This window comes from Azohydromonas aeria, from assembly GCF_009760915.1.
GTDB classification, from domain to species: Bacteria; Pseudomonadota; Gammaproteobacteria; order Burkholderiales; family Burkholderiaceae_C; genus Azohydromonas; species Azohydromonas aeria.
Genome location: NZ_VIDQ01000009.1, coordinates 1 through 56196 on the forward strand (window position 1 = coordinate 1; position 56196 = coordinate 56196).

The 56196-nt window shown below is 70.9% G+C and carries 48 protein-coding genes; 24 read left to right on the top strand and 24 right to left on the bottom strand.

The annotated features are described in order from the left end of the window. Window positions 1-1248, top strand: a 1248-nt coding sequence (locus FJ694_RS07325; protein WP_198320748.1) for an ammonium transporter, incomplete at its 5' end; no start/stop codon positions are given. A 13-nt stretch (window positions 1249-1261) separates the two neighbouring features. Then, window positions 1262-1597: a P-II family nitrogen regulator gene (locus FJ694_RS07330; RefSeq protein WP_157265492.1), complete on the top strand. Its 336-nt coding sequence runs from the start codon at window positions 1262-1264 to the stop codon at window positions 1595-1597. A 71-nt stretch (window positions 1598-1668) separates the two neighbouring features. Here the strand turns inward: FJ694_RS07330 and FJ694_RS07335 are convergent, their stop codons facing one another. After that, entirely contained in the window at window positions 1669-2265 is a 597-nt protein-coding gene (locus FJ694_RS07335) for a helix-turn-helix domain-containing protein (protein ID WP_157265494.1), read from the bottom strand. A 402-nt stretch (window positions 2266-2667) separates the two neighbouring features. Between FJ694_RS07335 and glnT the strand changes: the two genes are divergently transcribed. From glnT to FJ694_RS07360, 5 genes are all read left to right on the top strand, one after another. Further along, window positions 2668-4017, top strand: a complete 1350-nt coding sequence (gene glnT, locus FJ694_RS07340) for a type III glutamate--ammonia ligase (RefSeq protein WP_232539949.1) — start codon at window positions 2668-2670, stop codon at window positions 4015-4017. 12 nt (window positions 4018-4029) lie between these two features. Then, window positions 4030-4938, top strand: a complete 909-nt coding sequence (locus tag FJ694_RS07345) for a class II glutamine amidotransferase domain-containing protein (protein WP_157265498.1) — start codon at window positions 4030-4032, stop codon at window positions 4936-4938. Next, complete coding sequence (locus tag FJ694_RS07350; RefSeq protein WP_157265500.1) at window positions 4926-5615, top strand: protein glxC; 690 nt, start codon at window positions 4926-4928, stop codon at window positions 5613-5615. Before FJ694_RS07345 ends, FJ694_RS07350 begins: the two co-directional genes overlap by 13 nt. A 1-nt stretch (window position 5616) precedes the next feature. Next, window positions 5617-6984 (top strand): FMN-binding glutamate synthase family protein, encoded by a 1368-nt coding sequence (locus tag FJ694_RS07355; protein ID WP_157265502.1) that lies wholly within the window; start codon window positions 5617-5619, stop codon window positions 6982-6984. Between the two features lie 111 nt (window positions 6985-7095). After that, complete coding sequence (locus FJ694_RS07360; protein WP_232539950.1) at window positions 7096-9006, top strand: sigma-54-dependent Fis family transcriptional regulator; 1911 nt, start codon at window positions 7096-7098, stop codon at window positions 9004-9006. A gap of 219 nt (window positions 9007-9225) precedes the next feature. Here FJ694_RS07360 and FJ694_RS07365 read toward each other — a convergent pair whose 3' ends face one another. The 7 genes from FJ694_RS07365 to katG all read right to left on the bottom strand — a co-directional run bounded on the left by FJ694_RS07365 (window position 9226) and on the right by katG (window position 18400). Then, window positions 9226-9738, bottom strand: coding sequence for a MarR family winged helix-turn-helix transcriptional regulator (locus tag FJ694_RS07365; RefSeq protein ID WP_232539939.1), 513 nt, complete (start codon window positions 9736-9738; stop codon window positions 9226-9228). 66 nt (window positions 9739-9804) lie between these two features. After that, on the bottom strand, window positions 9805-10929 hold the full coding sequence (locus FJ694_RS07370) for a YbdK family carboxylate-amine ligase (RefSeq protein WP_157265506.1): 1125 nt from the start codon (window positions 10927-10929) through the stop codon (window positions 9805-9807). 1 nt (window position 10930) lies between these two features. Continuing rightward, the gene (locus FJ694_RS07375; RefSeq protein ID WP_157265508.1) at window positions 10931-12124 is read right to left on the bottom strand and encodes a cation:proton antiporter; all 1194 of its coding nucleotides are present in this window, start codon (window positions 12122-12124) and stop codon (window positions 10931-10933) included. Window positions 12125-12130: 6 nt separating this feature from the next. Continuing rightward, window positions 12131-12997: a DUF3014 domain-containing protein gene (locus tag FJ694_RS07380; RefSeq protein WP_157265510.1), complete on the bottom strand. Its 867-nt coding sequence runs from the start codon at window positions 12995-12997 to the stop codon at window positions 12131-12133. Window positions 12998-13294: 297 nt separating this feature from the next. Next, window positions 13295-14485, bottom strand: coding sequence for an ABC transporter substrate-binding protein (locus FJ694_RS07385; protein ID WP_232539940.1), 1191 nt, complete (start codon window positions 14483-14485; stop codon window positions 13295-13297). A 596-nt stretch (window positions 14486-15081) separates the two neighbouring features. After that, window positions 15082-15669, bottom strand: coding sequence for an isochorismatase family protein (locus tag FJ694_RS07390; protein WP_198320749.1), 588 nt, complete (start codon window positions 15667-15669; stop codon window positions 15082-15084). 517 nt (window positions 15670-16186) lie between these two features. Continuing rightward, the gene (gene katG, locus FJ694_RS07395) at window positions 16187-18400 is read right to left on the bottom strand and encodes a catalase/peroxidase HPI (protein WP_157265514.1); all 2214 of its coding nucleotides are present in this window, start codon (window positions 18398-18400) and stop codon (window positions 16187-16189) included. Window positions 18401-18752: 352 nt separating this feature from the next. Between katG and FJ694_RS07400 the strand changes: the two genes are divergently transcribed. After that, window positions 18753-19106, top strand: a complete 354-nt coding sequence (locus FJ694_RS07400) for a DUF1428 domain-containing protein (RefSeq protein WP_157265516.1) — start codon at window positions 18753-18755, stop codon at window positions 19104-19106. 84 nt (window positions 19107-19190) lie between these two features. Here FJ694_RS07400 and FJ694_RS07405 read toward each other — a convergent pair whose 3' ends face one another. Both FJ694_RS07405 and FJ694_RS07410 read right to left on the bottom strand, forming a co-directional pair. After that, on the bottom strand, window positions 19191-20900 hold the full coding sequence (locus FJ694_RS07405; protein WP_157265518.1) for an MASE1 domain-containing protein: 1710 nt from the start codon (window positions 20898-20900) through the stop codon (window positions 19191-19193). A 555-nt stretch (window positions 20901-21455) separates the two neighbouring features. After that, the gene (locus FJ694_RS07410) at window positions 21456-22286 is read right to left on the bottom strand and encodes a class I SAM-dependent methyltransferase (RefSeq protein WP_157265520.1); all 831 of its coding nucleotides are present in this window, start codon (window positions 22284-22286) and stop codon (window positions 21456-21458) included. 143 nt (window positions 22287-22429) lie between these two features. Between FJ694_RS07410 and FJ694_RS07415 the strand changes: the two genes are divergently transcribed. From FJ694_RS07415 to FJ694_RS07425, 3 genes are all read left to right on the top strand, one after another. After that, on the top strand, window positions 22430-23434 hold the full coding sequence (locus tag FJ694_RS07415) for an AraC family transcriptional regulator (RefSeq protein WP_157265522.1): 1005 nt from the start codon (window positions 22430-22432) through the stop codon (window positions 23432-23434). Window positions 23435-23745: 311 nt separating this feature from the next. Continuing rightward, complete coding sequence (locus tag FJ694_RS07420) at window positions 23746-24393, top strand: 2-dehydro-3-deoxy-6-phosphogalactonate aldolase (RefSeq protein WP_198320750.1); 648 nt, start codon at window positions 23746-23748, stop codon at window positions 24391-24393. A 213-nt stretch (window positions 24394-24606) separates the two neighbouring features. Continuing rightward, on the top strand, window positions 24607-25548 hold the full coding sequence (locus FJ694_RS07425) for a YcjF family protein (protein WP_232539941.1): 942 nt from the start codon (window positions 24607-24609) through the stop codon (window positions 25546-25548). Here FJ694_RS07425 and FJ694_RS07430 read toward each other — a convergent pair whose 3' ends face one another. Both FJ694_RS07430 and FJ694_RS07435 read right to left on the bottom strand, forming a co-directional pair. After that, window positions 25549-25779 carry a hypothetical protein gene (locus FJ694_RS07430; RefSeq protein WP_157265526.1) on the bottom strand — a complete coding sequence of 77 codons (231 nt, stop codon included), beginning with the start codon at window positions 25777-25779 and terminating at the stop codon, window positions 25549-25551. A gap of 160 nt (window positions 25780-25939) precedes the next feature. Continuing rightward, entirely contained in the window at window positions 25940-26512 is a 573-nt protein-coding gene (locus tag FJ694_RS07435) for a hypothetical protein (RefSeq protein WP_157265528.1), read from the bottom strand. An 83-nt stretch (window positions 26513-26595) separates the two neighbouring features. Here FJ694_RS07435 and FJ694_RS37070 point away from each other — a divergent pair, with 83 nt between their 5' ends. After that, a complete protein-coding gene (locus FJ694_RS37070; RefSeq protein ID WP_157265532.1) occupies window positions 26596-27315 on the top strand; it encodes a histone H1 in 720 nt (239 codons plus the stop codon). Between the two features lie 42 nt (window positions 27316-27357). Here FJ694_RS37070 and FJ694_RS07445 read toward each other — a convergent pair whose 3' ends face one another. Genes FJ694_RS07445 through FJ694_RS07465 form a run of 6 tightly spaced genes read right to left on the bottom strand, consistent with a single transcriptional unit; the run spans window position 27358 to window position 32860 of the window. After that, complete coding sequence (locus FJ694_RS07445; RefSeq protein WP_157265535.1) at window positions 27358-28197, bottom strand: ABC transporter permease; 840 nt, start codon at window positions 28195-28197, stop codon at window positions 27358-27360. Further along, window positions 28198-29127, bottom strand: a complete 930-nt coding sequence (locus FJ694_RS07450) for an ABC transporter permease (protein WP_157265538.1) — start codon at window positions 29125-29127, stop codon at window positions 28198-28200. Further along, the gene (locus FJ694_RS07455; RefSeq protein ID WP_157265541.1) at window positions 29124-30260 is read right to left on the bottom strand and encodes an ABC transporter ATP-binding protein; all 1137 of its coding nucleotides are present in this window, start codon (window positions 30258-30260) and stop codon (window positions 29124-29126) included. The genes FJ694_RS07450 and FJ694_RS07455 overlap by 4 nt, the downstream gene beginning before the upstream one ends. Window positions 30261-30262: 2 nt before the next feature. Further along, window positions 30263-30391, bottom strand: a complete 129-nt coding sequence (locus FJ694_RS37570) for a hypothetical protein (RefSeq protein ID WP_259373154.1) — start codon at window positions 30389-30391, stop codon at window positions 30263-30265. Continuing rightward, window positions 30388-31695, bottom strand: a complete 1308-nt coding sequence (locus FJ694_RS07460) for a DUF3138 family protein (RefSeq protein WP_232539942.1) — start codon at window positions 31693-31695, stop codon at window positions 30388-30390. The genes FJ694_RS37570 and FJ694_RS07460 overlap by 4 nt, the downstream gene beginning before the upstream one ends. A 22-nt stretch (window positions 31696-31717) precedes the next feature. Continuing rightward, entirely contained in the window at window positions 31718-32860 is a 1143-nt protein-coding gene (locus FJ694_RS07465; protein ID WP_157265544.1) for a polyamine ABC transporter substrate-binding protein, read from the bottom strand. Window positions 32861-33236: 376 nt separating this feature from the next. On the opposite strand from FJ694_RS07465, the gene FJ694_RS07470 reads away from it, so the two are divergent. Next, entirely contained in the window at window positions 33237-34535 is a 1299-nt protein-coding gene (locus FJ694_RS07470; RefSeq protein ID WP_157265547.1) for a M14 family zinc carboxypeptidase, read from the top strand. Between the two features lie 82 nt (window positions 34536-34617). On the opposite strand, the gene FJ694_RS07475 is transcribed toward FJ694_RS07470, so the two are convergent. Beyond that, window positions 34618-35346 carry a helix-turn-helix transcriptional regulator gene (locus tag FJ694_RS07475; RefSeq protein WP_232539943.1) on the bottom strand — a complete coding sequence of 243 codons (729 nt, stop codon included), beginning with the start codon at window positions 35344-35346 and terminating at the stop codon, window positions 34618-34620. Between the two features lie 349 nt (window positions 35347-35695). Between FJ694_RS07475 and FJ694_RS07480 the strand changes: the two genes are divergently transcribed. From FJ694_RS07480 to FJ694_RS07490, 3 genes are read left to right on the top strand one after another with little or no spacing between them, the layout of a single operon-like run. After that, a complete protein-coding gene (locus FJ694_RS07480; RefSeq protein ID WP_157265549.1) occupies window positions 35696-36907 on the top strand; it encodes an efflux RND transporter periplasmic adaptor subunit in 1212 nt (403 codons plus the stop codon). A gap of 30 nt (window positions 36908-36937) precedes the next feature. Beyond that, window positions 36938-40237, top strand: a complete 3300-nt coding sequence (locus FJ694_RS07485) for an efflux RND transporter permease subunit (protein ID WP_157265552.1) — start codon at window positions 36938-36940, stop codon at window positions 40235-40237. Then, window positions 40234-41700 carry an efflux transporter outer membrane subunit gene (locus tag FJ694_RS07490; RefSeq protein ID WP_157265555.1) on the top strand — a complete coding sequence of 489 codons (1467 nt, stop codon included), beginning with the start codon at window positions 40234-40236 and terminating at the stop codon, window positions 41698-41700. Before FJ694_RS07485 ends, FJ694_RS07490 begins: the two co-directional genes overlap by 4 nt. Before the next feature lie 81 nt (window positions 41701-41781). On the opposite strand, the gene FJ694_RS07495 is transcribed toward FJ694_RS07490, so the two are convergent. Then, window positions 41782-42537, bottom strand: a complete 756-nt coding sequence (locus FJ694_RS07495) for a response regulator (protein WP_157265558.1) — start codon at window positions 42535-42537, stop codon at window positions 41782-41784. A 152-nt stretch (window positions 42538-42689) separates the two neighbouring features. On the opposite strand from FJ694_RS07495, the gene FJ694_RS07500 reads away from it, so the two are divergent. After that, entirely contained in the window at window positions 42690-43076 is a 387-nt protein-coding gene (locus FJ694_RS07500) for an ANTAR domain-containing protein (protein ID WP_157265561.1), read from the top strand. A 30-nt stretch (window positions 43077-43106) separates the two neighbouring features. Here the strand turns inward: FJ694_RS07500 and FJ694_RS07505 are convergent, their stop codons facing one another. Beyond that, window positions 43107-44162 carry a sensor histidine kinase gene (locus FJ694_RS07505; protein ID WP_157265564.1) on the bottom strand — a complete coding sequence of 352 codons (1056 nt, stop codon included), beginning with the start codon at window positions 44160-44162 and terminating at the stop codon, window positions 43107-43109. Then, window positions 44159-44866, bottom strand: a complete 708-nt coding sequence (locus FJ694_RS07510) for a glutathione S-transferase N-terminal domain-containing protein (protein ID WP_157265567.1) — start codon at window positions 44864-44866, stop codon at window positions 44159-44161. The genes FJ694_RS07505 and FJ694_RS07510 overlap by 4 nt, the downstream gene beginning before the upstream one ends. Window positions 44867-45042: 176 nt before the next feature. Between FJ694_RS07510 and FJ694_RS07515 the strand changes: the two genes are divergently transcribed. The 7 genes from FJ694_RS07515 to cueR all read left to right on the top strand — a co-directional run bounded on the left by FJ694_RS07515 (window position 45043) and on the right by cueR (window position 54401). Then, window positions 45043-46824, top strand: a complete 1782-nt coding sequence (locus tag FJ694_RS07515) for an N-acetylglutaminylglutamine amidotransferase (protein WP_157265570.1) — start codon at window positions 45043-45045, stop codon at window positions 46822-46824. Window positions 46825-46868: 44 nt separating this feature from the next. Continuing rightward, window positions 46869-48608: an N-acetylglutaminylglutamine synthetase gene (ngg, locus tag FJ694_RS07520; RefSeq protein WP_232539944.1), complete on the top strand. Its 1740-nt coding sequence runs from the start codon at window positions 46869-46871 to the stop codon at window positions 48606-48608. Further along, entirely contained in the window at window positions 48605-49867 is a 1263-nt protein-coding gene (locus FJ694_RS07525; RefSeq protein ID WP_232539945.1) for an osmoprotectant NAGGN system M42 family peptidase, read from the top strand. The genes ngg and FJ694_RS07525 overlap by 4 nt, the downstream gene beginning before the upstream one ends. Before the next feature lie 231 nt (window positions 49868-50098). After that, complete coding sequence (locus FJ694_RS07530; protein WP_157265573.1) at window positions 50099-50584, top strand: TerB family tellurite resistance protein; 486 nt, start codon at window positions 50099-50101, stop codon at window positions 50582-50584. A gap of 107 nt (window positions 50585-50691) precedes the next feature. Further along, entirely contained in the window at window positions 50692-51324 is a 633-nt protein-coding gene (locus tag FJ694_RS07535) for a hypothetical protein (RefSeq protein ID WP_157265576.1), read from the top strand. A 189-nt stretch (window positions 51325-51513) separates the two neighbouring features. Then, on the top strand, window positions 51514-53952 hold the full coding sequence (locus FJ694_RS07540) for a heavy metal translocating P-type ATPase (protein WP_157265581.1): 2439 nt from the start codon (window positions 51514-51516) through the stop codon (window positions 53950-53952). 32 nt (window positions 53953-53984) lie between these two features. Then, complete coding sequence (gene cueR / locus FJ694_RS07545) at window positions 53985-54401, top strand: Cu(I)-responsive transcriptional regulator (RefSeq protein ID WP_198320751.1); 417 nt, start codon at window positions 53985-53987, stop codon at window positions 54399-54401. A 31-nt stretch (window positions 54402-54432) separates the two neighbouring features. Here cueR and FJ694_RS07550 read toward each other — a convergent pair whose 3' ends face one another. Together FJ694_RS07550 and FJ694_RS07555 are read right to left on the bottom strand one after the other, a co-directional pair. Further along, window positions 54433-56001 carry a cryptochrome/photolyase family protein gene (locus FJ694_RS07550; protein WP_157265584.1) on the bottom strand — a complete coding sequence of 523 codons (1569 nt, stop codon included), beginning with the start codon at window positions 55999-56001 and terminating at the stop codon, window positions 54433-54435. Continuing rightward, a complete protein-coding gene (locus tag FJ694_RS07555; protein WP_157265587.1) occupies window positions 55994-56164 on the bottom strand; it encodes a DUF2256 domain-containing protein in 171 nt (56 codons plus the stop codon). Before FJ694_RS07555 ends, FJ694_RS07550 begins: the two co-directional genes overlap by 8 nt. Window positions 56165-56196 lie beyond the last annotated feature (32 nt).

A 56196-nucleotide genomic window follows, 5' to 3' on the forward strand; every position in this document is an offset into this window, starting at 1 on the left:
GCCGCGCCCGCCGTGCCCAGGCTCGACACCGGCGACACCGCCTTCGTGGCGCTGTGCAGCCTGGTGGTGCTGCTGATGACGCTGCCGGGCCTGGCACTGTTCTACGGCGGGCTGGCGCGCAGCAAGAACGTGCTGTCGGTGCTGATGCAGGTCTTCAGCGTGGCCTCGCTGGTGTCGCTGCTGTTCGCGCTCTACGGCTACAGCCTCACGTTCGCCGACGGCGGCGCCTGGCAGGCCGTCATCGGCGGCACCGACAAGCTCGGCCTGCGCGGCGTCGGGCAGGACGCGCTGCAGGGCACTATTCCCGAGCTGCTGTACTTCCTGTTCATGCTGATGTTCGCGGCCATCACGCCGGCGATCATCGTCGGCGCCTTCGCCGAGCGCATGCGCTTCTCGGCGGTGATGGTGTTCATGGCGCTGTGGTTCACGCTCAACTACGTGCCCATGGCGCACATGGCCTGGGGCGGCGGCTGGGTGTTCCAGCTCGGCGTGCAGGACTTTGCCGGGGGCAACGTGGTGCACGTCAACGTGGGCATCGCCTCGCTGGTGGCGGCCTGGCTGGTGGGGCGGCGCAAGGGCTTCGGCACCGCGCAGCTCGCGCCGCACAACATGACGATGACGATGACCGGCGGCTCGCTGCTGTGGGTGGGCTGGCTGGGCTTTTGCGGCGGCTGCGTGCTGGCGGCCAACGGCTTCGCGATGCTGGTGATCGTGAACTGCATGCTGGCGAGCTGCGCGGGCGCCATGTCGTGGATGGCGGTCGAGTGGTGGCACCGCGGCAAGCCCAGCATGCTGGGCGTGGTTTCCGGCGCCATCGCCGGGCTGGTGGCCATCACGCCGGCCTGCGGTTTCGTCGGGCCCATGGGCGCAATCCTGCTGGGCCTGCTGGTGTCGCCGGTGTGCGTGTGGGCGGTGGAGCAGCTCAAGCCCGCGCTGGGCCTGGACGACTCCTTCGACGTGTTCGGCGTGCACGGCGTGGGCGGCATCGTGGGCGGGCTGCTGACGCCGGTGTTCGCGCTGCCGGCGCTGGGCGGCCTGGGCTTCGCGGAAGGGCGCAGCATCGGCTCGCAGGCGCTGGTGCAGCTGGGCGTGGTGCTGTTCAGCGTGGCGTACTCGGCGGCCAGCAGCTGGATCGCGCTGAAGCTCACGGCGCGGCTGTGCGGCGGGCTGCGCGTGGACGATGACCAGGAGATCGAAGGCCTGGACCTGTCCTCGCACGGCGAGGTCGGCTACCGCTACACCAACTGAGGAGCCGGCCATCATGAAGCTCATCCGTGCCACGCTGGCGCCCCACCAGCTCGACGCCGCGCACCGGGCGCTGCATGCCCTGGGCGTGCAGGGCATGACCGTGACCGAGGTGCGGCACTTCGGCCACCATGCCGGCCACACCGAGTTCTACCGCGGCACCGAGCTGCGGGTCGATTTCGAGCCGCAGGTGCAGCTGGAAGTGGCCGTGCACGACCCGCTGCGCGAGCAGGTGCTGGAAGCGCTGGAGGCCTTGCAGGCCGCCGTGCCTGCCCAGCTGGCGCTGCTGGTGCTGCCCGTGGAAGAGGCGGTGCGCGTGCGCACCGGCGAGCGGGGCGCGGACGCGCTGTAGCGCGCCGCGGCTGCCTTCAAGTACGTCGTCCTGCGCGGGAGCCCGGCCCATGGCCGGGCTCCCTTGGCGCTTCACTCGGCCGTGCGCGGGTAGACGATGACGGAGAGGAACTTGATCGGGCAGCGCGCCAGCCGCTCCGGCCCGTGCGGCACGTCGCCCTGGAAGCTCAGCGAGTCGCCCGGCTCCAGCAGGTAGGTCTCGTTGCCGCAGCGGTACTCCAGCTCGCCTTCGAGCATGTAGAGGAACTCCGTGCCCGGGTGCTGGAAGGTGGGGTAGCGCTGGGAGTCGTCGTCCATCGTGATGAGGAAGGGCTCGAACAGCTTGGTCGGGCCCTGGTCGTACGCCAGCAGGTGGTAGGTGTGGCCGCTGCGCGTGCCGCGGCGCACCACCTCCATGCCCATGCCGCGCTTGATGTGCTGGGCCGTGCTGGCCGACGCGTCGTACTTGCTGAACAGCATCGACATCGACACCCCGAGAGCGCGCGCGATGCGCGCCAGCGTTTCCACGCCGGCGCTGGTGTGGCCGGTCTCGATCTTGGAGAGCATGCCGCGGCTGATGCCGGCCTGCTCCGACACCTGCGCGATGGTCAGCCCATGGCGCTGGCGCAGCTCGCGGATGGCCGCGCCCACCGATTCCTCCAGCGAAGGCAGGCCGTCCTGCTTGTCCATTCCTCGATCTCCGTCAGGCCCCACAGGGCGCCAGTGTAGAGGGCGGCCCGAGCCACGGGCCGGGCTGGAACGGCCCCGGCCGTTGCGCACGCAATCAGGGCGGGGCGCACCGGCCGCGTGCGCCGCATGCCGCCTTCCGGGGCATGCGCGGCGTCCGCGAAGGGCAGTCGCGGCCCGGTTCGAGGCGCCGCTCCCGGGGCTGCGGCCTCATCGCCAGCGGCCGGCCCGTGTTTCGCTGTAGGCATAAACGTTGCATTGGAAGAAACACGGAGCCGCTGGCGCTGCCTTGTTCGATCCCGCGTGGCGCGGGACCGCAGCGCCCGGATGCCGCCCCTTCACAGGACACAGGAGCCCCCAGTGAACAAAGGATCGCCCCAGAAGGAGGAAGCCGCGCCCGACGCCCTGGTCGAGCCGCCGCGCTTCGACAGCGTCGAGGAGGCGCAGAAGTACCTGCGCTCCCAGGGCGTGGGTTACGTGCTGGCCCAGTTCGTCGACATCCACGGCGTGGCCAAGGCCAAGTCGGTGCCGGTGGCGCACCTGGGCACGGTGCTCAGGGAAGGGGCGGGCTTCGCGGGCTTCGCCATCTGCGGCGTGGGCATCGAGCCGCACGGGCCGGACTTCATGGCCGTGGGCGACCTTTCCACCGTGTCGCTGGTGCCGTGGCAGCCGGGGCTGGCGCGCATCGTGTGCGAGGGCCACGTCGAGGGCCAGCCCTGGCCCTTCGACAGCCGCGTGCTGCTCAAGCGCCAGGTGGCGCGCCTGGCGCAGCGCGGGCTGACGATGTTCACCGGGCTGGAGCCGGAGTTCTCGCTGCTGCGCCGCAACGACGACGGCAGCATCGGGCCGTGCGACCCCAGCGACACGCTGGCCAAGCCCTGCTACGACTACAAGGGCCTGTCGCGCACGCGCGCATTCCTGGAGCGGCTGTCGGGCGCGCTGCGCGCCTCGGGCATCGACGTCTACCAGATCGACCACGAGGACGCCAACGGCCAGTTCGAGCTCAACTACACCTACACCGACTGCCTGACCTCCTGCGACCACTTCATCTTCTTCAAGATGGCGGCGTCGGAAATCGCCAACGAGCTGGGGCTGGTGTGCTCCTTCATGCCCAAGCCGTTCTCCAACCGGCCCGGCAACGGCATGCACATGCACCTGTCGCTGGGCGACGGCAAGCGCAACCTGTTTGCCGACAAGAACGACCCGCAGGGCCTGGAGCTCTCGCCCATGGCCTACCACTTCCTGGGCGGGCTGCTGGCGCACGCGCCGGCGCTGACCGCGCTGTGCGCACCGACCGTCAACTCCTACAAGCGCCTGGTGGTCGGGCGCTCGCTCACCGGCGCGACCTGGGCGCCGGCGTACATCAGCTACGGCGACAACAACCGCTCGACCATGGTGCGCGTGCCCAGGGGCCGGCTGGAGCTGCGGCTGCCCGACGGCGCCTGCAACCCCTACCTGGCCACGGCCGCGGTGATCGCCGCGGGCCTGGACGGCATCGAGCGCGAACTCGACCCCGGCGCGCCGCAGAACGTCAACCTCTACGAGTGGAGCGAGGCGCAGCTCAAGGAGGCCGGCATCGGGCTGCTGCCGCAGAACCTGGGCGCGGCGCTGGACGCGCTGGAGCGCGACGAGGTGGTGTGCACGGCGCTGGGGCCGCTGGCCGGCGAGTTCCTCAAGCTCAAGCGCATGGAATGGCTGGAGTACATGCGCCACGTCTCCGACTGGGAGATCAAGACCTATCTCGAATTCTTCTGAAGGACGCGAACCATGTGCGGAATCGTAGGACTGCTGTTGAAGACGCCCGCGTTGCGCGGGCAACTGGGCGAGCTGATGGTGCCCATGCTCATCGGCATGACGGAGCGCGGCCCGGACTCGGCCGGGCTGGCCGTGTTCACGCCCCCGCTGGCCGAGGGCCGGCGCAAGATCAGCGTGTACTCGGGCCTGACCGAGCAGGGCGCCGGCTATGACTGGCAGGCACTCGTGGGCGCGCTCAACGAGGCGCTGGGCGTGCAGGCCAGCGCCGCGGTCAAGGGCAACCACGCCGTCATCACCTTCGACGGCGCGGCCGACCCCGTGAAGGCCTGGATCAAGGCCCACGGCCCGAAGCTGCACCTGCTCTCGGCCGGGCGCAGCATCGAGCTGTACAAGGACATCGGCACGCCCGCGCAGGTGGCCGAGCGCTACCGCTTCGGCCAGCTCACGGGCAGCCACCTGGTGGGCCACACCCGCATGGCCACCGAGTCGGCCGTGACGCCCGACCGGGCCCACCCCTTCACCGCGGGCGAGGACTTCTGCCTGGTGCACAACGGCTCGCTGTCCAACCCCAACGGCGTGCGCCGCATGCTCGAGCCGCGCGGCATCAAGTTCGAGACCGACAACGACACCGAGGCCGCGTGCCGCTTCCTGGAGTGGCGGCTGCGCGAGGGCGACGACTTGGAGGTGGCGCTGCAAAAGGGCTTCGAGGCGCTCGACGGCTTCTACACCTTCCTGATGGGCACGCCCACGGAGCTCGCGCTGATCCGCGACCCCTTCGCCTGCAAGCCCGCGGTGGTGGCCGAGACCGACGCCTACGTGGCCATCGCCTCCGAGTTCCGCTCGCTGGCGCACCTGCCCGACGTGAAGCACGCCACCGTGTTCGAACCCGCTCCCGAGGAAATGTACGTATGGAAAGTCTGAGCTTCGACCTGGGCCGCACCTCGGTGCGCGAGGTCAACCAGTTCCTGCACGCGCCGGCCGACAAGCTCGCCGGGCGCCAGGTCGAGATCCTCAACCCCGACGGCGCGCACAACCTGGCCGTGGGCCTGAACGCGCCGGTGCAGGTGACGGTGCACGGCCATGCCGGCTACTACGCCGCGGGCATGAACCAGAAGGCCACCGTCGTCATCGAGGGCAGCGCCGGCACCGGCGTGGCCGAGAACATGATGAGCGGCAAGGTGCACGTGCGGGGCTTCGCCTCCAACGGCGCCGGCGCCTCCGCGCATGGCGGGGTGCTGGTGATCGACGGCGACGCGGGCCTGCGCTGCGGCATCTCGCTCAAGGGCGGCGACATCGTCGTGGGCGGCTCGGTGGGCAGCTTCTCGGGCTTCATGGCGCAGGCCGGGCACATGGTGATCTGCGGCAACGCCGGGCACGCGCTGGGCGACTCGCTGTACGAGGCCGTGATCTACGTGAAGGGCGACGTGGCCTCGCTGGGCGCGGACGCGCAGTACGAGCCGCTGGGCGAGGCCGACGTCGCGGTGCTGAAGCGGCTGCTCGCCGAGGCGGGCCTGGCGCACGACCCGCAGGCCTTCAGGCGCGTGGCCTCGGCCCGAAGCCTCTATCACTGGAATGCCGACGCCAACCAGGAGTACTGACATGGCCCACAACGAACATCCCCTCCAGTTCAAGCGCCTGCAGCGCGAGGAGTCCGCGGGCTTCGACCGATCGGTGCTCGACTACATCCACCGCGCCTCGGCCACCGGCCTGTACGAGATCCGTGGCCTGGGGGCCAAGCGCAAGCTGCCGCACTTCGACGACCTGGTGTTCCTGGCCGGCTCGCTGTCGCGCTACCCGCTCGAAGGCTACCGCGAGCGCTGCGTGACCAGGACCGTGCTGGGCACGCGCTTCGCGAAGAAGCCCATCGAGCTCGACATCCCGATCACGATCGCCGGCATGAGCTTCGGCGCGCTCTCGGCCAACGTGAAGGAGGCGCTGGGCCGCGCCGCCACGGAGATGGGCACCTCCACCACGACGGGCGACGGCGGCATGACCAGCGAGGAGCGCGAGTCGTCCAGGACGCTGGTGTACCAGTGCCTGCCCTCGCGCTACGGCTTCAAGCCCGACGACGTGCGCCGCGCCGACGCGATCGAGGTCGTCATCGGCCAGGGCGCCAAGCCCGGCGGCGGCGGCATGCTGCTGGGCCAGAAGGTCAACCCGCGCGTGGCCAGGATGCGCACGCTGCCCGAAGGCGTGGACCAGCGCTCGGCCTGCCGCCATCCGGACTGGACCGGCCCGGACGACCTGGCCATCAAGATCCAGGAACTGCGCGAGATCACCGACTGGGAAAAGCCCATCTACGTGAAGGTGGGCGCCACGCGCGTCTTCAACGACGTCAAGCTCGCGGTGCACGCCGGCGCCGACGTGGTGGTGGTCGACGGCATGCAGGGCGGCACCGCCGCCACGCAGACCTGCTTCATCGAGCACGTGGGTATCCCGACGCTGGCGGCGGTGCGCCAGGCCGTGGATGCGCTCGAAGACCTGGACATGAAGGGCAAGGTGCAGCTGATCGTCTCCGGCGGCATCCGCACCGGCGCGGACGTGGCCAAGGCGCTGGCGCTGGGCGCGGACGCGGTGGCGATCGGGCAGGGCACGCTCATGGCGCTGGGCTGCAACCGCGAGGTGTACTTCCAGGACGGCCAGCCCCTCAGCGCCGAGGCCGACTACGCGGCGCTGGGCACCGAGGCGGGCTTCTGCCACCACTGCCACACGGGCAAGTGCCCGGTGGGCATCACCACGCAGGACGCGGTGCTGGAGCAGCGGCTGCAGCCGCAGTGGGGCGCCAGGCACCTGAGGAACTACCTCAAGACGCTCACGATGGAGCTGACCACGCTGGCGCGCGCCTGCGGCAAGCAGGACGTGCACCACCTGGAGCCGGAGGACCTGGTGGCGCTGACGGTGGAGGCCGCCGCGATGGCCCGCATACCGCTGGCCGGCACGAGCTGGATCCCCGGGCACGGCGGCTGACGCGCGGCGCGTTGAAGGCAGCGGTCACGGGAAGGCGCACCCGCCGCCTTCCCGTGGCGGATTGACCACTGGAAGATGCACGCTCAACTGCAAACCGACCGGCCCGGTGAAATGGGCCCGGGTGGCGTCCGTAACGGACTGCCGCCCGGCACGCATCACGCGGTTGTCCAGTCCTGGACGCGGTGCCTCAACGACCACCGCCTCGATCCTGCGCGAGCTCCACGGCCCACGCTGCTCGACCGCGTGGCCGTGGAAGCGCGCCGCTCGCGCATGAGCGACCTGCTCGACAGTGCGCGGCTCGAGATGAGCACGCTCTACCAGCAGCTCGCCGATGCCGAAACGGCCGTCGTGCTCACCGACGCCGATGGCGTGATCCTGCATGTCGCGTCCTCACCGGAGTTCGCCCGCGAGGCCGAATCCGTGGGGCTCACGGTCGGGGCCGTGTGGACCGAGGCCGTCGCCGGTACCAACGGCATGGGCACCTGCCTGGCGCTGGCCGAGCCGGTGTCGGTGCGCCGGGAGGAACACTTCTTCGCGCACCTGAGCTCGCTGACCTGCTCGGCCGTGCCGGTGCACGACCCGGGCGGGCGGCTGGTGGCCGTGCTGGACGTCACCAGCCGCTCGGCGCTGCAGCAGCAGCACGTGCTGGTGCTGCTGGGCATGACCGCCCGCATGATCGAGAACCGGCTCATCGACCGGCGCTTTCCCGGCAGCCATTCCCTGCACTTCCACACCCGCCCGGAGTTCGTGCACACGCTGCACGAGGGCCGGCTGGCGCTCGACCGGCAGGGGCGCATCCTGGCCGCCAACCGCAGTGCCCTGTTCCAGCTTGGCGTGGAATCGGCGCAGGCGCTGTGCGGGCGGACGTTGGGAGATGTGTTCCAGACGTCGCTGGCGGACCTGCTGGAGCGGTGCCGCGCCGCTTCCTTCCATCCGGTGCCCGCCTACAGGCTCCATGGCGCGCACCGCTTCTTCGCCTTGCTGCGCCCGCCGGTGGATGCCGTTGCGCCGGGAAGTCCGCCCGCAGCGCCCGCGCTTGCGATCGCACGCAGCGCGCCGCCGGCCGGCGCGGTCGGCGCCGACCCGCAACTGGCTCGGCAACTGCACATGGCCTGCCGTGTCGTTGCGCGGGGCACGCCCGTGCTGCTGCGTGGAGAGAGCGGCGCCGGCAAGGAGGTGTTCGCCCGCGCCGTCCATGCCGCGGGCTCCCGTGCCCAGGGCAGCTTCGTGGCGGTCAACTGCGCCAGCATCCCGGAAAGCCTGATCGAAGCCGAGCTGTTCGGTTACCGGGCCGGCGCCTTCACCGGCGCCCAGAAGAGCGGGCGCCGGGGCAAGATCCTGCAGGCCGACGGGGGCACGCTGTTCCTCGACGAGATCGGCGACATGCCGCTGTTGCTGCAGGCGCGGCTGCTTCGGGTGCTGGACGAGCGCCGTGTCTCGCCGCTGGGCACCGAGGAATCGCAGCGCGTGGACTTCCAGTTGCTCAGCGCCAGCCATCGCAACTTGCTGGACCTGGTGGCGCACGGGCAGTTCCGCGAGGACCTGTACTACCGGCTTGCCGGCGTCGAGCTGCACTTGCCCGCGCTGCGTGAGCGCGCGGACAAGCGCGACCTGATCCTGCGCGTGCTCGAAGAGGAAAACGGCGGACCGGCGCCATTGACGCGGCGCGCCGAGCGGCTGCTGCTCGGCCACGCCTGGCCCGGCAACGTGCGCCAGCTGCGCCATGCGCTGCGTGCTGCCGTGGCGCTGGCCGACGGGCAACCCATAGACGTTGAGCACCTGCCGATGCTGCGGCCGGCGGAACTCCCTGCAGCGCCCCGGCCCACGCAGCCGGAAACTCGTCTGGAAGCGAAAGCCGGAAAGCTGAACCCGCTCCAGGTGCACGAGCGGCAGGCACTGCTGCAGCTGCTCCAGCAGCACCGCTGGAACATCAGCCTCGTCGCCAGGACGCTCGACCTCAGCCGAAACACGCTCTACCGCAAGCTCCACAGGCTGCAGATCCCCGTTTCCCAGAGGGATTGAACGGAAACTGCCGCAGCGCAAGCCGGTGTCGCGACATGCGTCGAGGCGGCTGTCGCGGTTCAACGCGGTTGAGCGCCCAACCGATTGGACATAAATGCTATTGGCGCGCCAGCCGCGGTTTTCTCCGAACGCAGCTTGTCATTCGCTCAGGCCGGCTGCGTCCTGGGTCTGCCGGCCCCGCCAGCCATGGCCTGCACGAAGACGAGGCGCGTGCGGGGCTCACATTTCGGCCAAGGGCACCTGGGCGCTGCGTTCATCGGCGCGGAGTATCGTGACCAGCCCACCCAGATCCGTGTTCAGGCGCTTGAGTGTCGGAACGTCCAGGGACTGCAACGCGTTGGGCAATACGCCCTCGAACGGACCGGGTACCGCGCGCAGCGCCTTGTCGCCTGCCGGCTGGAGCTTGAGCCGCACCACGCGCTTGTCGGGGCCGTCCCTTTCCGCCGAGATCAAGTCCTTGTCGAGCAGGCCCTTGACCAGGTTGCTGGCCGTGGACTGGTGGATGTCCATGGCCTGGGCCAGCTCGGTGACGCGGATGCCGGCGGTGTCGCGGATCACGCTGAGCGCCCACACCTGTGCGCCTCCCAGGCCGACCTTCTTCTCGACCTGCTGGAAATGCGTCTTCACCGCGTTGAAGACTTGCCGGAATTGCCTGAGCACCTCGGCGGCCAGTTCATCCTTCTCGGGCGGCGACGAAGACATTCCCGCCGGCTTGTTGCGCGCTGTGGACATCGATGGATGGTATTCAAGCCCAGGGATGGCCCGTCATCGCAGGCGCTGCACCGGGCCGTGGTGGCTTCATGGCTTGCCCGCTCGAAACCGCTCGATCGCTGCCTCCACGATCCCTTCGGCGCTGCCGCGCTCGCGGTGCTGCTGGCGCAGGTACGACGCGTCGCTGCCCGCGTGAACGACGCCAAGCAGGTGCTCCAGCGCCGCACCCGCCTCCAGGGCGTGGGCGTGCGGCATGAGGCGAGACAGCGTGGCCAGGATGTCCTCGCGCACCGTGCGCGTCGCGTACGTTTTCGGATCGACGACCGTCCCGTCCAGCCCGAATCGGCAGGCCTGAAAGCGGTTGTAGTTGTAGACCAGGTAGTCGCTCTCGGCCGGCGGCGGCTCGTCGCGCTGCAACAGGCCCAGGCAAAGCGCCTGCAGGTAGCACGCCAGCGCCGCGGCCCGCTCCACCGTCAGCGGCGTGTCGCACACGCGCAGCTCGATCGTCCCGTACTCGGGCTTGGGCCGGATGTCCCAGTAGAAATCCTTCATGGACTTGACGATGCCCGTGCGCTCCATGTGCGCGAAGTAGTCGGCCTCGAAGTCGTTCCAGCGCAGCAGGAAGGGAGCGCGGCCGCTCAGGGGGAAGGCAAACACCGAGTTCAGGCGCGCCGATTGGAAGAGCGTGTCGCTGCCCTGCACGAAGGGCGACGAGGCTGACAGCGCGATGAAATGCGGGATGTAGCGGCCCAACGAATGCAGCAGGAACATCGCGTCGTCGCCCGACTCGCAGCCGACGTGCACATGCTGGCCGAAGATCGTGAACTGCTTGGCGAGGTAGCCGTACAGCGCCGAGACTTCCTTGAAGCGCGGCTTGGAGAAGATCCTGCGCTCGGCCCACTGCTGGAACGGGTGCGCACCGCCGCCGCACACGCCCACGTTGAGCATGTCGCCCGCGTGCACCAGCGCGTCGCGGATCGCGTGCAGCTGGGAGAGCAGGTCGGCATGGCGCGAGTGCACGTCGGTCGAGATCTCGATCATGCTCTCCGTGATCTCGGGTACCACGGTGCCAGGAAAACTGCCGCGCCCAAGCAGCTCGAGCATGTCGGGGCTGGCCTCCACGAGATCGAAATCGCTCAGGGACACGAGTTGCAGCTCCAGCTCGACGCCCAGCGTCAGCGCCTTGGAAGCCTTGAAGGTTGCCAGCGGCATCTCACGCCCCCTCGGATTCACGGCACTCGCCGGCGCGGCGCAGCGCATATTGCGACACCGCCGGGCCGACGAGTTCGAGCAGCAGCGTTGCGGCCGCCAGCGGCGCGAGCTGGTCGAGCAGGTCGATGCCCAGGTAGCGGGTCTGGTCCAGCAGCAGGATCACGAACACGGAAATCGGCGTCAGGGCCAGGCCCGTCAGTGCTCCCTTGCGCCAGGAGCTGCCGCTGGCTCGCGCCAGCGCGGTGACGCATGCGACCTTGATCACCAGGCGCAGCGTGACTAGAGCCAGCCCCAGCCCCAGCCCGGCCACCACGCGTGGCCACTCCACCGCCATGGCGGTGTAGGTGAACAGCGCGACGGCCAGCAGCTCGCCCAGCACGCCAAAGTTGCGCTGCGTCTGCGTGAGCGCAACCCGGTGATGGCGTGCCACGAGGCCGAAGGCCAGCGCCGCCAGCAGCGGCGAGAGTTTGAAGGCCTGCGCGATGCCGACGAGCAGGATCACGGCGACCGCGAAGGCCACCGTCGCATCGCGGCCGAGTGTTCCCAGGCGCCGCAGCAGGCCGGGCATCCCGATGCCGAATGCGATGCCCAGCGCCGCCGATGCGACCAGCACCAGGACACTGCTGGACACCGCCTGCCACACGTTGCCCGAGCTGTCGAAGGCCCAGAAGCCCACGACGACCTTGAACGCGAACACGGACAGCACGCAGTTGAGGGCCGTCAGGTGCAGCAGCCGCTCCGTCACCTGTCCCGCGCTGCGCTGCTCGTTGATCACCCGCATCACGGCCGCCGGCGAGGTGGACATCGACAGCGACGCCAGCAGCAAGGACGTGAGCACCGGCGAGCCCCATGCCCGCGACAGGAAGTAGATCGCGACGAAGGTCAACGAGGCTTCGAGCACGCCGCTTGCGCCAAGCCAGGGATTGATGCGCAGCCAGCGCAGGTTGATGCGGTAGCCGAACTCGAAGAGGATCAGCCCGAACGAGATGTTGGCCAGCAGCATGCCGGTGTTGTCGCCCGCCGCGGGCAGCAGCGTGCCGCCCAGTTGCGCGGCTGCGAAGCCCACCAGGGCGTACAGGCTGATGCGAGGCAGCTTCGTCCACCGGTAGCCCAGCTCGCCCACGACCCAGGCCAGGGCCAGCAGCAGCGGCCAGCCCAGTTCCGTGGCGCCGGAAAATTGCTCGAAAGTATCCACCGTGCCTTATCGCTCCGCGGCCCGCTTGACCAGTTCGTTGCGCAGCTCCTGCAGCTTGCCCTTGAGCCGGCGCTGGTTCACCGCGCCGGTGCGCAACAGCAGCTTCTGGCCGGCCGACAGCGCCTCCAGTGCCGGGTCTGCGAACTCGTAGCGCACCCAGGGCTGCTCCGACGGTATGGGGCCCTTGACCTCGGTGAGCTGAACCGGCACCGGATGCTCGACCTCCGGTGTGGCCAGCAGCAGGTCGATGACCTGCAGCAGCCGATCGTTGAAGTAGCCCTTCGGGTAGCCCAGATCCACCCAGCTCTGTTGCAGCAGCGGGTACATGCGCACGTAGAGGTCCACGGCACGCTCCACGCTGACCGTCTCCGCCAGCAGCACGAAGGGCGTGTAGCGCAGCGCGTTGTCGGGGGCGATGATGGAGCGGCCTTCGTGCGCTTGCACCGTGAAGCGCCCGCCCGTCGGATTGAACGGCCACAGGCGTGCCGGCGCATGGGTGCGCCCGAGGTTGTCGACGGTCGCGACAAGGCGTCGCGCGAAGTCGTCCGTCTGCAGGAACGTCAGGACGGCCTTGCGGCCCAGCAGATCGACCAGTGCCGCGACAACGTCCTCCTGGCTGCCCAAGGGTGCTGCGGCGGCAGGCACCTCGATGCGCGCTTGCGGTTCGGGCTGCGACGCTGCCGCGGCACTGGCCGCGGCAGCGCCTGCTTCGATGCCGCTCGCTGGAGCCGGCGGCGCGGCCGATACCGTCGTGGCGTCAGGCTGCACAGGCACCGGAATCGGCACCTCCTCCTGGCTGCGCCAACGCAAGGCGACCACGGCGACCACCGTAGCGACAGCGCCCAGGAACGCAGCGCGACCCGTGATGCTCATGGCTGCTCTCCGTACGTTTCAGGAACTCGACACGCAGTTTAATGTTTGTGCAAATGTACCGCCTCCCGGACCTGCTTCTTCCCCAAGACGCCGCGTTCCCCGGCGAGTCGCTCTTCCCTGGCTGATTGATGCCGCAACCAGAACCGGAAGTCAGGGCACGGGCGCACGGCATGCAATCCCGGACGAGATGCATCCGGCACCAGGCATGCGCGGATGCTCATGCCGGTGCCCGGATGAGGCACTCAGGCGGCACGGAGGCGCACCTCGTCGCGGCGTGAAGGACCATGCGCGGCCGCGTCACTTCCATGCCGTGCACCTGCTCTCGGCCCTGGTCGTGAAGGCCTGCTCGCCCGGGATCGTCTCCACGACGTTGTAATAGTCCCAGGGCTCGGTGGACTGCGCCGGCGTCTTGACCTGCATGAGGTACATGTCGTGCACCATGCGGCCGTCCCCGCGCACGTAGCCGCCCCTGGCAAAGACGTCGTTGATCCTGGTCCTGCGCAGTTGCTCCATCACCTTGTCGCCATCATCGGTGCCGGTGGCCTTGACCGCCTGCAGGTAGTTCAGCGCGGCGGAGTAGTTGGCGGCCTGCAGCGACGACGGCATGCGCTTGAACTTCCCGAAGAAACGCCGGCCCCAGGCTCGGGTTTCGGCGTCGCGGTTCCAGTACCAGCTGTCGGTGAGGTACATGCCCTGCGTGACCCTGAGGCCCAGCGAGTGCACGTCGTTGATGGACATCAGCAGCCCCGCCAGCTTCATCGACCGGGTGATGCCGAACTCGTTGGCCGCCTTGATGGCGTTGATGGTGTCGCCGCCGGCGTTGGCCAGGCCCAGGATCTGCGCCTTGCTCGACTGCGCCTGCAGCAGGAAGCTGGAGAAATCGCTGGCCGACAGCGGGTGTCTCACCGAGCCCGTCACCGTGCCGCCGGCGGCCTGGACGACGATCGCGGTATCGTTCTGAAGCGCCTGGCCGAAGGTGTAGTCGGCGGTGAGGAAGTACCAGCTTTTGCCGCCGGCCCTGACGACCGCAGCGCCCGTGCCCTTGGCCTGCGCCACCGTGTCGTAGGCCCAATGGATGGTGTAGGGGGAGCACTGCTCGTTGGTCAGCGCCGAGGTGCCCGCGCCCACTGCGATGAAGGGCTTCTTCTTCTCGGCCGCCAGCTTGGCCATGGCCAGGCTAGCACCGGAGTGGGTACCGCCGACGAGCATGTCCAGGCCCTGGGTGTCGAACCACTCCCGTGCCTTGGCGCTGGCCACGTCGGCCTTGTTCTGGTGGTCGGCCACCAGCAGTTCGACCCTCCTGCCCGCCACGGTGCCGCCGACGTCCGCGATGGCCATGCGAATGGCCTCCGCACCGCCGGGTCCGTCAAGGTCGGCGTAGAGGCCGGACATGTCGGTGATGAAGCCGATGCGGATCACATCGCTCGATACCTGCGCCTGCACGATGCCGGGAAAGGCCACGCAAACCATGCAAACGGCAGCGACCATGCTGCACCCTGTCCTCATGTTTCGAACCTCCGAGTCTCCGGCGAGCCGCGGTCGTGCGCAGTGACGGCCAGGCTGCCGTGGAAGAAGAATCCCGTGCCCGACGCCTTCAGGCCCGGGCGACCACAGCAGTTGCCTGCCTTTCACGCTGGGTCCTGGCCGCAGTTTCACGCGCCCGGCGTGCGCCAGCGACGGCGCTGAAGCGCTTGCCGCGGCGACGAATGCCCTCGGCCAACGGGAGCAGGCTGCAGACAACGCAAGCATTTCTTGCAACATACCCGAAACAGATCCATCAAACGCCTCACGCTGCGCGTTCTCTTCCTTTTTCCATCCTCATACCGGCCTTCAATCGGCACTCACGCAGCGGCCGCACCGGACCGGCTCTCAATTGTCAACATGGCCGGAACAAGCGACCACACGAAGAGAGACGGGACGCGGTGGAGACTGCCTGGAGCACTGCGCTACGGGTATGTTGCTTGATCGGCACTCAGGCGGTCTGGCGCGATTCGTGATGGGTCGAGGCGCTTCGATACGCTCCGGGCGCTGTGGGCGACAGCGACGGCTGCGTTCAAGGCCCGGCGCCGCGGCCTCGCCTTGGCTCAACTGCCTGCAGCCCGCGGCGGCGGGGTAACGCCGCGGCGCTTGACCAGTTCCAGTACCGCCTTGAACTGCGGCTGGCGGCAGTGACGGACCCACTCGAACAGCACCATGTCGTCGGTGACGACGGTCGCGCCGGACTCCCGCAGCCGCTGCATGGCGGCCTGCCTGTCGGTGCTGCGGCGCGAGCCGCAGGCCGTCTCGACCACCCAGGTCCGGAAGCCCCGCTCCAGCAACCCCAGGGCTGTCTGCATCAGGCACACGTGCGCCTCGCAGCCGGCAATCACGACCTCGGGCCGATCGCCTTGCGCACGGCCTTCGCACAGCAACTCGGCCAGCCCGTCGCTGCAGGCATCGAAATGCATCTTGGGCAGCGTGACGTCGCAGCGCCGGCGCACGGCCTCGGCATTGGGCCCCAGGCCGTCGGGGTTCTGCTCCGTGCCCACGACCCGGATGCCCAGCACGCGCGCGGCATCGGCAAGTGCCAGGGCCGCCTCGACCACGGCCTCGGCGCCATCGATGGCCGGCATGAGCCGCTCCTGGTAATCGACCAGCACGAGCACGCTGCGCGCGGCGTCCATCTTCAGCATGGCTGTCGTCTCCACCCGGTTCTGATTGCGACGAGGCAAGGATAGGCGGAGCCATGCTTCGGTCGGCAGCGGCGGCCCGTGGGCATGAGGCGGCGTCAGCGAAGACCACGCGCATCGGGGCGCAGCGTGGGTCTGACATCGATCGCGGTTCCGGTGGCCACAGGCCTTTCCAGGCCCGGGCCAGGTGCGCGCCGTCACCCCGGACCGGTACCCGTCACCCGGCATCGCACAGCCGGAGCTGCCTTGTGTCGGCAGTTACCCCCCGAATCTGTGGATAACCTTGTGGCGTACCTGCATGCGGCGCGGCCAAGTGGCTGATTCACAAGGGGCGTCTGGTTACTGCTCAAAATTTGGGCAGTTCCCCCGGGGCTGCCCTTCGGCCGTGCTTCCAGTCGCTTGCCGCGGCATTTCACCCGCATTGCCCCTGCACGGGCGATGCACGGCGGTCCGCCGCGGTTTGCCGCCTTCGTCGCCCACCACAACCCGGGACGCATCGCCTGCCCGGCACGGCACGCCGTCAATGCCCGCTCAGCGCGGTGTCGCTGTTGCCGTACCGGAGGTCGAAGCGGTCGAGGTTCATCACCTTGTCCCACGCGGCGACGAAGTCGCTGACGAACTGCGCCTCGCCGTCGGCCGCCGCATATACCTCCGACAGCGCGCGCAACTGCGCATTCGAGCCAAAGACCAGGTCCACGATGGTGGCGGTCCAGCGCGGCGCGCCGGTCTTGCGGTCGGTGCCCTCGAAGATGCCCGGTTGCGTCTCGGACTTCTTCCAGGCGGTGCGCATGTCGAGCAGGTTGCGGAAGAAGTCGGGCGTGAGCATGCCGGGGCGCTGCGTGAAGACGCCATGCGGCGCGTGGTTCGCATTGGCGTCGAGTGCGCGCAGGCCGCCGACGAGCACCGTCATCTCCGGCGCGGTCAGCATCAGCAGGTTGGCCTTGTCGATGAGCGCGTTGGCCAGCTGCGCGTCGCCGCCGGCGCGCGCGTAGTTGCGAAAGCCGTCAGCCGCCGGCTCCAGCACCTCGAAAGCGTTGACGTCGGTCTGCTCCAGCGAGGCATCCATGCGGCCCGGCGTGAAAGGCACCGTGACGTCGTGGCCCGCCTGGCGCGCGGCGGCTTCCACCGCGGCGCAGCCGCCCAGCACGATCAGGTCGGCCAGCGACACTTTCTTGCCGCCGGCCTGTGCGCCGTTGAACTCGGCCTGGATCCCTTCCAGCGTGGACAGCACCCGGGCCAGCTCGGCGGGCTCGTTGGCCTCCCAGTCCTTCTGCGGCGCCAGCCGGATGCGCGCGCCGTTGGCGCCGCCGCGCAGGTCGCTGCCACGGAAGGTCGAGGCCGAGGCCCAGGCCGTCTTCACCAGCTGCCGCGTGCTCAGTCCGGCGCCGAGCAGCCGGGCCTTGAGCGCCTGGATGTCGGCCGCGTCGATGAGCGGATGGTCCAGCGGCGGGATCGGGTCCTGCCACAGCAGATCCTCCTGCGGCACCAGCGGTCCCAGGTAGCGCACCTTGGGACCCATGTCGCGGTGCGTGAGCTTGAACCAGGCTCGGGCGAAAGCGTCCGCGAACTCCTGCGGATTCGCCATGAAATGGCGGCTGATCTTCTCGTAGGCGGGGTCCGCGCGCAGCGCCAGGTCGGCCGTGCTCATCATCGGCTGGTGGAGCTTGCCGGGCACGTGCGCGTCGGGCACGTTGCGCCCGGCGTCGCCCTTGGGCTTCCACTGGTGCGCGCCGGCCGGGCTCTGCGTGAGCTCCCATTCGAAGCCGAACAGCGTCTCGAAGTAGCTCATGTCCCACTGCGTCGGCGTGGGCGTCCACGCGCCCTCGAGGCCGCTGGTGATGGCGTGCGCGCCGATGCCCGACTCGTAGGCGCTCTTCCAGCCCAGGCCCAGCTCCTCGATGTTGGCCCCTTCCGGCTCCGCGCCGACGTGGTGGGCGGGGCCGGCGCCGTGGCACTTGCCGAAGGTGTGGCCGCCGGCCACCAGCGCGACGGTCTCGTAGTCGTCCATGGCCATGCGGCCAAAGGTGTCGCGGATGTCGCGGGCCGACGCGGCCGGGTCGGGCTGGCCGTTGGGGCCTTCCGGGTTCACGTAGATCAGGCCCATCTGCACCGCGGCCAGCGGCCGCGCCAGCTCGCGCTCGCCGCTGTAGCGCTCGTCGCCCAGCCAGGTCGATTCAGGGCCCCAGTCGATGGGTTGCGGCTCCCAGATGTCCTCGCGGCCGCCACCAAAGCCGAAGGTCTTGAAGCCCATCGACTCCAGCGCGACGTTGCCGGCCAGGATCATCAGGTCGGCCCACGACAGCTTCTTGCCGTACTTCTGCTTGACCGGCCACAGCAGCCGCCGCGCCTTGTCGAGGTTGCCGTTGTCGGGCCAGCTGTTCAGGGGCGCGAAGCGCTGCTCGCCGGAGCGCGCGCCGCCGCGGCCATCGAAGATGCGGTAGGTGCCGGCCGAGTGCCAGGCCATGCGGATGAAGAGCGGTCCGTAATGCCCGTAGTCGGCGGGCCACCAGTCCTGCGAATCCGTCATCAGCGCGTGCAGGTCGGCGATGACGGCGTCGAGGTCAAGGCTGCGGAATTCCCGCTTGTAGTCGAAGTCCTGCACCATCGGGTCCGACAGCGCCGAATGCTGGTGCAGCAGCTCCAGCGGCAGCCGGTCAGGCCACCATTGGGCATTGTTGCGTCGTTGCCGGGGCTTGGTGTCGTGCGCGACAGGGCACTGCGACAGGTCGTTCATGTGGCAGGTCTCCTCGGTTCCGTGGCAAAGAGAACGCGGCGCGGGCCGGGCGTGCTCTGGTGCCGTTGACGGGACATCGAGGATAGAGACGCTGGCCAGGGCCGTGAAGAAGTCTCCTCGTATCGCTGCGATAGCGTCCGTCTACGGCAGCCGCAGGGTGCCGGAGCACAGCGCCCTGCCCTTTGACACAGCTGGGCACTCTGGTGCCGCGCCCGAAGGCGCACCAGACGGTGCGGCCCGGTCATCGCCATCCACGCTGCACTGCCACCATTGCCGCAACAACTGTATGCGCATACAGTATCCGTCCAGGGTGCCGCGGTCAGGCATGCCGGTTCAACAGTTGGAGATACACATGGACTATGTCGATGGTTTCGTCGCTGCCGTGCCTACGGCCAATCGGGAGGTTTACAGGCAGCACGCCGAGAAGGCGGCCGCCGTGTTCAGGGAGCACGGTGCGCTGAGCGTGGTGGAGTGCTGGGGCGACGACGTGCCACAGGGGAAGCTGACCTCGTTCCCGATGGCCGTGCAATGCCAGCCGGACGAGACGGTCGTGTTCTCCTGGATCACCTGGCCGTCGAGGCAGGTCCGCGACGAGGGCATGAGGAGGGTGATGGCCGACCCGCGCGTGCAGCCCGATGTCAACCCCATGCCTTTCGACGGCAAGCGCCTCATCTACGGCGGCTTCCAGATGATCGTGACTGCCTGATGCGTCAGCCGGCGGCTTGGTATGCGCCGGCACCAGCAGCGCCTGGAGGCTTGTCCGCGCCGCCGCTTCGCGCCGCGAACTTCCTCAAGCGGCGCCCGGGGCCACGGGCAGCTCGAACATCACCGTGACACTGAAGGTACTGCCCGCTCCCGGCATGCTTTGCAGCTCCAGCGTGCCACCCATGAGCCCCACCAGGTGGCGCACGATGGACAGCCCCAGGCCGGTTCCGCCATGGAGCCGCCCGATGGAATCGTCGACCTGGGCGAAGGTCTCGAAGATGCGCTCGTGCTGCTCGGGCGCTATGCCGCTACCGGTATCGACCACGTCCAGGCGCAGCGTGACCTGGTGCATCGACTGAGCGACGACGTGCACGCGCAACTCCACGCCGCCGACGCGCGTGAACTTCACGGCATTTCCAAGCAGGTTCATCAGCACCTGCAGCAGGCGGGTCGGGTCTCCCAGCAGCGTCGCCGGCAGCGCCGGCGCCACGTCCAACCGCAACGCCAGGCCCTTGGCCTCGGCTTGCGGCCGCACGAAGGCTACGGCCTCGTACAGCACGACGTGGGGCTTGAAGGGCACTTGCTCAAGCTCGAGCGCCCCGGCCTCCATGCGCGACACATCCAGCACGTCGGTGGTCAGTGCCAGCAGCTGGTTGCCTGCCTGCTGGATGTGAGTCGCGTACTCGCCCGCCTTGCGGGGCAGATCCATCTTCGACAGCAGGTGCCCCAAGCCGATCACCGCGTTCAGCGGCGTATGGAACTCGTGGCTCATGTTGGCCAGGAACTGCGACTTCGCCCGGTTGGCGTGCTCGGCGCGGGCCTGAGCGGCTTCGGCCGCCGCTAGCGCCCTTTCCGCAGCCGCGCGCGCGGCGTCGAGATCGAGCGTCGAGCGCCGGCGCTGGCACGCCTGGCCTGCCAGCACCAGCCCGGTCAGCGTCGCAGCCATGATGAAGGACTGCACCAGCAGTTGCCGCTCATGCAGGGCGTAGTCGGCCGCGAAGGGACCATGGCCGAACTGCGTGTAGAGCACGACCTGCAGCGTCACGACGGCGTTGGCCAGGGCGATGGCGCGATGCTCCCCGCGCAACGCCGCCCAGATCAGCACCGGCAGGATCATGAACATGGTCGGATAGGGCCGGGACATCACGGCATGGCCCACCAGCAACAGCGCGCACAGCATGAGCAGCACCTCGACCCGACCGGCCGCCGGCCGGTCACCGTCGTCCCTGCGGCCGAACAGGACCAGCGTCAAGGGCGTGAAGATCAATACCCCTGCCGAGTCACCCGTCCACCACAGCTTCCACGAGGTCAGCAGCGGCTCGCCGGTATGGATGCTGATGGCCGTGCCACCCAGGACCGTGCTCAGCAGCGGGCTGGCCAGTGCCGACAGCAGCACGAACGCCAGCACCGAGCCCGTATCCGCGATCCTGAAATGCCCGCCCGCCCAGCGCCGGAGCAGGAACGCACCCACGGTGGCTTCGAGTGCGTTGCCCACGGCGATGGTCAAGGCAATGCCCGGCGGAAAGCCGAACAGGACCGTGCTGGCACCGAAGTCGGCACACAACGCCAGAGCGACAAGCCAGGGCCGATCGCGCCGCTTAATCAGCAGCAGTGCGGCCAGGAAGATGCCGCTGGGCGGCCATAGCGCCACGCCCTGGTCCGGCGCGATGAAAAACGCCTGCCCGCCCCACGCGGCAAGCAGGTAGAGGGCGGCAAATGCCAGCAGCCGCGCGATGCGCGCGGCAATGCCGGACTCGGTAGCGCCGGTTGCACCATCCGCGATCTTGTTCTTCAAGGTGCGCTCAGCCGTTCACTTCATTGGTTGTTGTCGCTTCAGCAAGCTGCCGAGCCGCAATGCCCTCACGCCCCCGCGCGTCCCGATTCAACCCAGCTTCTCATGACCACCCGCAGCCGACGGTACCGGGCACACGCCCGGTACTCTGGTGCAGGCTCAGGCGGTCATGCGCCCGAAAATCTACAAGATCGGAATCCATCCAACCCAGTCACCGCCAGGATGTTTTTGTGAAGAGCGGCACGACTCCATGAAAGTCGCGGCTGCGGTGGCAGGCGAAACGAGACTTCCCCGGATCGGCCCAGGAATGGGTCGCTCCGCCCATATTTCTACCCCGTTACCTATTGACTTGCCTGCCCTGTTCGCAGCCGCATGCCGCAGCCCTTTCCAGGCCGAAGGCGTCACTCCATCCGCGAACGAGCCTGTCGGATCCGCGAGCGAAAGGGCCATGGTTGCAGCTTCAACCGAACAGCCAGGGCGCCAGGGTGCGCCGCCGGGCCTCGTGGTGCCCGATATGCTCGGCGCGAGCGGCCCGCCCGCCGCGCTCGCCGGGGTGGATCAGGCGACCGTAATGACCACTTCCGCGTACTCGCTGGGCACGACCAGGCCGCGGCCACCGCCCACGTCGAGCTCGCCGAGCAGCGATGCGATGTCGGCCTGTAGCGCCGCGCGGCCCTGCTCGCTGAGCGAGGCGAGCGCCTTGTGGGTCGGGCCGTAGCAGTCGGCGAACACCTGGAGGAAATGCGCCGCCGAGCGGTAGCGGAAGTTGAATCGCTTGCGCTCGACGCGCAGCTCGCGCGCCGCGGGACCGAACAGCGACATGAGGTGCGCCTCGGTGCCCCACAGCGCGGGCGAGCGCACGCCCGCCGGCGGCGCGACGTGCGCGCCGATGATCTTGAAGAGGCGGCCGATGAAGCCTTCGGGCGTCCAGTTCGCCAGCGCGATGCGGCCGCCCGGGCGTGTGACACGCAGCATCTCGCGCGCGGCCGTCGCATGGTCGGGGGCGAACATGACGCCGAAGGTCGAGAGCACCACGTCGAAGCTCGCCGATTCGTACGGCAGGGCCTCGACGTCGGCCACCTCGAAGCGGATGTCCAGGCCGTCGGCCTCGGCACGCCGGCGGCCCTTGTCGAGCAGCTCGGGCACGTAGTCGGTGGAGGTGACGCGGGCATAGCGGCGCGCGGCGGCGAGCGAGGCGTTGCCGTTGCCGGCGGCCACGTCGAGCACGCGCTCGTCGCCTCGCACGTCGGCGGCCTCGGCGAGCTGCTCGCCGACGATCTGCAGCGTCGTGCCGACGACGGCGTAGTCGCCGCTGGCCCAGGTCGCCTGCTGGCGCTGCTTGATCGCGGCGTAGTCGGGTGTTTGCGTCGGGGTGGAGGCGGTGGTCATGGTGTCGCTTTCCATTGTCGAAAGAGTGGGTCCGGCGCATCCGTGCACCGGTGCGTGCATGATTCGCGGATGACCTCCGGCGCGCTTTCCCTGGCGTCGCCCGCGTTTGCTCATTCGTCCGCGATTGCATTGGCGAGGCAGGCATGAACGCACTCGACCCGCTGTCCGACGTGCTGCGCAGCGTTCGACTGCGAGGCTCCGTGTTCTTTCACGTGAGCTGCCGTGACGATTGGTCGGCGTGGGCGCCGTCCTCGCAGGAGATGGGGCCGGCGGTGATGCCCGGTGCCGATCACGTCATCGAATACCACCTGTTCGTGAAGGGCGGCGGCTGGGTCGCGGTGGACGGCGAGCCGCCGTTGCGGCTCGGCGCCGGCGACATCGTCATGCTGCCGCACGGCGACGCGCACGTCGTCTCCAGCGCACCCGGCATCTCGCCCGCCCACGAGGGCGACTGGCTCACGCGCATGCGCGACGACCCGAAGCCGATCCCGATCTCGTACCGCGGCGGCGCCTTCGTGGCCGGCGAAGGCCTGCCCGCGAAGGATGCGTCCGCCGTCATTCTGTGCGGCTTCATTGCCTGCGACCTCAAGCCCTTCAACCCGCTCATCGACGCGCTGCCGCGCCTGCTGCACCTGCCGGCAGCGGGCGTGGGCACCTGGGTGGCACCGGTGCTGGAGCAGGCGGCGCAGGAGTGGGGTGCGCAGCGCGCGGGAGGAGCCGCGCTGCTGCAGCGGGTGAGCGAGATGGTCTTCGTCGATGCGGCCAGGCGCTACCTCGACGCGCTGCCCGAGCAGTCGCAAGGCTGGCTGGGCGCGCTGCGCGACCGTCAGGTCGGACGCGCGCTCGCGTTGATGCACGGCGACCCCGCGCAGCCCTGGACGCTCGAAGAGCTTGGGCGCCGCGCCGGCCTGTCGCGCTCCGCGCTGCACGAGCGCTTCGTCGCGCTCGTCGGCATGCCGCCGATGCAGTACCTCACGCAGTGGCGGCTGCAATGCGGTGCGCGGCTCTTGAGCGAAGGCCACATGGTGGTGGCCTCGGTCGCGCAGCAGGTGGGCTACGAGTCCGAGGCGGCGTTCTCGCGCGCGTTCAAGCGTGCGACCGGTCTGCCACCCGCGGCCTGGCGGCGGGCCCAGGCGCCGGCGTCCTGAGCGGGGCGGGATGCCAGGGACGGGCACGGGCGCGCGGCACTGTCCCACCATTTGAACGCACCAGGCCCATCGGCGGCCCCGATGCACGCCTTGAAACGCTCCGGACGGCAAGCCGTCCCACTTATTGATGAAGATGACCGCTGTTCGACACCTTGGCGGCCAGGCTTCCTGGCATGCCGGCCCATGAATCCACAACCGCAGCAGGACCGGTGGTGCGCCAGCACGCGCTGCTGGGCAACACCGCGCCACAGTCACTGGCACGGCCGGCCCGCGAAGGCGGGCTGATCGCTACCCTCGACGGAGACCGACCGATGAACGGGCAACCATGCCGCAGCGCGTTCGACCGCGCGATGGACCAGCTGCCGCTGGTCGCGATCCTGCGCGGCCTCGCGCCCGACGAGGCGCTGCCGGTGGGCCGCGCGCTGGTGGAGGCGGGCTTTCGCCTCATCGAGGTGCCACTGAACTCGCCGCAGCCCTTCGACAGCATCGCCGCGCTGCGCCGCGCCCTGCCGGCCGAGGTGCTGGTGGGCGCGGGCACGGTGCTGCGCCAAGACGACCTCGAACGCCTGGCCGCCACGGGCGCCGAGCTGGCCGTCAGCCCGCATGCGCCGCCGGCGCTGGTCCGGGCGGCGAAGGCGCTGGGCCTGGTCGCGCTGCCCGGCGTGGCCACGCCGACCGAGGCTTTTGCCGCCCTCGACGCCGGCGCCGACGCGCTGAAGCTCTTTCCCGCCGAGGCCCTGCCGCCGACGGTCGTGAAGGCGCTGCGCGCCGTGCTGCCCGGGTCGGTGCGGCTGCTGCCGGTGGGCGGCATCACGCCCGAAGCGATGGCGGGCTACCGCGCCGCCGGCGCGGCCGGCTTCGGCCTGGGCTCGGCGCTGTACGCGCCCGGGCGCAGTGCCGCCGACGTGGCGGCCCGGGCCCGCGACTTCGTGCGCGCCTGGCAGGCCCTGCCGTCCTGATTCCTTTCCTCGCCTGCGCGGCCCTGGCCGCTGCTGCCGCCGGCCCGTCCATGCCCGCGCATGCAGCCAACCCGGAAGGTCCGGCCGGGCCATAGGCTGCGAGTTCATCCGGGGCGAGACCTCGCAGGCCGGTCGAGGCAGCCCGGGCGCCGGTGGAACCTTTGCCGGCAGCGGCGAACGAACCCGCCCTGCCCACTTGCCCACGAACCGCCCATGACTTCTGCCGACACCCAGGCCATCGTCACCATCGCCGTGCTCGCGGCCTTTGCCGACGGCGACAAGCACGACCGCGAGCGCGAGGAGCTCAAGCGCATTGTGCAGGGCCTCGGACAGGCCGACGGCGTGCACCTGCCCACGCTCTACCAGGACGTGCTGATGAGGCGCGTCGATACCGCCGCGGTGGTGGCCCGCCTCGGCAGCCACGAGGCGCGCCAGCTGGCCTACGAAATGGCGGTGTGCGTCTGCGACGCCGACGGCGCGCAGTCACAGGCCGAGCAGCGGTTCCTGGCCGATCTGCGCAGCCAGCTCGGCCTGGGCGCGTCGGCGGGGCAGTTCGCCGCCCGGGCCGAGGAGATCGCGGCGGCGCCGATGGGTGCGTCCGCAGCCAGTGCGGCCCGCGGCACGGCCGCGCCGGCCGTCGACAACGCCGTCCTGGACCAGGCGATCCTGAACGCCGCCATCCTCAACGGCGCCCTGGAGCTGCTGCCCGAGACCCTGTCGACGATGGCGATCATTCCGCTGCAGATGAAGCTGGTCTACCGCATCGGCCAGGCCCACGGCTACCAGCTCGACAGCGGCCACGTGAAGGACTTCCTTGCCACCGTCGGCGTCGGCCTGACCTCCCAATACCTGGAACAGGCCGGCCGCAAGCTGCTTGGCGGGCTGCTCGGCAAGTACGGCGGCGGCCTGCTCGGCGGCCTCGGCAAGCAGGCGGTCAGCTCGGGGATGAGCTTCGCCTCGACCTACGCGCTCGGCCACGTCGCCAAGCGCTACTACGCCGGCGGGCGCACCCTGTCGGCGCAGATGCTCAAGGACGCCTACGCCGGCACCGTCGCCGAGGCCCAGGCCCTGCAGGGCCGCTACCTGCCCGCGATGCAGGAAAAGGCCCGCGGGCTCGACGCCGCCAAGGTGATGGCGCTGGTGCGCGGCGGCTGATCAGTCCTTCTCGCGGCAGGAGCTCGCGCAGACCTTGTGGCTGCGGCCCAGGATCTTCTTGCTCGTCAGCTGCGACACGGGCTTGTGGCGGCCGCATCTGAAACAGGACATGACGGTGGAGCCGCCTCCAAGCACGACAGGACCAAAGGCCGAGCCGGATACCTTGGCCTTGTACCTCAGGCCGTCGCCGGAAATCGTGGTCTCGGTGTCGCTGTCGCGGTAGTAGTCCATGCCGGCCCCGTCAGATTGAACACCGGCCCATGGTACAGCCCGCGGCGAAAGGCCTTCTCGCGGCGCCCCGGCCGGGCGCGGCCCCGTGCCCGCAGGTTGATGCCACAACCACAAGCCGCCGGTTCGCGCCGGCGGCAGCTCCGGCCGATGGACGCGGTGTTCAGTCGATGTACCAGGCCCACTCGATGGCCGCGACCTTGTCCTGCCGGATGATGAAGCGCAGCGCGTCGCTGTCCGGGCGCTGCGGCCCCATGCGGTAGGCCAGCGCGGCCGGGTCGCGCAGCGTCGGCGCGCCCAGCAGCGCCAGCACCTTTGCCGCCGGCGAGCCGACCTGCAGCCCGGCGGGCAATGCCGGATGCCGCGCCGTCAATTGCACGCTGGCGGGCAGCAGCTTCGGCGGCTGCGTGGCATGGGCGACGTAGACCGTGGTGGTCAGCCCGGCGCAGTGGGTCTCGATCACCTCGTCCGTGACCTTCGGGTCGAAGGCATTGGCCTGCGGCTTGCGGTCCACGCGCAGCGGCGTGTCGCAGGGACGCTCGGCGATCTGCCAGCCGATGGCTTCGAGCGATTCGACCCGGACTCCGGGCCCAGACCCGGGCACGGGCCGCGTCGCGCAGCCCGCCACGAGCACCGCGGCCAGCAGCGCGCCGCGCACCGGCCACGCCATCGATGGAACCTGCCCCGCCTCGCGAAGCCGCGGCGTGCGCGCCGCCGTGGAATGGATGCCTTGCATGCGGCCAAGCATACGGTGCGCTACGGCAATAATCGGCGCCTGTCACAACACCGGTTTCGATCCGTTGAGGGAGTAACACGACCATGCCGACCCGCAAGACCGTCCCGACGAAGAAGGTGGCTGCCAAGAAGGCCGCCGCGAAGAAGACCACTCCCGTGGCCACGAAGGCCGCGGCCAGGAAGACCGCGCAGCCGGTGGCCGCAGCCACCACGTTCCGCACGAAGATCGACCTGGCCAACTTCGCCGTCGGCGCCAAGACGGTCAAGCAGCTCGCCCGCGCCGCGGCCAAGCTCGCGCAGACGCTGGCCCGCATGGACGAGCACGGCGCCGTGAAGCTGGAGCAGCCGGTGACGGCCAAGGGAGCGCACCTGTCCACGACCGACGCCAAGGCCGCCAAGCGCTTCGGCATGGAAGAAGGCCGCGCCCCGCGCGGTGCCAGGACCGCTGCGCCGGCCGCCAAGAAGGCCGCCGCTCCGGCCAAGGCCGCCCAGGCTGCTGAAGCGCCGGCACCGGCGCTTGCCAGGAAGGCCGCTGCGAAGAAAGCCGCTGCGAAGAAGGCCGCGGCCAGGAAAGCTCCCGCCAGGAAGACCGAGGTTGCGCAAGCCGCCCCGGCGGCCGAAGCTGCACCTGCGGCGAAGAAGCCGGCCGCGAAGAAGGCCGCTGCCAGGAAGGCCGCGCCCAGGAAGGCCGCTCCCACGGCCGCGGCGAACGAGCCCGCACGCGCCGCCGATGGCGCTTCTGCCGCCGCGCCCGCGGCAGCGCCGGCCACCGACACCCCGGGCGCCGAGGCTGCCGCGTCCTGAGGCTCGCCGCAGCCGGCCGTCGCCGGCAGGGCCTGCTTCGGGTCACTGCCGGGCCGCGGCCTGCTGCTCCAGCCAGTGCCGGCGCTCGCGCCGGGCGATGAGATAGCTCGACCCCGCCACGCACAGCGCCACCACGGCCACGACCACCGTGGCCAGCGCATTGACGGCCGGGTCCAGCCCAAGCCGCGCGCGCGAGAAGATCACCAGCGGCAACGTCGTGGCGCCGGGGCCGGAGAGGAAGGCCGACATCACCACGTCGTCCAGCGACAGCGTGAAGGTCAGCAGCCACGCCGCCAGCAGCGAGGGCGAGATCAGCGGCAGCGTCACCAGGAAGAACACCTGGTGCGGCCGCGCCCCCAGGTCCTGCGCCGCCTCCTCGTACTGCGGGTTGAGGTCGCGCAGCCGCGCCGAGATCACCACCGTGGCGTAGGCCATGCCCACCAGCACGTGGCCCAGCCAGATGGTCAGCAGGCCGCGCTCCGGAAAGCCCGTGGCGCGCTGCACCGACACCAGCATCAGCAGCAGCGACAGGCCCACGATCACCTCCGGCATCACCAGCGGCGCGCTGACCATGCCGGAGAACAGCATGCGGCCGCGAAAGCGCGGGAAGCGCTGCAGCGTGAAGGCGGCCAGCAACCCGAGCACGACCGCGCCGCTGGCCGAGGCCGCGGCCACCTGCAGCGACAGCCACAGCGCGCGGCGGATGTCGGCATCGCCCACGAGCCTGGCGTACCAGCGCAGCGAGAAGCCGCCCCAGACGTTGGGCACGGGCGAGTCGCTGAAGCTGAACACCACCAGCGACACGATGGGCAGGTACAGGAAGGCCAGGCCGGCGAACAGCCACAGCCTCGACGTCCAGCGCCCGGCGGCGGTCGTGATCATCTACTTGCGCTCCGCGACCCGGGCCTGGCTGGCGTTGAACACCGCCAGCGGCACCAGGATGAGCAGCACCATCACCACCGCGACGCTGGAGGCCATGGGCCAGTCGTTGTTGCTGAAGAACTCGTCCCACAGCACGCGGCCGATCATCAGCGTCTGCGGCCCGCCCAGCAGTTCCGGGATCACGTACTCGCCCACGCAGGGAATGAACACCAGCATGGCGCCGGCGACGATGCCCGCGCGCGACAGCGGCACCGTCACGGTCCAGAACACCTGCCAGGGCGTGGCGCCCAGGTCCTGCGCCGCCTCCAGCAGCCGCACGTCGAGCCTGGACAGGTTGGCGTAGAGCGGCAGCACCATGAACGGCAGGTAGGTGTAGACCATGCCCAGCACCAGCGAGAACGGGCTGTACATGAACTGCCCCAGCGCGGGAATCGCGCCCAGCGCCAGCAGCAGGTGGTCGAGCTTGAGGAAGCGCAGCGCGCTGCCGACCCAGCCCGTGTCGGCATCGAGCAGCCCCTTCCAGGCGTACACGCGCAGCAGGAAGCTGGTCCAGAACGGCAGCATCACCGCCATGAGCAGCAGCGGCTGCAGCGCGGGTGCGGAGCGCGCCATGAAGTAGGCGAAGGGGTAGCCGATGGCCAGGCACAGCAGCGTGGTCACGCCGGCATAGAACAGCGACAGCCCGTAGGTGCGCCAGTACAGGTCGTCGCTGAACAGCAGGGCGTAGTTGCCCAGTTCCAGCGTCAGCGACAGGCGGCCATCGGCGACCCTGAGAACGTCGCTCACCAGCGCGCCATCCATCGAGGCGAAGCTGATGCGCAGCACGATCAGGAAGGGCAGCAGGAAGAACAGCAGCAGCCAGCCGAAGGGCACGCCGATGACGGCGCCGCGCCCTCGCCCGCCGCGCGACCGTGCCGGCGGCGCCTTCATTGCGTGAGCACCACTTGCGCCGTGGGCCGCCAATGGGCCCATACCCGCGCGCCCACGGCCGGGCCCTCGGCGTGGCAGGCCTCGTTCTCGAAGTTGACCTTGAGCACCGCGCCGCTGGGCAGCTCCAGGTGGTAGAGCGTGTAGCTGCCGAAGTAGGCCGAGGCCACGACGCGGCCCTGCACGCGGTTGAGGTGCTCGCCGCCGCCCTCATTCGCGGGCGCCTCGCTGGAAAGGAAAATCTTCTCCGGCCGCAGCGCCACCGTCACCGGCATGCCGGCGTAGCCGGTGATGCCGTGGCCGACGAGGTGCGTCACGTCGGCGCACTGCACCTGCACGCGGTCGGGCTCGTCCACGGTGACGTGGCCGTCCATGAGGTTGACGTTGCCGATGAAGTCGGCCACGAAGCGGCTACCCGGCGTCTCGTACACGTCCGCCGGCGGGCCGACCTGCAGCAGCCGGCCCTCGCTCATGACGGCCATGCGCGAGGCCATGGTCATGGCCTCCTCCTGGTCGTGCGTGACCATTACGCAGGTCACGCCCACGGCGCGCAGGATGTTCACCAGCTCCAGCTCCAGCTGCGTCTGCTCGCGCAGCTTCTTGTCCAGCGCGCCCAGCGGCTCGTCGAGCAGCAGCAGCCGCGGCCGCTTGGCCAGGCTGCGCGCCAACGCCACGCGCTGCTGCTGCCCGCCGGAGAGCTGATGCGGCTTGCGCTGCGCGAAGCGCGTCAGCTGCGTGAGGCGCAGCATCTCCTCCACGCGCTGCGCGATCTCGGCACGCGGCGGCCGGTCGCGCTTGAGGCCGAAGGCGATGTTCTCCCACACCGTCAGGTGCGGAAACAGCGCGTAGGACTGGAACATCATGTTCACCGGCCGCGCGTAGGGCGGCAGACCGGCCAGGTCCTGCCCGGCCAGCAGCAGCCGGCCGGCCGTGGGCGACTCGAAGCCCGCGAGCATGCGCAGCAGCGTGCTCTTGCCGCAGCCCGAAGGGCCCAGCAGCGCGAAGATCTCGCCGCGCGCCACGTCCAGGCTGACGTGATCGACGGCGCGGAAGTCGCCGAAGTCCTTGACCACGGCATCGATGCGCAGGAAGGCCGCGTCGCCCTCCTGCGGCCCGGCGATGACGGTGGGCGCCATGCTCAGAAGCTGACCACCACCGACGCGCCCAGGAGATGGTTGTTCCTCTTGAACACGCCCTTGTCCACGTACTCGAACACCGGCTGGCTGGCGTGGTCGAAGCGGTACTCGGCACGCAGCTGCGTGCTCATGTCCAGCGCGTAGAGCAGGCCCAGCGACAGCGCGCTGCGGTTGGCGCCGCGCTCGGGATCTCCCCCGGCGCGAAGCCGATGCCGTTGATGCCGTCCTGGGCCGTGTAGCCCAGCAGCCCGCCGCCGTTCCTGGCGTTGTTGATGTAGTCGAGCCGGGCCACCGTTTCCAGCCGCGGCGTGATCTTGTAGGCCACCAGGCCCGACAGGCCCCACCAGCGCGCGTCGCGCAGCGTATTGCCGGGCCCCAGCGTGATGGCGGCCTTGCGCTGGCGCCCGATGCTGGCCTGGCCCTGCAGCGTCCAGTCGCCGCGGATGAAGGAGCCGTCGATCTCGAACAGGTCCACACGCGACTCGGGTTGCGCGATCACCTCGCCGGTGGCCGGATCGGTGATGAGCGAGGTGGAGTTCGCCGCCTTGCCGTGCACGCCGGCGAAGCCCATGCTGTGGAACTCGCCCTTGGCATAGTCCACGCGGTAGGTGAAGACGGGCGTCTTCTCGCCCGGGCCCTTCCGGCTGGCGTTCATGTCGGCGAGCATGGCCTTGAACAGCCACTTGCCCTCGGTGTGCTGCAGGCCCAAGCCGGTGAAGGAGGTCGGCAGCGTGAAGTCGAAGAGCAGGTTGTGGGTGATGAGCTTGTTGAGCATGGGCGGCATGTACTCGTAGCCCGACCAGTCGGGCATGTGCCCGGCCAGCAGGTAGGTGCGCAGGCTGCCCAGCGGCACCATCGCCGTGGCCTCGTGCACCAGGCGGTTGTCGCCGCGTCCCACCGACTCGCTGCCGCGGTTGGGCATGAGCGTCAGGCGAAAGCGCATGCCGCTGTCGGTCTCCTTCTGGAAGTCCAGCGCCACGGAGCCGAAGTAGGAGTTGTCGTATGTGTAGCCGTCGTCGCCCACGCCGTTGAGGAACTGCAGCCCGGCGCGGTCCTGCGCCCGGTTGGCGATGAAGGTCGGGTCGAGCCAGCCGCCGATCTTCAGGTTCTTGAGGCCGTTGGCGTCGCGCGTGTCCTCCAGCGCCTCGACCTTGTTCGTCACGCGCGCGAACTCGCGCAACTGCTCCGGCGTCATGCCCGGCTGCACCACGGGCGCCGGGGCCGGCGCGGGGACGGCCGCCACCGGGGCGGCGGGCGCGGGCTGGGCGGCCACGCGCTTCTCCAGCTCGGCCACGCGCTCGCGCAGCGCCCGCAGCTCCTGGAGCAGCTCGGCGTTGCTCTGCGCCCGCGCGGGCAGTGCCGCCGCCACCGAGGCCGCCGCCAGCGCCGCGGCCAGCACGCCGCGCGTGCCCATGAAGGGCTCGTTCTTGTTCATGGCAGGTTTCTCCGCGCGGACGTCACAGGCCGGTCTTGAAGGAGGTGTAGGTGCGCGTCATGAGGCGGCGCAGGTCGTTGTTGAGCGAGTTCGGCGCCACCATGCGCGCCATGTCCGCGTCGGAGATGAACACCGTCGGGTTGCTCGCGACCTCGGGCTTGACGAAGGGGCGCGACGCCTTGTTCGGATTGGCGTAGAAGACCTTGTTGGTCAGCGAGGCGTGCACCTCCGGGCGCAGGATGTAGTTGATCCACTTGTGCGCATTGCCCGGGTGCGGCGCGTCGGCCGGGATGGCCATGGTGTCGAAGAACAGCAGCCCGCCGCTGCGCGGCATGAGCACCTCGATCTTCTGCCCGGTCTTGCCGTCGATGGCGCGCTGGCGCGCGATGTTCATGTCGCCCGACCAGCCCAGCGCCAGGCAGATCGAGCCCGAGGCCATGTCGTTGATGTAGCCCGAGGCGCTGAAGAGGGTCACGTAGGGCCGCACCGACTTCAGCAGCGCGGCCACCTGCGTGTAGTCCGACGGCTCCTTGCTGAACGAGGGCTTGCCCAGGTAATGCAGCGCGGCGGGCACGACCTCGGTGGCCGAGTCCAGGAAGGAGACGCCGCAACCCTTGAGCTTGGAGATGTACTCGGGCTTGAACACCAGGTCCCAGGCGTTGTCGGGCAAGGGGCCGCCCAGCGCGGCCCTGACCTTCTCGACGTTGATGCCCACCGCGGTGAAGCCCCACATCCAGTTGACCAGGTGGTCGTTGCCCGGGTCCATGCGGGCAAGCTGCGCCTGCACCGCCGGGTCCAGGTTCTTGAGGTTGGGGATCTGTGACTTGTCGAGCTTGCGCAGCAGACCGGCTTCGATCTGCATCTTGGCCCAGTGCGAGCCAGGCACGACGATGTCGTAGCCGGTGCGGCCCGCCACCAGCTTGGCGTGAAGGATCTCGTTGTTGTCGAAGTTGTCGTAGCGGACCCTGATCCCGGTTTCCTTCTCGAAGTTGCGGATCGTGTCCTCGGCGATGTAGTCGGACCAGTTGTAGACGTTGAGGACCTTCTCCTCCTCCTGCGCCCGCGCCGCGCCCGCGCCCAGCGCCAGCAGCGCCGCCGCGGTCGCGCCGGCCACGGCCCGGATCACGCGATGGACGCGACCCGCGCGCTTCTGTGCCCACAGCATTCCCATTCGGATTCCCCCCGTCTTCGTTCTCGACTCCGCAGACCCCGGCCCCCGTGCCGTCGCGGCCACCGGGCGTGCAAAAAGCAGGAAACAGACCAGTTGTATGTGCTTGTAACTTAGCGCCGGGGCTGCCGCGGCAGTGCGCCGCGCGGGGCCCGGTCTGTGAAGGAGTTGGCACCGAAGCGGTGCCCGTATGGGCTGAAGTGGGGCCGGCGCGGTCCGGCTACGCTCCCGGCCCGGCCGGCCGTCAGCACTGTTCCGCTCCGGCCATCAACCCTGACCTGTGGGGTTTGCGGCGCCTGCGGCGTCGGGACAGTCGGCCCTGGAGCCGGGCAGCCGCCCGGTGCTCCAGCCGGCTACCGAGGAGACAGCCCCCATGTCGATCAAGACCATCCTTGCAGCGGCGCTCGCCGCCGCCGCGACGCTCGCACCCGCCCACGCACAGACCACGGTTCCCAACGGACCCTACGGCGACAACGACAGCGTCGCGTCGCTGCGCACCTACGAGCAGCTCGTCGCCGCGCTCAAGAGCAGCGCCCACACCAGCCGCGGCGCCATGACCTACGGCGAGTTGCCGTGGAAGAGCAACACGGGTCGAGCCATCCCCTACGTCGTCGTCGGCACCGGGCCGGCCGCCGCGCTGATCATTGCCCAGCAGCATGGCGACGAGATGGAGACCAGCGACTCGGCCGTGAACCTGGCCCGCACGCTGGCCAACAACTCGACGGCCTCGAAGGCCATTCGCAACGCGCTCCGGGTCATCATCGTGCCGCGCGTGAACGTGGACGGCTTCGACGGCCGCAAGGCCGACGGCACGCTGATCACGGACGCCCAGGGCCGCGTGCCGCCCTGGCGCCAGAACTACGACCGCACGTTCTCAACCGGTTCGGTGCCGGCCTTCTACCAGCGCGGCCGAGGCTACGACATCAACCGCTACCACGCGTTCCGGCCCGAGTGTCCGCTGGACAACCCGAACTTCCCGAACATCGGCCCGCTGGGCGTCCTCAGCTGCGAGAACGAGCTGGTGGACAGCACCCAGCCCTACACGCGGACCGACCTGGGCCGGGGCAACCCCGTGCCCGAAGCCCGGAACATCCGCTGGCTGGCCGACCAGTTCACGCCGGTGGTGACGCTGGACCTGCACCACCAGGGCACGCGCGTGAACGACGGCAACATGGTCACCGCCTCGACGCTGTGGCCCACTGCCGCGGCCACGGCCCAGGCGCTGCAGAGCGTGGACGCCGGGGCCGTGGCGCGCTTCACCCGCGGCCAGACGATGGCCAAGCGGGTCGTGGTCGTGATCGCGCAGACGCTCGCCAAGTACCCCTATGCCGACCTGAGCCTGTACCCGGGCGGCACCGAGCCCGGCATCTCGCGCAACGCTTACGGCCTGCTGGGCTCGGGCTCGGTGCTGCTGGAGCTGCGCGGCGGCATCGGCACCAAGTCGGGCGGCTACATCCAGAAAATCGGCTACCACGCCTCCTACGCGGTGTTGGAGGAACTGGCGCGCGATGCCGACCTTCGCGGCTTCGACCCGAATCAGGCCGAGATCCTGGTCAAGCCCGCCAACGGCCAGCCGCCGCGCCCGGGCCAGGGCGAGAGCGAGCCCATCACCGACGGCACCGTGGCCCAGGGCATGTCGGACGACGAGGACGACCACCACCTCGGCAACTGAACCCGATGCGCGCGGCGGCGGCCTCGGCCGTGTCCCCAGGGGTCACCGACGCGCCGCCTCCGCGCTGCGCCTGGCGCGCAGCTCAGCCCACCGGCGTGGCGTGGCGCGGCGCCACCGGGCGGACGGCCCGCGCTGCCGCCGTCTCCCCACAGCCGCTGCAGGCGGCCGCCTCGGCCTCGCCCAGCAGCCCGCGCTGCGCCGCAATCACCACCGCGTGGGTTCGCGAGGCGGCCTGCAGCTTGTCCATGACGGCGCGGACATGCACCTTCACCGTGCCCAGCGCCACGCCCAACTGCCGCGCGATGTCCTTGTTGGCCAGCCCCTGCGCCAGCAGCTGCAGCACTTCGGCCTCGCGGCCGGTCAGCGGCTGACGGCCCAGGCTGTCGGCCAGGCATTCGAGCGCCGCGGGACACAGGTGACGCGCACCGCCGGCCAGGGCCCGCACGGCAGCGGCGATCTCCTCGGCCGTGCAGCCCTGCTGCAGGTAGCCCTGCACGCCGGACTGCAGCGCGCAGCGCACCTCGCGCTCGCGGCACACCGGCGCGAACACCAGGAAGCGCGGCGCCGCGCGGGTGGCCGGGCCGCCCTCCGCGCGCGCCTCCAGCCGCGCCAGCGCATGCCCGGCGAGCGCGCCACGCAGGTCCGTCACCACCACCTCGGCGCCGGCTGCCGTGCCCGGCGCCAGCAGCGCCACTTCGGGCAGCGGCCGCAGCAGCGCGCGCAGCCCGGCCTCGATCACCGGGTCCCCGTGCAGCACGGCCACGCTGACGCGGAACGGCAAGGGCAAGGGCAAGGACGTGGGCATGAGCATGGCGAAGCTCCCGGCGCTGCGGCAAGCGCCAGCCTGACCGCGCCGCGCGTCCGGCGCTTGTCCACGCCGGTGGCCGTGCATGTCAGCGGACACATGTCTGCATCGCCGTGTTGCAACGCCGCTCACGGCGTTTGCGCGACCGCAGTCCGGCCCGGCGCGCGGCGCCCGCACCGCCGGCCGTCTACCTCTTTCGGCCGAGGTGCCGCTACGCCCCCGGGCAGCCGGCGGGCCTGGCCCTGAGCGCAATGGCCGCCGCGCGGGCCGCTGCCTAGATTCGTGGCAGCGGCCATGACGCCATTGCCGGCGCGCGGCCAGTCAAGTCACGGAATCAACCCGCAGGGGCACGCGCATGACAGGAGATGGACGGCCGCAGCGCTGGCGAACAGGGTGGACGGCATTGGGCGCGGTGCCGGCGCTGGCCGCGCTGCTGGCCGGCTGCGCCGGCGAGGCCGAGTCGCAGCAGGCGCCGCCACCCCCGCCGCAGGTGTCGGTGGCCCCGGCCTTCCAGCGCGAGGTGCAGGAGTTCGAGGAATTCACCGCGCGGCTGGAGGCGCCCGACACGGTCGAGGTCCGCGCCCGCGTCGCCGGTGCGCTGGATCGGGTGCATTTCACCGAGGGACAGCGCGTGGCCAAGGGCGACCTGCTCTTCACCATCGACCCGCGGCCCTTTGCCGCCGAGGTGGCGCGCGCCGAGGCGCAGCTGACCGCGGCGCGCACCCAGGCCGAGCTGGCCGCCAGCGAGCTCGCGCGTGCGGAAAAGCTCACCGCGATCCAGGGCGTGAGCCAGCAGGAGATCGACCAGCTGCGCGCCACGCAGCGCAATGCGCGCTCCTCCATCCAGGGCGCCGAGGCCGCACTGACGCAGGCGCGGCTGAATCTGGAGTTCACGCAGGTGCGCGCGCCGGTGGCCGGGCGCACCTCGCGCGCGCTGCTCACGCCGGGCAACCTCGTGGGCGCCGGCACGCCGGTGCTGACCACGCTGGTGTCGCAGGAGCGCGTGTACGCGTACTTCGACGCCAGCGAGGACACCTACCTGAAATACCTGCGCCTGGTGCGTGCCGGCACGCTGGCCTCGCCACGCAGCACGCCGGCCACGGCCTGGATGGGGCTGGCCGACGAGGACGGCTTCCCGCACCAGGGCAAGGTGGACTTCGTGGACAACCGCCTCAATCCGGCCACGGCCTCCATCCGCGGCCGGGCCGTGTTCGACAACCGCGACGGCCGCTTCACGCCCGGACTCTTCGCCCGCGTCAAGGTCGTGGGCAGCGGCCGCTACACCGCCACGCTGGTGGCCGACCGCGCCATCGGCACCGACCAGACGCGCAAGGTCGTGTTCGTGGTCGGCGCGGACAACGTGGTGCAGCCGCGCGAAGTCAAACCCGGCGTGCTGCTCGACGGCATGCGCGTGGTGCAGGGCGTCAAGCCCGGCGAGCTCGTGGTCGTGGACGGCCTGCAGCGCGCCCAGCCCGGCGCGCCGGTGAGCCCGCAACGGCTGCAGGTGGACGACAAGGGCTTGCCGATCCCGGCCGCCGCGCCCGCCGCCTCCGGCCCCGCGCGCTGAGCCAGCGCCGACAGCAAGAGGCCGCCGCGCATGGACATCTCGCGCTACTTCATCGACCGACCGCGCCTGGCCACGGTGCTGTCGCTGTTCATCTTCCTGGTGGGGCTGCTGGCCATCTTCCAGCTGCCCATCTCCGAGTACCCCGAGGTCGCGCCGCCGCAGGTGGTGGTGCGCGCGCAGTTTCCCGGGGCCAACCCGCGCGTCATCTCCGAAACCGTGGCCACGCCGCTGGAGGAACAGATCAGCGGGCTCGAGGGCATGCTCTATTACGAGAGCCAGGCCACCGCCGACGGCACCATGGTGCTGACGGTGACGTTTCGCATCGGCACCAATCCGGAGGCGGCCGAGACCGCGGTGCAGAACCGCGTCAACCGCGCGCTGCCGCGGCTGCCCGAGGTCGTGCGCCAGATCGGCGTGACCACCGAGAAGCAGTCGCCCAACCTGACCATGGTCGTGCACATGGTCAGCCCGGACGACAGCCGCGACTCGCTCTACCTGCGCAACTACGCGCACCAGCAGGTGCGCGACGAGCTGCTGCGCATTCCCGGCATGGGCACGGTGATCCTGTTCGGCAGCGGCGACTACGCCATGCGGCTGTGGCTGGACCCGCAGCGCCTGGCCGGGCGCGACCTGACCGCCGGCGACGTGGTCAACGCCGTGCGCGAGCAGAACACGCAGGTGGCCGCCGGCGTGGTGGGCGCGCCGCCCACGCCGCGCGGCACCGACTTCCAGCTCGCGGTGAACACGCAGGGGCGGCTGGTCAGCGAGCAGGAGTTTGCCGACATCATCGTCCGCACCGACCCGGCCACCGGCGCCGTGGTGCGTGTGCGCGACGTCGGGCGCGTCGAGATCAGCGCCAACACCTATTCATTGCGCAGCCTGCTCAACAACAAGGAGGCCGCGGCCATCGGCATCTTCCAGGCGCCGGGCTCGAACGCGCTGGCCATCTCGGACAACGTGCGCACGACCATGGAGCGCTTGAAGCGCGACTTCCCGCCGGGCATGGACTACGCCATCGTTTACGACCCCACGCGCTTCGTCGCCACCTCGATCTCTAAGGTGGTCGAGACCCTCTTCGAGGCGGTGCTGCTGGTGGTGCTGGTCGTGGTGCTGTTCCTGCAGACCTGGCGCGCCTCGATCATCCCGCTGCTGGCGGTGCCGGTGTCGGTGGTGGGCACGTTTGCCGCGCTGCTGGCCATCGGCTACTCCATCAACACGCTCACGCTGTTCGGGCTGGTGCTGGCCATCGGCATCGTGGTGGACGACGCGATCGTGGTGGTCGAGAACGTCGAGCGCAACCTGGAGAACGGCCTGACGCCGCACGCCGCCACGGTGCAGGCCATGCGCGAGGTCAGCGGCCCGATCGTGGCCATCGCGCTGGTGCTGTGCGCCGTGTTCATCCCGCTCACCTTCGTGCCCGGACTGTCGGGGCAGTTCTACAAGCAGTTCGCCGCGACGATCGCCATCTCCACGGTGATCTCGGCCTTCAATTCGCTCACGCTCTCGCCGGCCCTGTCGGCGCTGCTGCTGCGCCCGCACGACGCGCCCAAGGACGCGCTCACGCGCGGCATGGACCGGGTGCTGGGCCGCTTCTTCCACTGGTTCAACGGCTTCTTCCACCGCCGCAGCGAGGCCTACGGCCGCGGCGTGCGCGGCATCCTGCGGCGCAAGTCGCTGGCGCTGCTGGTGTACGCGGGGCTGCTGGGGCTCACGGCGCTGGTGTTTACGCGCATTCCCAGCGGCTTCGTGCCGGCGCCGGACAAGCAGTACCTCATCGGCATCGCGCAGCTGCCCGCGGCAGCCTCGCTGGACCGCACCGACGCCGTGATCCGGCAGATGAGCGACATCGCGCTCAAGGTGCCCGGCATCGTGGACGCGGTGGCGTTCCCGGGCCTGTCCATCGCCGGCTTCTCCAACGCGCCCAACGAGGGCATCGTCTTCTTCGGGCTGGCCGACTTCGAGAAGCGCAAGTCCGCGGACCTGTCCAAGGACGCGATCCTGGGCCGCGTCAACGGCGAGCTGCAGCAGATCCAGGGCGCGCGCATGTTCGTGGTGCCGCCGCCGGCGGTGGAGGGCCTGGGCAACGCCGGCGGCTTCAAGGTGCAGGTGCAGGACCGCTCCGGCCAGGGCGAGCAGGCGCTGTTCGGTGCGGTGTGGGGCACGCTGGGCCAGGTCTACGGCAACCCGAAGTCGGCGATCGGCACGCCGTTCTCGACCTACGACATCAACGTGCCGCAGCTCTTCGCCAACGTGGACCGCACCAAGGCCAAGCAGATGGGCGTGGCCCTGGGCGACATCTACGACACGCTGCAGGTCAGCCTGGGCTCGCTCTACGTCAACGACTTCAACCGCTTCGGCAAGACCTACCAGGTGATCGTGCAGGCCGATGCCCCCTTCCGCGCCGAGGCCCAGGCCATCACCGCGCTCAAGACCCGCAACGCCGCCGGCGAGATGGTGCCGCTCGGGGCGCTGATGAAGGTGCAAGACACCTTCGGCCCCACGCGCGTGACGCGCTACAACGGCTTCCCGTCCGCCGACATCAACGGCGCGGCGAACCCGGGCTTCTCCAGCGGCGAGGCCGAGGCCGAGATCGAGCAGCTGCTGGCGCAACTGCCGCGCGGCATGGGCTACCAGTGGACCGAGCTGTCGCAGCAGGACCGGCTCACGCGCGACGTGGCGCTGCCGGGCACCAGCCTGCGCATCCCGACGCTGGCGGCGGTGCTGCTGCTGTCGGTGGTGCTGGTGATCCTGGTGCTGGCCGCGCAGTACGAGAGCTGGAGCCTGCCGCTGGCCATCGTGCTGATCGTGCCGATGTGCATCCTGGCGGCGCTGGGCGGCGTGTGGCTGTCGAGCTTCCCGCCCTTCGGCCAGGTCGGCGACCTCAACATCTTCACGCAGGTGGCGCTGGTGGTGCTGGTGGGGCTGGCGTGCAAGAACGCGATCCTGATCGTCGAGTTCGCCAAGGACCTGGAGGAGCAGGGCCGCCCCATGCTCGAAGCCGTGGTCGAGGCCTGTCACCGGCGGCTGCGCCCGATCCTGATGACCTCCATCGCCTTCTGCGCCGGCGTGGTCCCGCTGATCCTGGGCTCCGGCGCCGGCAGCGAGATGCGCCGTGCCATGGGCATCGCCGTGTTCTCCGGCATGGTGGGCGTGACGCTCTTCGGCATCTTCCTGACGCCGGTGTTCTACGCGCTGCTGCGCAAGAGCACCGAGAAGCGCCGCGCGCACGCGGCCGAGATGCGCGCCGAGATCGACCGCTGCGCCCATCCCTTCCACCCCGGCGTGGACGACGCGGACACGCCGCCGGCCGCCAAGGGAGCGCCGCGATGACGCGCGCCGCCCTCCCGCTTGCAGTCCCGGCCCTGGCCCTGGCGCTGCTGCTCGCCGGCTGCGCCTCGGGTCCGCCCCCGGAATCCGCGCTGCCGCCGCTGCCCGGGACTTTCGCGAACCAGCCCGGTGACGCCGTGCCGGGCGAGCCCGCGGCGACGTTCTGGCGCGGCTTCCAGGACCCGCAGCTCGACGCGCTGGTCGAGCGCGCGCTGCAGGCCAACTTCGACGTGCGCCTGGCCGTGGCGCGTCTGCGCGAGGCGCGCGCGCTGGCGCGGCTGGCCGACGCCAACCGCCTGCCGCAGATCGACGCCACGGCCGGCGTGTCCCGGATCCGTGACTTCAACGGCCCCGACAACCAGCTGGTGTCCGGACAGACCTTCTACGGCGTGGGCCTGGACGTGCGCTGGGAGATCGACCTGTTCGGGCGCCTCTCCGGCGAGCGCCGCGCCGCGCTGGCCACCGTGCAGGCCGGCGAGGCCGACGCGCAGGCGCTGCGCCTGAGCGTCAGCGCCGAGGTGGCGCGCAACTACTTCGAGCTGCGCGGGCTGCAGGAGCGGCTGCGCGTGTCGCAAGCGGCGCTGGAGACGCAACAGGCGGTGCTGCGCCTGGTGCAGGCGCGCCAGGACGTGGGCCGCGGCACGGGGCTGGACACCGAGCGCGCCCGCGCCCTGGTGCAGACCACGGCCGCGGGCGTGCCGGCGCTGGAGACGGCGCTGGTGCGCACGCGGCTGCGGCTGGCCGTGCTGTGCGGCCTGGCGCCCACGGCGCTGGACGCGGAGCTGCAGGCGCAGCGCCCACTGCCCGGGCTGGAGGCGGTGGCGCTGGGCGGCATCGGCTCGCCGGAGAGCCTGCTGCGCCGCCGCCCCGACGTGCGCGCCGCCGAGCTCGACGTGGCCGCCGCCGCGGCGCGCGTGGGCGTGGCGCAGGCGGCCCTCTTTCCGCGCGTGACGCTGGGCGGCACCCTGGGGCACAACGCCTCGCGCATCGGCGACCTGGGCGACGGCAGCACCTATGTCTACAACCTGGGCGCCTCGCTGCTGTGGACGCTGCTGGACTTCGGCCGGCTGCGCGCGCAGGTGGCCGCCGCCGACGCGCGCAGCGAGCAGGCGCTGCGCGCCTACGAGGCCACGGTGCTGGGCGCGCTGGAGGAAACCGAGGGCGCGCTCGCCGGCTACTCGCGCAGCCAGCAGCAGGCGCAACTGCTGTTCGACGCGGCGCGCGCCGCCGAGGCCGCTTCCACCATCGCGCGCGCCCGCTTCGAGGCCGGCTCGAGCGACTTCCTGGCCGTGCTCGACGCCGAGCGCGAGCAACTGGCCGCGCGCGACCGGCTGGCGCAGTCGCAGGCCGGCGCGGCCACGGCGCTGGTGGCGGTGTTCAAGGCGCTGGCCGGGGGCTGGGGACCGGGCGACGTGTCGGCGGCTTCGTCCGCGGCCATGCCCGTGCCGGCAACCGCCGCTCGCTAGCGGCCACGGCGCCTGGGAGACGACGCCATGGCCCTGCCCCGCGCGTTGCCGGCCAGCAGTGCGGTTGCCGAGCGCACCGGGTTACGCCGCCACCGCCTCCACCGCCGCATTGAAGCGGTAGCCCGAGCCGCGCTCGGTGACGATCAGGCGCGGGCGGGCCGGGTCGGCCTCGATGCGCCGGCGCAGCCGGCCCACCTGCACGTCGATGGCGCGGTCGAAGACCTCGGCATCGTGCAGCCGCGACAGCGCCAGCAGTTGCTCGCGGCCGAGCACGCGCTGCGGCGCGCTCAGGAAGGCGATGAGCAGGTTGAGCTCGCCGTTGCGCAGCGCGACCTCCTCGCCCTGCGGATTGGCCAGGCGGCGCCGGCGCAGGTCCAGCTCCCAGCCGGCGAAGCGGTAGGCGCGCAGCTGCGACACGGCTTCGGCCACGCCCTCGTGCATGCGCGTGCGCCGCAGCAGCGCGCGGATGCGCGCCAGCAGCTCGCGCGGCGAGAAGGGTTTCGTGAGGTAGTCGTCGGCGCCGAGCTCCAGGCCCATGACGCGGTCGGCCTCGTCGAGCCGGCCGGTGAGGATGATGATCGGGATGCGGGAGCGCTCCTCGCGCAGCCCGCGCGCGAGTGCCAGCCCGTCCTCGCCGGGCAGGCGCAGGTCCAGCAGCACCAGGTCCACGGCCGAGCGCGCCAGCACTTCGCGCATCTCCTGGCCGCTGCGCACGGCGCTGACGCGGAAGTCGAAGTCGCCCAGGTAGTGGCTGACGAGCTGGCGCACCGACGGGTCGTCATCGACGGCCAGCACGTGGCCGGCGATGGCCGTGGGAATGTCCTGCAGGTCCTGCATGGGTGCGTCCTTCCAGCGCGCGCCGCGACGAGGGCCGACTGTAGCCAGCGCGGCCGCGGCCCGTCGCCGGACCCGGGACAAGCCCTGATGACGGTGCAGGCGTGTTTCGGGACCTTTCCAATGGACGCAATTCCCGGCCGATGCCACCCATCGTGAACCGTTCCCTGCGCATCGCCCTGATCGAGAGCGACGACCTGATGCGGGCGCTGGCGCTGCGCTGGCTGGCCGAAGCGGGCCACGAGGTGCGGGCGGTGAGTCCCTGCGGCGGCGAGGCGATGCCGGGCTTCGACCTGGTGGTGGCCAACGTGCCCAGCCCGCGCGGCGCCGAGGAGCTGCTGTGCCGGCTGCGCTCGCTGTACGCGGCGCCGGTGCTGCTGGTGTCGGCGCGGCTGCAGCGCGGCCAGTGCTGCTCGGCGACGCTGCCGTGCCAGCTGGGCGTGCGCGCGGTGCTGTCCAAGCCGTTCACGCGGCGCGAGCTGCTGGCGGCGGTGGCGCGGGCGCTGGCGGCTGCGGACCGCCTCGCCGGCGACGGACGCTGAAACGGGCCGTGGCGCCGGCGCCGCGCGGCATCAGCCCTGCGACTTGTCCCGCCGCGCGCGCGGCCGGGCCGAGGCAGGCGGGGGGCTGGGTGCAGGTGCGGATGCGGGCGCAACGTCGGCGACCTCGCCGCTGCGCGGCAGGTACACCGTGAACGTGCTGCCCGCGCCGGGCTCGGTGGCCACGTCCACCGCGCCGCCCAGCTCCGTGACGATGCCCAGCACCAGCGACAGGCCCAGCCCGGTGCCGGTGCCGACTTCCTTGGTGGTGAAGAAGGGGTCGAAGATGCGCGCGCGCACCTGCGGCGCGATGCCGGTGCCGGTGTCCGAGACCGTCAGCACCAGGTACTCGCCCGGCTCGATGGCACCGGTGGCGGCCAGGCGGGCCGCGGGCAGCGTCACCACTTCCAGCGCCACGCGCAGCGTGCCGCCCCGGGGCATGGCCTGCACCGCGTTGGTGGCCAGGTTCATCACCACCTGGTGCACCTGCGTCGGGTCGCCCAGCAGCGCGGCGTGGCCGGCATTCAGCGCGGTTTCCACGCGCACCAGCGGCGGCAGGCTGCCGGCCAGCAGCGCCAGCGCCTCGCGCACCTCGCCTTCCACGTGCACCGGCAGCCGCTCGGCCACGCCGCTGCGGCTGAACTCCAGGATGCGCTCGACCAGCGCGCGCCCGCGCTCGCCGGCGGTGACGATGCACTCCAGGTCGCGCCGCAGCCGGCTGCCGGCGCGGGTGTTGCGCAGCGCGGACTCGCCGAAGCCCAGGATCGCGCCCAGGATGTTGTTGAAGTCGTGCGCGATGCCGCCGGCCAGTAGGCCCACGGCCTCCACGCGCTGCGCCTGCTGGCGCGCCGCGGCGGCACGGCGGCGCGAGCCGTCCTGCTCCAGCAGTTGCGCCAGCAGCCGCGCGAGCAGCTGCGTGGCGCCGTCCGGGCCCGCGCGGGCCACGGCCTGGGCCGCGAGCAGCCCGCTCAGCGAATCCGCACCGGCGCCGGGCGGTGCCGCGGCGGCCTGCTCGAACATGGCCGCCAGGTCCAGCGGCAGCAGCGCCGCGGCGTCCTGCGGCGAGCCCGGTCGAGGCTCACGCTTCATGCCCGCTTCGGAATGTCCAGCCCCCGCACCACCGCCGGCCGCGAAACGAAACTCTCCAGCACGCGCGTGACCTCCGGGAAGCGCTGGATCTCGACCAGCTCGCCCGCGCCGTAGAAGCCGACCAGGTTGCGCACCCAGGGGAAGGTTGCGATGTCCACGATCGAGTAGTCGTCGCCCATGATCCAGGCACGGCCCTGCAGGCGCTGGTCGAGCACGCCGAGCAGCCGCTTCGACTCGGCGACGTAGCGCTGCAGCGGGCGCTTGTCATCGATCTCCTTGCCGGCGAACTTGTGGAAGTAGCCGAGCTGCCCGAACATCGGGCCGATGCCGCTCATCTGGAACATCAGCCACTGGATGGCTTCAAAGCGCGCGGCGGCGTCGGTGGGCAGCAGCGCGCCGGCCTTGTCGGCGAGGTAGAGCAGGATGGCGCCGGACTCGAACAGTGCCAGCGGCGCGCCGCCCGGCCCGTTCGGGTCGATGATGGCCGGGATCTTGTTGTTCGGATTGAGCGCCAGGAACTCCGGCGCCATCTGCTCCTGCCGCTCGAAGCTGACCAAGTGCGGCTCGTAGGGCAGGCCGGTCTCCTCCAGCAGGATCGACACCTTCACGCCGTTGGGCGTGGGCAGCGAGTAGAGCTGGATGCGGTCCGGGAACCGCGGCGGGCGCTGGCGGGCGATCGGGAAGCGGGACAGGTCGGTGGTCATGGCTGCGGACCGTCAAGCGTGGAAGACGCCCGAATTTCTCACGGAAGCGCGCAACCCGCGTTGACCCCGGGCCGGCCCGGGAAGGTTCCCCAAGGCACATGCCTTGCCAGGGCTGTCGCTTCACGGCCGTCCGCCCGGACGGCTTCGACGACGACCCATGAGCAGGATGTTTTTCAATGTGCGGCATTGCAGGTGAACTTCGCTTCGACGACACGGTCGCCGACGTGCGCGCCGTGTTGGCGATGACGGAGGCGCAATCGCGCCGCGGCCCGGACAGCGAGGGGGTGTTCGCCATCGGCCCGCGCTGCTTCGGCCACAGGCGGCTGAGCATCATGGACCTGAGCCGGCGCGCGCATCAGCCCTTCGTGGACAACGCGCTCGGCCTGGGCGTGGTTTTCAACGGCGCGATCTACAACCACCACGCCCTGCGCGAGGAGCTCGCGGCGCAGGGCTACGCCTTCTCCTCCACGGGCGACACCGAGGTCATCCTCAAGGCCTGGCATGCCTGGGGGCCGCGCGCGCTGGAGCGCTTCCACGGCATGTTCGCCTTCGCGCTGTGGGAGCGCGACAGCGGCATGACGTACCTCGCGCGCGACCGGCTGGGCATCAAGCCGCTGTACTACACGCTCGATGGAGAGCGGCTGCGCTTCGCCTCCGCGCTGCCGGCGCTGCTGGCCGCGGGCGGCGTCGATACCGGCATCGACCCGGTGGCGCTGCACCACTACCTGAGCTTCCACGCCGTGGTGCCGGCGCCGCACACCATGCTGCGCGGCGTGCGCAAGCTCCCGCCCGGGCACTGGATGGCAGTGCACCCCGACGGCCGCTGCGAGCAGCAGCCGTGGTGGCGGCTGGACTTCACACGCACGGCCGAGGACGAGGGCCGCTCTTTCGGCGAGTGGCAGGAGATGGTGCTGCGCGCGCTGCGCCGCGCCGTGGAGCGGCGCCTGGTGGCCGACGTGCCGGTGGGCGTGCTGCTGTCGGGCGGGCTCGATTCGAGCCTCATCACCGGGCTGCTGGCCGAGGCCGGCACGCGCGACCTGCGCACCTACTCCATCGGCTTCGAGGCGGTGGACCGCGAGCCCGGCGACGAGTTCAAGTACTCGGACCTCATCGCGCGCCACTACGGCACGGTGCACGAGAAGATCCTCGTGCCGGGCCATGAGCTGCTGCGCAGCCTGCCCGACGCCATCGAGGCCATGGCCGAGCCGATGGTCAGCCACGACTGCGTGGCCTTCTACCTGCTGTCGCAGGCGGTGTCGCGCCACAGCCGCGTGGTGCAAAGCGGCCAGGGGGCCGACGAGGTCTTCGGCGGCTACCACTGGTACCCGCCGCTGGCGCAACTGCCCGATGCCGACCGCAGCGTGGACGCCTACCGCCAGGTCTTCTTCGACCGCGACCATGCCGAGATGGGCACGCTGCTGCAGCCGCAGTGGGTCACCGAGGACCACAGCCTGCGCTTCGTCAGCCGGCACTTCGCGCAGCCCGGGGCTGAGAGCGCCATCGACCGCGCGCTGCGCCTGGACACCACGGTCATGCTGGTGGACGACCCGGTCAAGCGCGTGGACAACATGACCATGGCCTTCGGGCTGGAGGCGCGGGTGCCCTTCCTCGACCACGAGCTGGTGGAGCTGGCCGCGCGCATCCCGGCGCGGCACAAGGTGGCCGAGGGCGGCAAGCACGTGCTCAAGGAGGCGGCGCGCGCCGTCATCCCGGCCGCGGTCATCGACCGGCCCAAGGGCTACTTCCCGGTGCCCGCGCTGAAGTACTTGCGCGGCGACTTCCTGGAGTTCGTGCGCGGCACGCTGGACAGCGAGGCCGCGCGCCGGCGCGGGCTGTTCCGCCCCGAGGCCCTGGCGCGCATGTTCGAGGCACCGGACAGCCACATCACCCGCCTGGGCGGCTCCAAGCTGTGGCAGGCCGCGCTGCTGGAGGCCTGGCTGCAAGGCCACGGCCTGTGACGCCGGCCAACGCTCTCACCAATCAATCCAAAAGGGGAAACACCATGACGCAGTTGCAGTCTCAACCTGAATCGCAGATGCCCGCCACGCCGGCGGCGCTGTACTCGATGCACCTGCCGCACCCGGACGCCGACGGGCCCGCGCCCGTCAACGCCTGGGTGGACTGCGGCTGGGGCCGGCTGCTGTTCGCGCCCTCCTTCGAGTCGCCGGCGGTGCTGGCGCGCGCGCTGCGCGAGGAGGCGCCCGACCGGCGCGACATCGCGCTCTACGTCGAGTCGCCGCAGCTGGTGCTGGCCGATGCGCCCAACGAGCTGTTCCTGGACCCTTCCCTGCTGATGCGCCGGCGCTTGCAGCCGCAGGAGGCGATGGAAGGGCCGCCGCCCAACGTGGCGGTGCGGCCGCTGGCCACGCGCGCCGACATCGGCGCCATCAACCGGCTCTACCGGCTGCGCGGCATGCTGCCGCTGGACCCGGCCGTGGCCTGGGCGCGCCAGCGCGAGGCCGCCTTCACGTACCTGGTGGCCGAGGACGACCGCACCGGCGAGGTGGTGGGCGCCGTGCTGGGGCTGGACCATGCGCTGGCCTTCGGCGACGCCAGCGGCGGCTGCAGCCTGTGGGCGCTGGCGGTCGATCCGCAGACGCGGCTGCGCGGCGTGGGCCAGGCGCTGGTGCGCCACCTGATTGCGCACTTCGCGCTGCGCGGGCGGCGCTTCCTGGACCTGTCGGTGCTGCACGACAACGCCCAGGCCATCGCGCTGTACGAGCGGCTGGGCTTCGAGCGGGCGCAGGGCTTCCTGGTCAAGAACAAGAACGCCATCAACCAGCGGCTGTTCGAAGGCAGCAACTCCGACGTGGCGGGCCTGAACATTTACGCCCGGCTGATCGTGGACGAGGCGCGGCGCCGCGGCGTGGCCGTGGACGTGCTCGACGCCCCGGCGGGCATCTTCAAGCTGCGCCACTTCGGCAACGAGATCCTGTGCCGCGAGTCGCTCACCGACCTCACCGGCGGCGTGGCGATGACCTGGTGCCAGGACAAGCAGCTCACCCTGCGGCGCCTGGCCAGCGTGGGCCTGCGCGTGCCGGCGCAGCAGCCCGCGGGCGAGCCTGAGGCCAACGCCGCGTTCCTGCGCGCGCACGGCTCGGTGGTGGTCAAGCCGGCAATGGGCGAGCAGGGCAAGGGCATCAGCGTGGACATCCGCGACGAGGCGGCGCTGGAGCAGGCCGTGGCACGCGCGGCGCAGGAGGGCGGCCCGGTGGTGCTGGAGCAGTTCTGCGAGGGGCAGGACCTGCGCATCGTCGTCATCGGTTACCGCACGGTGGCTGCGGCCATCCGCCGCCCGGCCGAGGTGGTGGGCGACGGCAGCTCCACGCTGCGCGAGCTCATCGAGCGCCACAGCGCGCGCCGCGCCGCGGCCACCAGCGGCGAGAGCCGCATCCCGATGGACGCCGAGACCGAGCGCTGCCTGGCGCTGCAGGGCCTGGACTGGGACAGCGTGCCGCCTGACGGGCAGACGGTGCAGGTGCGCAAGTCGGCCAACCTGCACACCGGTGGCACCATCCACGACGTGACGGCGCAGTTGCACCCGCAACTGCGCGAGGCGGCCGAGGCCGCGGCGCGGGCGCTGCGCATCCCGGTGGTGGGACTGGACTTCCTGGTGCCGTCGCCGGACCAGGCCGAGCACGTGATCATCGAGGCCAACGAGCGCCCGGGCCTGGCCAACCATGAGCCGCAGCCCACCGTGGAGCGCTTCGTGGACCTGCTGTTCCCGGAGACGGCGCGGTGAGCGAGGCGCTGCAGCCCCAAGCGCAGCCGCCGCAGCCGCGCCTGCTGCCCGTCGATGCGACGCAGCTGATCGCGACGCTGCTGGAGCTGCTGGCGATCCCGAGCCCGGCCGGGCTGACCGACGAGATCGTGCACTACATGGGCGCGCGGCTGGATGCGCTGGGCATCCCCTACGAGCTCACGCGCCGCGGCACCATCCGCGCCACGGTGCGGCGCACGCTGCCCGAGCGCCGGCGCAACAGCCCGTCCTGCGCGATCGTGGCGCACCTGGACACGCTGGGCGCGATGGTGCGCGAGGTCAAGGCCAGCGGCCGGCTGGCGCTCGCGCCCATCGGCACCTGGTCCAGCCGCTGGGCCGAGGGCGGGCGCGTGACGGTCTTCACCGAGCAGGCGCGCTACCGGGGCTCGGTGCTGCCGCTGCTGGCCTCAGGCCACGTCTACAACGAGGCCATCGACAGCCAGCCCATCAGCTGGGACCAGCTGGAGCTGCGCGTGGACGAGCGCGTCGCATCCGCCGAGGACGTGGCGCGGCTGGGCATCCAGGTCGGCGACTTCGTGGCCTTCGACGCGCAGCCCGAGGTGCTGGACAACGGCTACATCGTCTCGCGCTTCCTCGACGACAAGGCCGGCGTGGCGGCGCTGCTGTGCGCGCTCGAAACCGTGGTGAAGTCCGGCGTGCCGGTGCCCATGGACTGCCACGCGGTGTTCACGCTGACCGAGGAGGTGGGCTCGGGGGCCCGCGCCGTGATCGAGGACGACGTGAGCGAGGTCATCGGCGTGGACGTGGGCCCGATCGCCGCCGGCCAGGGCTCGGACGACCAGGGCGTGACGATCCCGCTGATGGACTCCGCCGGGCCGCACGACTACCACCTGACGCGGCGGCTGCTGGCGCTGTGCGCGCAGCACGGCATTCCCAGCCACCGCGACGTGTTCCGCTTCTACCACTCGGACGCCGGCGCCGCGGTGAGCGCGGGCGCGGACGTGCGCACCGCGCTGCTGTGCTTCGGCACCGACGCCACGCACGGCTACGAGCGCACGCACCTGTCGTCGCTGGTGCACCTGGCGCAACTGCTGGCGCTCTACATCCAGAGCGGCCCGACGCTGCGCGAGGACCGGCAGCGCCGGCTGGAGTCGGTGCAGGACTTCTCCCGCCAGCTCGACGCCGGGCAGCTGGCGCGCAGCGACACCGCGCTGCCCGACCCGGGCGAGCTGCTGGCGCGCGGCGAGCTGGACGAGCCAGACGGGCCGCAGCAGGCCTGAACTTCACCCGCCGGGGCCGGCAGCACCCCATGCAGGACGGCGACGGCAGGCGCAAGTTCAGGATTTTTCGAGGCGTCCCTTCGCAAGATGCGATTCATTGGCAGCGGCACGCGCCCCTACATTGGTCCGCCGCTGCAGCCGGACCCGGCGGCGCCCCACCGCCGCCGCATCGACACGCCTTGGAGCGGCGGCCACCGACACTTCCACGTCAGCAGGGAAAGGGAATCAGCCATGTCGCACCAAGTCTCCACCGTTCGCCGCTATGCAACCAACAGCCCGCAGGCCGCGGCCCGCCTCGTGGCGCTGGCGCTGATTGCCAATGGCGAGATCAAGACCAAGGAGTGGGCCGCGCTCCATTCGCTGCAAGCCCATGAGCGGCTCGGCCTGAGTGACGAGGCCTGGCATGACGTGCTGGACACGCTGTGCATGGATCTGCTGGAGGCCGTGAAGGTCGCGGGCGACTGCCTGGTGGACGGGCCCACGCTGACACGCTGCCTGGCCGAAGTGGACGACCCGGCACTGCAGCGCGAAGTGATGCGGCTCTGCACCGCCGTCATCGAGGCGGACGGCCACGTGGACCCGGGCGAGTCGCTCGTCCTGGCCGAAATGCTGGCGCACTGGGCGTTGCCCGCCCATGAGCAGGCGGGCGTGGAACCCCTGCTCTATGGCCTGGACTTCCAGGTGCAGCCGCGGCGCGTGCCTCTGGTGACGCAATGACACCGGCCTGCTGACGCGCGTCGATCCGGAGCCGCCCCTGGCGGGCGGCCCGGGACACCGGGCGGCTAAGCTGTCGGCTCGCGATATGCGGATGGAACTGCCCGACCATGAAAGCCGCCCGTGTCCTGCTCATTCCCGCCCTGCTCGCGATTGGCGGCGTCATCTTGTGGCAGCAGGTCGGCAAGACACGCTCGTCGAACCAAGCCAGCGAGACACTCGACCCGGCCCGGGTGATCCTGATCCGCACGCCGGGCGGACAGTTGCAGGTCAGCGAAATGCGCAAGGCGGAAGAGGTGACCTGGCGCACGTCCTGGGAATGTCCGATCGCCGATTGCAGCAGGCTCCCGAGAACCGAGTCGCGGGTGAAGGTCACCGCCCATTACGTCTACCGGATTCCGCTCGCCGCCGAATGGAAGCTGCAACTCGACGGCGACCATTACAAGCTGACCCTTCCCGCGCCGCAGTTGCAAACGCCCGTGGCTTTCGACACGGCCACGATGGAAATACTCACTACCGAGAAAAGCCTGTTTTCCCCGGCAGCGGCACCGAACCGTGAAAAGGCGGTGCGCCACCTCGGCCCGGAACTCGCGCAGCGCGGCCGGAGCACCGCCTATCTGGACATGCAAAAGCGCAGTGCGGAGCAGACGGTGCAGGAATTCGCGAGCCAGTGGATGCTGGAACAGGGCAGCCAGCCCCAGCGGCCCATCAGGGTGGAATTCAGGGAAAGCAGCCCGCTGTAGATCCGGACCACCGGTGTTTTCCGCGCGGACCCGCTTGGCTTGATCCGCTTCGCCGGAACGCCCGTCTCGCATGCCGCGGTCCGGTTGAGGGATTCGGCCCTCAAGGCTTTGCGTTCCGGAAGAGCGCCGCTTGACCTTCCCATCATGGAAAGGTTCAGACTCCAGGCATCGAACAAGGAAGCCTGGGCCATGACCGCCATCGCCACCCCACCCCGCCCCGCCGCGGCCACCGCTGCGGCGAGCCGCACCCTGCCCGTCGAGGGCATGACCTGTGCCTCCTGCGTGGCGCGGGTCGAGCGCGCGCTGCAGCGCGTGCCCGGCGTGGCGCAGGCCAGCGTCAACCTGGCCACTGAAACGGCCAGCGTGCAGGCCGACGCGTCGGTGCCGCTGCAGGCGCTGCAGGAGGCGGTGGAGCGCGCGGGCTACGAGGTCCCGCGGCAGTCGCTGTCGCTGCGCGTCGAGGGCATGACCTGCGCCTCCTGCAGCGCCCGCGTGGAACGGGCGCTGCGGCGCGTGCCGGGCGTGCTCGGCGCCGAGGTCAACCTCGCCACCGAGGTCGCCACGGTGAGCGTGGCTGCGCGCGAGGCCGACGCGTCCGCGCTGATCGCGGCCATCGAGAAGGCCGGCTACGGCGCCCGCGCGGCCGATGCGGCCGGAGCCGACGCGGGCGCCGAGGCCGGCGCGCGGCGGCTGCCCGCGTGGTGGCCCGTGGCCGTGGCGGCGGCGCTGTCGCTGCCGCTGGTGCTGCCGATGCTGGGACTGCTGGCAGGCGAGCACTGGATGCTGCCGGGCTGGATGCAGTGGGCCCTGGCCACGCCGGTGCAGTTCTGGCTGGGCGCGCGCTTCTACCGCGCCGGCTGGAAGGCGCTGCGCGCGGGCAGCGGCAACATGGACCTGCTCGTGGCGCTGGGCACCTCGGCCGGCTACGGCCTGAGCGTGTGGCAGCTGCTCAATGCCCATCCCGGCCACGGCACGCCGCACCTGTACTTCGAGGCCTCGGCCGTCGTCATCACGCTGGTGCTGCTGGGCAAGTGGCTGGAGGCGCGCGCCAAGCGCCAGACCACCGAGGCCATCCGCGCGCTCAATGCCTTGCGCCCGGACACCGCGCGCGTGCAGCGCGACGGCCGCGAGCTGGAGCTGCCGCTGGCGCAGGTGCGGCTGGACGACGTGGTCGTGATCCGCCCGGGCGAGCGCATCCCGGTGGACGGGCAGGTGATCGAGGGCACGAGCCAGGTGGACGAATCCCTGATCACCGGCGAGAGCCTGCCCGTGGCGCGCCGCGAGGGTGAGCGCGTCACGGGCGGCGCCGTCAACGGCGAGGGGCTGCTGCGGGTGCGCACCACGGCGCTGGGGGCGGAATCGACGCTGGCGCGCATCATCCGGCTGGTGGAGTCGGCGCAGGCGCGCAAGGCGCCCATCCAGCGCCTGGTGGACCGCGTCAGCGCGGTGTTCGTGCCGGCCGTCATCGCCGTCGCGCTGGCCACGCTGCTGGCCTGGGGTTTGACGAGCAACGACTGGCAGGCCGCGCTGCTCAACGCGGTGGCGGTGCTCGTGATCGCCTGCCCCTGCGCGCTGGGGCTGGCCACGCCCACGGCGCTGATGGCGGGCACGGGCGTGGCGGCGCGCCACGGCATCCTGATCAAGGACGCCGAGGCGCTGGAAGTGGCGCACGCGGTGCGCACCGTGGCCTTCGACAAGACCGGCACGCTGACCGAGGGCAAGCCGGAGCTGGTGGCGCACGAGCCGGCCGAGGGCGACGCCGCGGCGCTGCTGGCGCTCAGCGCCGCGATGCAGGCGCACAGCGAGCACCCGCTGGCCCGGGCCGTCGTGGCCGCGGCCCGGCAGCAGGGCCTGGACGTGCCCGCCGCCGCCCAGGTGCGCGCCGTCGCCGGGCGCGGCGTGGCGGCGAGCGTCGAGGGGCGCGAGCTGCGCCTGGGCAGCGGCCGCTTCATGCAGGAGCTGCGGGTGGACACCGGCGCGCTGACGGCGCGCGCGCAGGCGCTGGCCGGCGAGGGCCGCACCGTGTCGTGGCTGGCAGACGTGAGCGCACCGGAGCGCCCTCGCCTGCTCGGCCTGCTGGCCTTCGGCGACCGGCCCAAGGCCACGGCGGCGGCCGCGGTGCGGGGGCTGCACGCGCTGGGCGTGCGCACCGTGCTGGTCAGTGGCGACAACGCCGGCAGCGCGCAGGCCGCGGCGCGGGCGCTGGGCATCAAGGAAGTGCGCGCCGAGGTGCTGCCCGAGGACAAGGCGCGCATCGTGGGCGAGCTGCAGCAGGGGAATCGGCGCGTGGCGATGGTGGGCGACGGCATCAACGACGCGCCGGCGCTGGCCGCGGCCGACGTGGGCATCGCCATGGGCACGGGCACCGACGTGGCCATGCACGCCGCGGGCATCACGCTCATGCGCGGCAACCCGGCGCTGGTGGCCGACGCGCTCGACATCTCGCGCCGCACCTACGCCAAGATCCGCCAGAACCTGTTCTGGGCTTTCATCTACAACGTGGTGGGCATCCCGCTGGCGGCGCTGGGGCTGCTCAACCCGGTGGTGGCCGGCGCGGCGATGGCCTTCAGCAGCGTCAGCGTGGTGAGCAACGCGCTGCTGCTGCGGCGCTGGAAGGGCACGGCATGAGGCCGGGCAATGGGTTTTCCGGGGAGGTTGCGATGACGGCGGTTGCGGGCGAAACGCCGACCCTGAACATCGGCCAGGCCGCGGCGCGCGCGGGCGTGTCGGCCAAGATGGCGCGGCACTACGAGTCCCTGGGGCTGCTGCCCGAAGTCAGGCGCACCGAGGCCGGCTACCGCCGGTACAGCGAGCGCGAGGTGCACGTGCTGCGCTTCATCCGCCGCGCGCGCGACCTGGGCTTCGGCATGGCCGAGATCGCGGAGCTGCTCAAGCTCTGGCAGGACCGCGGGCGCAGCAGCGCCGCGGTCAAGCGCATCGCGCTGGAACACGTGGCCGACCTGGAGCGGCGCATCGCCGAAATGACGGCCATGAAGCAGACGCTGCAGCACCTGGCCTCGTGCTGCCACGGCGACCAGCGCCCGGACTGCCCGATCCTGGACGACCTGGGGAGGTAGCGGCCGGCAACCGCTTGGGGTGCCGAAGGGCTCAACCGTCCAGCGCGAGCTGCCACGGCGGCCCGACGGCGCCGCGCCGGATCGCCTGCGCGCGCTCGCGCACCGCCTGCCGCTGCGCCGGGTCCAGCCGCTGCAGATGCCGGAGCTGCGGCGCCATGCGTGGGTTGGCGGCCAGCATCGGCTCGTGGCGCATCAGGAAATCCCAGTACAGCGTGGTGAACGGACAGGCCCGCTCGCCCGTGCGCTGCGCGGGGTCGTAGCCGCAGCCCCGGCAGTACGGGCTCATGCGCTGGATGTAGCGGCCGGTGGCGACATAGGGCTTGCTGCCCATGAGGCCGCCGTCGGCGTACTGGCTCATGCCCAGCGTGTTGGGCAGCTCCACCCACTCGACGGCATCGACATAGACCGCCAGATACCAGGCATGCACCTGCCGCGGCTGCACGCCCAGCATCAGCGCGAAGGCGCCGGTGAGCATCAGGCGCTGGATGTGGTGTGCGTAGCCATGATTCAGCGTCTGCGCCAGCGCGTCTCGCAGGCAGGCCATGTCGGTGTCGCCGCTCCAGTACCAGGCGGGCAGATCCTCCTGCGCCTGCAGCGCGTTGGCCTCGGCCAGGCCGGGCATGCGCGTCCAGTAGACGCCGCGCACGTACTCGCGCCAGCCCAGCACCTGGCGCACGAAGCCTTCGACGCTGGCCAGCGGCGCGGCGCCGTCGCGGTACGCGGCCACGGCGGCCGCAACCACCTCGCGCGGATCCAGCAGTTTCAGATTGAGCGCGGCCGAGAGCTGCGCGTGGTAGAGCCAGGGGTCGCCCGGCCACATCGCGTCCTGGAAGCGGCCGAACAGGGGCAGCCGCTGCGTGACGAAGCGCTGCAGCGCCTCCAGCGCCTGCGCGCGGGTTACGGGCCAGGCGAAGGCGTCGAGCCGGCCGGGGTGTGCGGCCAGACGCTGATTGACCAGGGCGATGACTTCATGCGTGACGGCGTCGGGCTCGAAAGCCGGGCCTCGTGGCAACGCGCCAGGGTCGCAGGCGCCGAAGGCCTCGCGGTTGCAGTCGTCGAAATTCCAGCGCCCGCCCTCGGGCTCGTCGCCCCGCATCAGCACGCCGTGGCGCCGGCGCTGCGCGCGGTAGAACGATTCCATGCGCAACGGTCGGCAGCCCCGTGCGAAAGCCGCGAACTCGCGCACGGTGCAGAAGAAGTGCCGGTCCTCGCGGACGTCCAGCGGCAGCCCATGGGCACGCGCCACGCCGCGGAGCGCCTGCAGCACGCGCCAGTCGCCCGGCGCGGTCATCACGAGCCGCCGCGGGCGCAGCCGGGCGATGTCGGTACCCAGCTGCGCGGCCAGGCTGCCGCGGTTGTCCACGGCATCCAGCCGGGTGTAGTGCAGCGGTCGGCCAGCCTCGCGCAAGGCCAGGGTGAAGTGCCGCATCGCGGCCAGGAACATCACCGTGCGCGGCTTGCTCGACCAGACATGCGTCGATTCCTCGGCCACCTCGGCCATCCAGACGGTGTCCTGCGCGGCGTCAAAGCCATCGAAGGCGGCGGCGTCCAGGTCGAGTTGGTCGCCCAGCACCAGGACGAGGTTGCGCAGCTCAGCCACCGGCCGTGCGGCCTTTGCGGCAGGCGTCGGAGCAGTACCTCACTTCGTGCCACGTCCTGGCCCAGCGCCGCCGCCAGGTCATCCAGCGTCCGCAGGCCACGCAGGGCTTGCCGGGCAGTGCGGCCTTGTTGCCGCGATGAGAAGAGGGGTGGACGGGCTTCATGAATTGGGACGCCGGGCGCTTCGGTTCTGGGA

Coding starts and splice junctions, on each gene's coding strand:
- FJ694_RS07330 (WP_157265492.1), top strand. CDS start 1,262: ATGAAGCTCATCCGTGCCACGCTGGCGCCCCACCAGCTCGACGCCGCG.
- FJ694_RS07335 (WP_157265494.1), bottom strand. CDS start 2,265: ATGGACAAGCAGGACGGCCTGCCTTCGCTGGAGGAATCGGTGGGCGCG.
- FJ694_RS07345 (WP_157265498.1), top strand. CDS start 4,030: ATGTGCGGAATCGTAGGACTGCTGTTGAAGACGCCCGCGTTGCGCGGG.
- FJ694_RS07350 (WP_157265500.1), top strand. CDS start 4,926: ATGGAAAGTCTGAGCTTCGACCTGGGCCGCACCTCGGTGCGCGAGGTC.
- FJ694_RS07355 (WP_157265502.1), top strand. CDS start 5,617: ATGGCCCACAACGAACATCCCCTCCAGTTCAAGCGCCTGCAGCGCGAG.
- FJ694_RS07360 (WP_232539950.1), top strand. CDS start 7,096: ATGGGCCCGGGTGGCGTCCGTAACGGACTGCCGCCCGGCACGCATCAC.
- FJ694_RS07365 (WP_232539939.1), bottom strand. CDS start 9,738: ATGTCCACAGCGCGCAACAAGCCGGCGGGAATGTCTTCGTCGCCGCCC.
- FJ694_RS07370 (WP_157265506.1), bottom strand. CDS start 10,929: ATGCCGCTGGCAACCTTCAAGGCTTCCAAGGCGCTGACGCTGGGCGTC.
- FJ694_RS07380 (WP_157265510.1), bottom strand. CDS start 12,997: ATGAGCATCACGGGTCGCGCTGCGTTCCTGGGCGCTGTCGCTACGGTG.
- FJ694_RS07385 (WP_232539940.1), bottom strand. CDS start 14,485: ATGGTCGCTGCCGTTTGCATGGTTTGCGTGGCCTTTCCCGGCATCGTG.
- FJ694_RS07390 (WP_198320749.1), bottom strand. CDS start 15,669: ATGCTGAAGATGGACGCCGCGCGCAGCGTGCTCGTGCTGGTCGATTAC.
- katG (WP_157265514.1), bottom strand. CDS start 18,400: ATGAACGACCTGTCGCAGTGCCCTGTCGCGCACGACACCAAGCCCCGG.
- FJ694_RS07400 (WP_157265516.1), top strand. CDS start 18,753: ATGGACTATGTCGATGGTTTCGTCGCTGCCGTGCCTACGGCCAATCGG.
- FJ694_RS07410 (WP_157265520.1), bottom strand. CDS start 22,286: ATGACCACCGCCTCCACCCCGACGCAAACACCCGACTACGCCGCGATC.
- FJ694_RS07415 (WP_157265522.1), top strand. CDS start 22,430: ATGAACGCACTCGACCCGCTGTCCGACGTGCTGCGCAGCGTTCGACTG.
- FJ694_RS07420 (WP_198320750.1), top strand. CDS start 23,746: ATGAACGGGCAACCATGCCGCAGCGCGTTCGACCGCGCGATGGACCAG.
- FJ694_RS07425 (WP_232539941.1), top strand. CDS start 24,607: ATGACTTCTGCCGACACCCAGGCCATCGTCACCATCGCCGTGCTCGCG.
- FJ694_RS07430 (WP_157265526.1), bottom strand. CDS start 25,779: ATGGACTACTACCGCGACAGCGACACCGAGACCACGATTTCCGGCGAC.
- FJ694_RS07435 (WP_157265528.1), bottom strand. CDS start 26,512: ATGCAAGGCATCCATTCCACGGCGGCGCGCACGCCGCGGCTTCGCGAG.
- FJ694_RS37070 (WP_157265532.1), top strand. CDS start 26,596: ATGCCGACCCGCAAGACCGTCCCGACGAAGAAGGTGGCTGCCAAGAAG.
- FJ694_RS07445 (WP_157265535.1), bottom strand. CDS start 28,197: ATGATCACGACCGCCGCCGGGCGCTGGACGTCGAGGCTGTGGCTGTTC.
- FJ694_RS07450 (WP_157265538.1), bottom strand. CDS start 29,127: ATGAAGGCGCCGCCGGCACGGTCGCGCGGCGGGCGAGGGCGCGGCGCC.
- FJ694_RS07455 (WP_157265541.1), bottom strand. CDS start 30,260: ATGGCGCCCACCGTCATCGCCGGGCCGCAGGAGGGCGACGCGGCCTTC.
- FJ694_RS37570 (WP_259373154.1), bottom strand. CDS start 30,391: ATGAGCACGCAGCTGCGTGCCGAGTACCGCTTCGACCACGCCAGCCAG.
- FJ694_RS07460 (WP_232539942.1), bottom strand. CDS start 31,695: ATGAACAAGAACGAGCCCTTCATGGGCACGCGCGGCGTGCTGGCCGCG.
- FJ694_RS07465 (WP_157265544.1), bottom strand. CDS start 32,860: ATGCTGTGGGCACAGAAGCGCGCGGGTCGCGTCCATCGCGTGATCCGG.
- FJ694_RS07470 (WP_157265547.1), top strand. CDS start 33,237: ATGTCGATCAAGACCATCCTTGCAGCGGCGCTCGCCGCCGCCGCGACG.
- FJ694_RS07475 (WP_232539943.1), bottom strand. CDS start 35,346: ATGCTCATGCCCACGTCCTTGCCCTTGCCCTTGCCGTTCCGCGTCAGC.
- FJ694_RS07480 (WP_157265549.1), top strand. CDS start 35,696: ATGACAGGAGATGGACGGCCGCAGCGCTGGCGAACAGGGTGGACGGCA.
- FJ694_RS07485 (WP_157265552.1), top strand. CDS start 36,938: ATGGACATCTCGCGCTACTTCATCGACCGACCGCGCCTGGCCACGGTG.
- FJ694_RS07490 (WP_157265555.1), top strand. CDS start 40,234: ATGACGCGCGCCGCCCTCCCGCTTGCAGTCCCGGCCCTGGCCCTGGCG.
- FJ694_RS07495 (WP_157265558.1), bottom strand. CDS start 42,537: ATGCAGGACCTGCAGGACATTCCCACGGCCATCGCCGGCCACGTGCTG.
- FJ694_RS07505 (WP_157265564.1), bottom strand. CDS start 44,162: ATGAAGCGTGAGCCTCGACCGGGCTCGCCGCAGGACGCCGCGGCGCTG.
- FJ694_RS07510 (WP_157265567.1), bottom strand. CDS start 44,866: ATGACCACCGACCTGTCCCGCTTCCCGATCGCCCGCCAGCGCCCGCCG.
- FJ694_RS07515 (WP_157265570.1), top strand. CDS start 45,043: ATGTGCGGCATTGCAGGTGAACTTCGCTTCGACGACACGGTCGCCGAC.
- ngg (WP_232539944.1), top strand. CDS start 46,869: ATGACGCAGTTGCAGTCTCAACCTGAATCGCAGATGCCCGCCACGCCG.
- FJ694_RS07530 (WP_157265573.1), top strand. CDS start 50,099: ATGTCGCACCAAGTCTCCACCGTTCGCCGCTATGCAACCAACAGCCCG.
- FJ694_RS07535 (WP_157265576.1), top strand. CDS start 50,692: ATGAAAGCCGCCCGTGTCCTGCTCATTCCCGCCCTGCTCGCGATTGGC.
- FJ694_RS07540 (WP_157265581.1), top strand. CDS start 51,514: ATGACCGCCATCGCCACCCCACCCCGCCCCGCCGCGGCCACCGCTGCG.
- cueR (WP_198320751.1), top strand. CDS start 53,985: ATGACGGCGGTTGCGGGCGAAACGCCGACCCTGAACATCGGCCAGGCC.
- FJ694_RS07555 (WP_157265587.1), bottom strand. CDS start 56,164: ATGAAGCCCGTCCACCCCTCTTCTCATCGCGGCAACAAGGCCGCACTG.